Raw genomic sequence first — 54,482 nt, forward strand, 5'->3', positions numbered from 1 at the left:
AACCAACGGCGACACGCCTGCTCGCTGGCGCTCGCCGGGCGGCTCAACCAACGGCGGCACGCCTGCTCGCTGGCGCTCGCCGGGCGGCTCAACCAGCTCAACCAGCTCAACCAGCGGCATCACACCCCAATCGTCAGGGCAGCGGTGTAGCCCTCCGAGGCGGACCCGGACATCGACGCGAGCTGATGGATGCCCCCGTCGTTTCCGAACTCGCTGTCTGTCGCGAGGGTCAGCCGTGCGAGGTTGCCGACGCTCTGCCCGTAGCCGCCCGTCGCGTAGACGGCATCACTGGCCTCCTGCGTCAGGGCGAGCTGCGAGGTCTTCACAATGGGCCCAGCGGAGATGGCATTGGGGACGTCCGAGTAGACCTCGAAGTGCACGTGCGGCCACCGTCCGGGATAGCAGCCGGGATAGATGGAGGTGAAAGTGACGGTGCCGGTGTCGTCGGTCGCCTGAACGCCGCGCAGGTAGTTCACGTCTTCGAGACCGGCGGAGTAGAGCGAGTAGCCGCCGACCCGGTCGCAGTGCCACACATAGACCGCCGCGCCTACCAGGGCGCGCCCGGTGGACGCGTCACGCACGGTGAGCCGGATGGTGAGCGGAACTCCCTCGGCGGCAACGGTGGTGGAGCCGAAGCTTGACCGGATGTCGCTGCGGACGATGCCCGAGTCGTCTAGCACGTTCACCCCGTTCGACCCGTCGCCCGGGAAGGGCCCTTCGGTCTCATCCGGCACTTCGGTGATCGGGCTCGGCGTCGTGGCGGGGCCGGTGGTGGTGGTGGGCGACGCCGGTACACGAGGGTTCGGATGTCGTAGACGAGCCCGCGGTGATCCTCCTCGAGCTCTTGCCGTCCTCGTCAACCCACTTCGCATCGTTCGAGTTCTCGGTCATCCTCGTCTCCCTGGCTATGCGGTGGGGGCCTCGGTGCCGGTCATGATGCCCAGCCGGTCGCCGCTGATCGTGATTGCATCGAGCGCCGTGGTGAAGTCCTCGAGCTCCTCCGCGCTGAACGCGACCTCCTCGGCGCCGATGTTCTCCAGCAGGTGCGGAAGCCGGGTGGTGCTTGGGATCGGCACGATCCAAGGGTTCTGCGCCTGGATCCAGGCCAGTGAGAGCTGGGCCGGGGTGGCACCCTTCCGCACGCCCCACTCGTTCAGCAGCTGGATCAGCGGCATGTTCGCGGTGATGTTCTCGGGCGTGTGCCGGGGCAGCATTCCGCGGAAGTCCCCTTGGGTGAACACGGTGCTGGCGTTGATCGTCCCAGTGGTGAACCCGTACGCGAGCGGCGCCCAGCAGACGAAGCCGATCCCGAGTTCCTCGCAGATCGGGAAGAACTTCTCCTCGGATTCGCGCCACATCAGCGAGTACTCGTTCTGGATGGCCGTGAGCGGCTGGGTCGCGTGGGCCCGTCGGACGGTTTCGGGGCCGGGCTCCGAAAGGCCCCAGTGGAGCACCTTGCCGTCCGCGATGAGTTCACCGACCGCACCGGCGACGTCCTCGATCGGGACAGCCGGGTCGACACGGTGCTGGTAGAGCAGGTCGATGTGGTCGGTGCGCAGGCGTGTGAGCATGCCGTCGACGGCCCTCTTGATGTGGTCGGGCTGGCTGTTGAGGCCTTCTCCCTGCGCCCCCGTCTCCGGGTCGATGTTCCAGCCGAACTTCGTGGCGATCTTGACCTCGTCGCGGATCGACTCCAACGCCTCGCCGACGATGCGCTCCGACTCGAACGGCCCGTAGGCCTCGGCCGTGTCGAAGAGGGTGACGCCCTGGGCCGCGGCGCTGCGGATCAGGCGGACCATGTCGTCGCGGCTGGACACCGGGCCGTACAGGGTGCCTGTCATCGTCTGGCAGCCCAACCCGATGCCGGAGACCTCCAACGAGCCGAGGGTGCGACTGCCGGTCAGGGTGATCGCGTCGTTGACCCAGGAGTCGGACGAGGTGCCGGGCGCGGCGCCGCCGCCGTCGCTTGGCGTGGACGAGGCCGTGGGATCCGCCGCGGGGCTGCAGCCGGTGGCCGCGAGGACGGGAACGGCGGCGACTCCGGCGCTGGTGAACAGGAATCGGCGGCGGCTCGACCCCCCAGTTGCCGGGGTCCCGGCCGTTTCGTTGGTGGTGGCTGTTCGACGGTCCATCTTGACTCCTCTGGTTCGTCCACGTTGTGGCAGCTTCTGTTTCAGGAAACCAGGGACCCCGCCGACGAAGAAGGAACTGGCAGTAGGTGTCTGCCCTGCGACCAGGCAGGTCACGCGGTGTCAGCTCGCATCGAGTTGCCGCTCCCAGAAGCGCACCGCGTCGTCGACCCAGCCCTCTGCGACGGTGCCCGTCCCAAGTCCGAAGCCGTGGCCGATCCCGTCGAAGATGTGGAACTCGGTAGGCACCCCGGCCTGATCGAGGCGGTCGATCCGCTGCCGCATGACGGTGGGGCTCGCGATGCCGTCGTCCGAGCCCACGACCGCGAAGGTCGGCGGCTCATCCTCGGCGTAGTCGGAGTGGCCGGTGTAGGCCATGACGACCGTGCCCGGTCGCGGGCGCTCCGCGGCCCCGAAGGCGGCGGTCCCGTAGCTGCCGAGGTTGGCGGCCATTCGCGCCCCAGCGCTGCTGCCCCACAGGGAATACCCGATCGTGTCGACGTCGAGCGCGGCCTGGTTGTCGAAGACGAAGTCGATCGCGTGCGCGAGGTCCTCGGTGGCGGGCCTACCGCCGTCGCCGACGCGGTAGTTGAGCACGAAGGCGTTGTAGCCGTGTTCGTTGATCTTCTGGGCGTACGGGAAACCCTCGTGGACCGAGCCGACGTAGGAGAAACCGCCACCTGGGGAGACGATCGCCAACGGCGCCGCTGCCTCGCCCCGGAAGAAGAACAGGCCGACGTCCGCCTTCGCGGGATCGGCTGCCACGTCGGCGGCGTCGTAGATCGGATGGAACGTGACCCGACCAGCCAGGACGCCGTCCTGCAGCCGGGTGAGCGTCCGGGCCACCTCGGCCGGGTCGATGTTGCTGTGGCAGGGCAGGAGTCGACCGGTGTCCGCGACGGTCATATCCCCGGTGATCCGCTGCCGGCTCGGGAAGAGCAGCCCACCGAACCCGTCGAACTCGTCGGCGTCCATGATGGCGCTGAGGGGTGTCGTCTCGGATATCTCGACGGTTCGGACACGCGACGCCGCGGGGCTGCCCGTCCTCGGGGGCGTCGGCGCGGCGGTTCCGGCGGGGGACGCGGCGGTGTCGCCCGGGGCAAAGGCATCGGGGGATTCGGTCGAGCCTTGGCAGGCGGTCAGCGTCACGGTGAGGGCGGCTGAGACGATCAATGCCGCCAGGGTCGGGAACTTGAACATGTCGGGCCGTCTTTCCGGGAGTTTGGCAACTCGGCGCGGAACCAAGTCATGGTCGGGTGTTCTTCAGCCCAGCACTCTTGGCCCGCCTTTGGAAGGAACCCGCGATGGGTGTACTGGCAGTTCCTTCCGCCGGTTCTCCGGGTGTAGTGTTCGACCCGGTGATGGACCCCGCCGGGGCCGGTTGATCCGGCCCGAACCGCCTCTTTGGCTGATGGCTCCTGTCCACCGGATTCCGGGGGCGGTCGAGCGTGCCCGGCACACGAAAGGCGAGAACATGGCGTTGCAGTTCGGCTCATTGCAAGCACCGGAAGCCCCGGTTTCGTGAGCGCCGCCAGACCGGTTCCGCAGCCGGACCCGTCACGGCTGACCCCGTTCGCCGGTCACGCGGTGGTGGTCGGGGTGGAGCCGGGCCAACCGGATCTGGTCGCCGTCACCGCGGCGGAGCTGGCGGCGGGGCTCGGTGCGAAGGTCTATTTTGCCTACGCCGACCCGGGTCGGCTGCCTGAGCGGGAGCTGCCTGACGGCAGGGTGGAGCATGTCGACCTCAACCCGGACCTGTTCGACGACGACACCTGGCGGGCACGTGAGGCCTCGCTCGTTGCGGCGATCGAGGCAGCACTGGTCGGACGCGAGGTGGCGTGGGAGTTTCGCTACCTCGCCGGGCGGGCCGACCGGGCGTTGACCCACCTGGCCCGCGCCGTCGACGCGGCAGTGATCGTGGTCGGTGCGGGGCGGCGTGGCGGTGGGGTCAGGCTGCAGCAGTTGCTGCAGTGGCCGGTCGGGGTTCATCTCGCCAACCATCAGCACCGGCCGGTGCTTGTGGTTCCGCTGTCCGTGGTCGACTGGAAGACCTCTCTGGGATGAGTGAGGCCACGACCCGTGCCAGGCGACCCGCGTATCTCCGGCCCGCCCTGATCGGGCTGGTCATGCTCGGCGGGACGGTCGGCACGACGCTGCGGGCGGGCGTCGCGCAGGCGTTCCCGACGGCGTCGGGGGGCTGGCCGTGGGCCACGTTCGGCGTCAACATCCTCGGCGCGTTCCTGTTGGGGGCGCTGTCGGAGGGGCTGGCCGCGCTGGCGCCGCAGGATCCCCGACGGCGGGCGCTGCAGCTGGCACTCGGCACCGGGCTGCTCGGCGGGTTCACGACGTACAGCTCGTTCGCCGTCGAGACCTTGACGCTCATCACCCACGGCTCTGCCTACCTGGCGCTGGGATACGCGGCGCTCAGTGTCGCGACGGGGTTCGGTGCGGCCTTCGTCGGCATGTCGCTGGGGCGCCGCTTGGCATTACGTTGGCGGGGGGAGTCGAGGTGATCACCGTCTGGTTGGCTCTGGCCGGCGGGCTGGGCGCTGGGGCCCGGTTCGTGGTCGACGGTGCCCTGAGCGCCCGCAACCGGTGGAGCATTCCCCTGGCCACGCTGGCCATCAACGTGGTCGGTTCCTTCCTCCTCGGCCTGGTGACGGCGTGGGTCGCCGACGGCGCCCCACTGTCGGTGCGCCTGGTCGCCGGCGTCGGATTCCTGGGCGGGTTCACCACGTTCAGCACCGCCAGCGTCGAGCTGGTGCGCCTGGCCCGGGCGCAGCGACCGCTGGCAGCGGTGGGGCTGGCGGTTGCGATGCTGGTATTGGCGGTGCTGGCCGCCTTCCTGGGGGTCGCGCTCGGCTGAGGTCGCGCATTCTGCGTCTGGGAGTGTCCGATCTGTGCCGGCGGCGCCTCGTCCAGGGGTTCCTGTGCACAGATCTCTCCATGTTTGGAGGCGACCCTATATAGCGGCTGCCTCCACGTATACAGAGATTTGTGCACGCGGGCGCCTGGTTCGGGCCGGCTCACCGCCTGGAGTTCGGATCGGTGGAGACCGGCTGCCCGGCGACGGTGTGCTCAGCGCCGGGGGCCGTGGCGCTGGCGGCGAGGCTGCCGAGCAACCGGAGGCGTTCCTCCGTCGGGCTGCCCGGGTCGGCGGTGTAGCCGAACATGAACCACTCAGGGTCGGCGGGCAGGTCCATCGCCTCGTAGCTGAGTTCGAGGTCGCCGACGTCGGGGTGGTGGATGCGCTTGATTCCGGTGCGGTGGTGTCTGACGTTGTGGGCGGCCCAGCGGAGCTGGAACCCTTCGCTGCGGGTGATGAGCTCCCCGATCAGGTCGGTGAGTTGTCTGTCTCGCGGGTTCTGCCCGGCGTAGGTGCGCAGCGTCGCGACGATGTCGTCGGCGCCCTGGTCCCAGTCGGGGAAGAAGTTGCGGGCGGCCGGGCTCAGGAACATGAAGCGCGCCGTGTTGCCGCGACCGTCAGCGTCCGCCAGTAGGGGCGCATACAGGGCAAGGCCCAGCTGGTTGGCGGTGATGATGTTCATGCGTCGGTCGCGGATCCACACCGGTGCGCCGGTCACCGCATCGATGAACCGCTGGAGGCCGGGTCGCACCGCCTGGGGCCGACCGGGCTTGCGGCGTCGAGCCGGGGTCGGGTCTGTCGTTCGAGCCAGGTCGTGCAGGTGGTCGGTCTCGGCATCGTCGAGGCGCAGGGCTTTGGCCACCGACTCCAGGATCTGTGGGGAGACGCCGCTCAGGTCGCCGCGTTCCATCCTCGCGTAATAGTCGAGGCTGACGTCGGCGAGGATGGCCACCTCCTCGCGGCGGAGCCCGGGCACCCGGCGTCGGCCACCGCCGATGATGCCGACCTGCTGTGGGGTCAGCCTGTCGCGGCGGCTGCGGAGGAAGTCGCTGACCTCGTCTCTTTGCTCCATGTGGCCAACGTTAGGACGGTCGGCTCGCGCGTGGGGTATACCGCCAGTACACGGATAGCACGTCCCTTCCCGGCGACGGCCGCTCGGGTTGAACTTGTCGGGTGAGCATCTCCCCATCCATTTCCGCACCACCGGTCAGACGCGAGGCGCGCCCCGGCGTGATCCTCGCGATCGTGCTTGTCAGCTACTTCATGATCGTCCTCGACAACTCAATCATCTTTACAGGATTACCTCAGATCCAGGCCGGGCTGGGGCTGAGCCCTGGCGGGCTGGCGTGGGCGCAAAACGCCTACACCCTCGTCTTCGGAGGCCTGCTCCTGTTGGGCGCCCGGATGGGCGACCTGCTCGGCCGACGTCGGGTCTTCATCGTCGGATTGGCCGTCTTCGGGCTGGCCTCGCTGCTGGTCGGCACCGCCCAGAGCGGGGCCTGGATCATCGCCGCCCGCGCCCTCCAAGGCGTCGGGGCCGCGGTCGTCGCGCCCACCTCACTCGCCTTGCTCACGGCCGCCTTTCCCCCCGGCCCGGAGCGCACCCGGGCCACTGCCGCCTACGGGACCACCGCGGGCCTCGGCTCCAGTCTCGGCCTGGTGGTCGGAGGGGCACTGGCCTCGGCCGTCTCCTGGCGGGCCGGGTTCTTCATCAACGTGCCCATCGCAGTCGCCATGATGATCCTGGCCGCGAAATGGCTGCCGGATTCCGCCGTCGTCCGGGGCCGCTTCGACCTCACCGGCGCGATCGCCTCGACCCTCGGCATGGGGGCGTTCGTTTTCGGGATCATCAACGCCGGTGAGGGCGGCTGGACCGATCTTCTGACGGTGGCGCCGATAGTCGCCGGGCTGGTCCTCCTCGGCGGCTTCGTCGTCAACGAGTGGCGCGCCGGGCAGCCGATCATGCCCCTGCGCCTGTTCGCCAGCGCCCAGCGCTCCGGAGCCGCGGTCGTCCGGCTGCTGTTCGCCGGGACCATGATCGGGTTCTACTTCTTCACCACTCAGCTGTTCCAGGGGGTCTACGGGTGGACGCCTTGGCAGGCCGGGCTCGGTTTCCTGCCCATGACGGTCATGCAGTTCACCTCGTCGCTGTTCGTCTCCCGCCTCACCCGACGGTTCGGTGGGGCGCGGCTGCTGACAGTCGGCCTCGTCCTGGTCGCGGCTGGCATGGCGTGGATGACGCAGCTCACCGGGGACACCCCGTTCCTGACGGGGGCGGTCGGTCCGTTGATTCTGCTCGGCTTGGGGCAGGGCATCACCTTCGGGCCGCTCACCTCTGCCGGGGTCGCCGGTGCCCGGCCTGAGGATGCTGGTGCGGCCTCGGGGATGGTCAACACGGCCCACCAGGTCGGCTCGACCCTCGGTGTGGCGGTCCTGACGGCCGCGGCGGCGGGCGCCGCCACGCTCGAGGCCCGCGTCGTCGACGCCTACCTCGGCGGCACCCTGATGCTCGTGGCGGCCGTCGTCGTCTCCGTGGTATTCATCATCCCAGCGGAGCGTGCGAGGGGTGGGTCTGGACGATGGCTCCGATGGCGATGAGGGCCACAGCGGCTGGTTGAGGCGAGGTTGACGCGCGACGCGGAGGTCGAACGGGCGCATCAGCGAGGAGCGGCTGCACATCGCCTGTGACCCGCATGACGTGGTCGGCCGCGGGACGGCGGTGGTGAATATGCATCGGGGGGCTCTGGAGCCGCTGGCCAATGTTCGTCCCGGTGGCAGCGTCAACCAGATGATCGACTTGGGGGCATGCGGTCACCGTGAGCCGCGCAACGATAGGGTCTTTGTGCATGACTTCAGAGTTGATGGACGGACAGTTTCAGGTGCTCGCGGGGCCGGGCGACCACGGATTCACCTGCCACCGGATTCCGGCGCTGACTCTTGCCAACAATGGCGACCTGCTGGCGGCCTGGGATGGCCGACCGGGGTGTTGTGACGATTCGCCCAACCCGAACTCGATCATCCAGCGCCGCTCCACGGACGGGGGTCGGACGTGGGGGCCGGTCACCACCGTCGCGGCGGGGCACGTCGGGCCGGTGGGGGAGAAGTTCGGCTACTCGGATCCGTCGTATGTGACAGACCGGGTCACGGGGGTCATCAACGTGTTCTTCGTGAAATCGTTCGATGTGTCCTTCTGGGATTCGCGTCCCGGCGTCGACCCGTCCACGAGGGACGTCCTGCACGCGGCAGTTACCCGATCCGACGACGACGGGCACACCTGGACCGAGCCGCAGGTGATCACCGCGGCCATCACTGCACGGCCGGAGCTCTACCGGGCCCGGTTCGCCGCCTCGGGGGAAGGCATCCAGCTGCGCTACGGGGCGTATGCGGGTCGCCTGATCCAGCAGTACACCTTCGCACGCGTGTCGGGGGAGTTCGAGGCCGTGTCGGTGTTCTCCGACGATCACGGGGCTTCCTGGCAGGCCGGCTCCCCGGTCGGGGTGCGGATGGACGAGAACAAGGTGGTGGAACTTTCCGACGGGCGGGTCATGGTCAACTCGCGGGCATCGGATGAGACCCGTTGCCGGAAGGTGACGGTCTCCGACGACGGTGGTCGCACCTACGGTGAGGTGGTCGATGACACGGCCCTGGTCGACCCGCGCAACAACGCCTCGATCATCCGGGCGTTCCCCGACGCGCCCCAGGGCAGCGCCGAGGCCCGGATGCTGCTGTTCTCCAACGCGGCCAGCGCCACCGACCGCGTCAACGGCACCATCAGCGTCTCCTTCGACGACGGCCGTACCTGGCCGACGTCGAAGGTCGTCGTGCCTGGCAGCTTCTCCTATTCGACGTTGACGGCGCTGGCCGAGCCTGGCCGTTACGGGCTGCTCTATGAGGGTGCCGACACGCACATCTGTTTCATGACCGTCTCGCTGGGCTGGCTCGGCGTTCAGCCCTGAACGGGCATGCCTGAGCCCGGCCGACCGAACCACGCCTCCGACACCCGGCTCACCGTCGTGGCAAGCGTCGTTCGCCCAACGCTCGTGATCACCAGCCCGTAGATCATCCGCACGCCGGTCAACACGTCCGCGCCCTGCAGATCGGGGCGGACCTCGCCGTCGGCGACGGCGGCCTCGATGTGCGGTGCGAAAGCTTTGACGAGGCGCTCGTTGCCGCCGAAGTCGGGCAGTTCCCGGCGGGCCTCCACCGCCATCTCGACGAAGGCGGCCGAATCCGCCACCACCCCCACCAGCACCTTCCAGAGTGCCCAGAACGAGCCGGGGCCGACGTCGGCGCCTGCCTCCTCAAGCCGGACGAAGTTCTCCTCGAAGACCGCGAGCGCGAGGTCCAGGCGCTTGGGGAAGTGTCGGTAGAGGACGCCCTGGCCAACTCCGGCGCGTTGCGCGATGGCCTGGAGTGGCACGCTGTAGCCGCGTTCGGCGAACAGTTCCTTCGCCGCGGCGAGGAGCGCCTCCCGGTTTACGGCGGCGGCTGCGGGCCCCCTGTTGATCCTGCGGTGTTGAGCGGGCATGCTTGACAGCATAGAACCGGACACTGGTGTCCGGTCGTCGAGGAGGAATCGTGGCTGAGATGTTTGACCAGACGTTCGATGTCGTCGTTGTCGGATCGGGTGGGGCCGCGATGGCCACCGCCTTGGGCGCCGTCGATGAGCACCTTGATGTTGTGATGCTGGAGAGCACGGACAAGTGGGGTGGCAGCACCGCCATGTCCGGTGGCGGCTTGTGGCTGCCGAACAACCCGTTGATGCGGCGCGAGCGGGTGGCCGACTCGCGCGAGGCGGCGCTTGCCTACATGGAGGCGTCCATCGGAGACGTCGGACGGTCGACGTCTCGGGCGCGCAAGGAGGCGTTCGTCGACTCGGTGGAGGACTTCGTCACCACCGCGGAGCGCTACGGCGTGGAGTTCGTCCGGGCGGGCGAGTATCCCGACTACTACCCGGAACTGCCCGGCGGGCGGATCGGCCGCGCAGTGGAGGTCAAGCCGCTGGACTCGAAGAAGTTGGGGGAGTGGTACAAGACGCTGCGTCTCACCGCGCCGCTGCCGATCAAGACCGACGACGTGTGGCTGATCCAGCGGGCGTGGTCGACCTGGAGCGGTTTCAAGCGGGGCGCGGGTGTCGTGTTCCGGATGCTCGGGTTCGTCGGCACGGGGCGGCGCGGCGTCGGGATCGGTGCCGCGCTGGCCACGGCGATGTTCGTCGGCGCGGTCCAGGAGGGCGGCGCCAAGCTGTGGCTGAACTCACCGGCCGAGGAGCTGATCCTCGACGGCGACCGGGTCGTCGGTGTGCGGGTCACCCGCGACGGCCTCGTCCAGAACATCGGGGCCCGACGAGGCGTGATGCTCGCCGGTGGCGGCTTCGACCGCAACACCGAACTGCGTCAGCGCTACCACGGGATCGACGGCGCCACCTCGGGCAACCCAGGCAACGTCGGCGGCGCGATCTCGCTCGGGCAGCGGGCAGGGGCGGCATTGGAACTGATGGACGACGCCTGGTGGGGAGCCTCGGTGATCGGCGCCGACGGCGCGGACCCGGCATTCCTGGTCGGTGAGCGTTCGCTGCCCTACTCGATCATCGTCGATGCCTTGGGCGACCGGTTCGCCAACGAGGCCGAGTCGTACGTCGACCTCGGGCACCACATGCTGGAGCACGACCCCGACGGCGTCTACTGGCTGATCGGCGAGGCCCGCCACGCCCATCGGTACCTGCGCACCTATGCGCTGGACCCGCGCAACAACAAGGCGCTCGCGGACGAGGGGTCGATGGCGAAGGCGGCCACGCTGGAGGCTTTGGCGCGCAAGATCGGGATGGATCCTGCCAGGCTGCAGGACACCGTCGAGCGGTTCAATGGGTTCGCCAGGGCCGGGGTCGATGACGACTTCGGGCGTGGGAAGTCGGCCTATGACCGCTACTACGGCGACCCGTCGGTGGTGCCGAACCCGAACCTCGGCCCGCTGGAGAAGGGCCCGTTCAACGCGTACCGGATCGTGATCGGGGACCTCGGGACGAAGGGCGGGGTCCTGACCGATGAGCATGCCCGGGCCCTGCGCGAGGACGGTTCGGTCATCGAGGGGTTGTATGCGGCTGGCAACAACTCGGCCTCGGTGATGGGGCGCACGTATCCGGGCCCAGGCTCGACGATCGGGCCAGCGGCGGTGTTCGGGCTCAGGGGCGCGCGCCACATGGGAGGGCTGTCGGCCGAGCCCGTCGGTGCGGGCGCGGCCAGCGTCAGCGCCTGAGGGGCGATCGCGGCTCCGGCGTGCACAGATCTCTCGATTTGCCCGGATGAGGCCGGTTTGAGGGGCCGCCTCGACGTATGCAGAGATTTGTGCACGCCACCCCCGCGGGTCGAGTGCTTCGTGCGTCTCGCGGCTCTCGGCGTTCGGGCTCTACGCGGGTTCAACGACCAGGCGCAGCCGGTTGCCGGTGGCGCGCGCGATCCGGTTGAGCGTGGCCACGGTGGGCGTCTTACCTCCACGCTCCAAGTCGCTGATGAAGGGCTGCCGGGCACCCATTCGACGCGCCAGTTCGGCCTGGCTGATCCCGGCCTCGGTGCGCATCTTGTAGACCAGCTCGGCCAGCGCGATCTGGGTATCGGCGTCCGCGTCGGCGTCCGCGTACTCCTGGCGCTGCGCGTCGGTGTAGGAGGCGCTGACCTCGGCGCGGAGGTCGTCGAGGTCGACGTATCCGGTCGGGATGGTGGTGGTGCTCATGACTCGATCTCCTTCTCGTAGTCGGCCTTCGCCTGCCTGGCTCGGGTCACTTCCTGTCGCTCGTTGTTCTTGGTCTTGCGGAAGGTCGTCAGCGTGATGATCCTCTGCTGCGGCTGGAACGTGTAGGTGATCCGCTGGGCGATGGTGGCCTGCTGGATCGAGAACCGCAGCTCGAACAGGCCATCGCCCAGGGACTTGCTGTGCGGCATCCGCAGCTGGTTGCCCAAAGCCCGGAGCATGTCGAGCATCTTGTCGACCAGCCGACGATCCGCCGGCTTCAATCCTCGATACCAGTCCGCGACCTCGGGCGAGACGATGACGGTCCAGGCATCTCCCACGACCTATCCTCCACGACCCGAACTATACACAAGCGTAGATATTCACACAAGTATATATGGGACGTGGTGAGCGGACGAGAAGCTGCTGGCCTGGTCGGCGCTGTACTCGATCGCTCCGACCCATGTGCCTGTGATCCACGAGCAGGCGCCCCAGCTCGGCCGCGTGCTCGACCTCGGTCGATGGGTCCGGACGTGGCTTCGCCGGACGGTGAGGGCACCGTCCGGCGAAGTGGCGTGGGGGTCAGTCTTCGGTGTCGTCGGTCTCGCGTTCGACGACCAGGGTGACCTTTGAGACGACGGCGGCGATGGCTCCGATGGCGATGAGGGCCGGCGCCATCGCGGCGGTCAGGACGGTGATGACAACACCGGCCTGCAGCGGGATTTCAATGAGGGTGGTGCCGTCGTCGCGGTTGAGGATGATGCGGCGCACGTTGCCTTCGTGAATGAGTTCACGGACCTTGGACAACAGGTTCTCCCCGTCGACTTCGTAGCGTTCGGTGGTGGTGTGCTTCTCGGTCATTTCTGGAACTTCCTATTCGTGTGATGTTGGTGGCGATTTGCCTTTGTCTGCGACTTGCTGACGGTGTCAATTCTTCTCCGGGTTTGGGGTTGGGCCATCGCCTGTCGGGTCCGTTTGCGGATACCGCGGACGTGGTACGAGCGAGCTGTTCCACTACGTCGTCCGCGGTGGTGGAAATGGTGCCCCGAGGTGATGTGCTGACTGGGAGAAGCGGGAAGGATTGTGGCATCGGGTTGGTGATCCGCACCGGCCGATCAGAGTGAACAGGAAATGCAGAAATGAACGAATACGCTGACGATTTCAATGCCACGGGTACGCGCCGGATCCTGGCTGCGGCCTTCCCTACTCCAGACGGTGGTGCTCGGGCTGCGGTCGGGCTGGTCGGCGCTCTCCCGGGTCGTGTTGGCAATACGGCGGTTCTTCACGTCGAGCCCAATGGCGACCCGAAGTTCGTCGAGACCAAGGATTGGGGCGGTGGCCGTGGAGCGCTGGTGGGTGGGCTGGTCGGGATCATCGGTGGCCCGTTGGGGATGCTCGCGGGCAGCGGGATCGGGGCCGTAGCCGCGAAGTTGCACGACAACGGCTTCCGGGATGCCCAGTTGCGCAGGCTGGCTGGTTCGTTGGAGCCGAACGGTTCGGCGGTCGTGCTGGAACTCGACGGCGGCGTCGTGGGTGAGGCGCAGGGGATCGTCGAGTCTCTTGGTGCCTGGAGGGTTGTGGTGGAGCCGGCGGGCGGGGACGTTTCGGACCTGTTCCGGGAGCTTCGGGTCTACGAGTCTGAGGCTGAGTCGGTGAGGTCGTAGCCGCCGACGGCAAAGGTAAGGAGCCGAAATGCCGCCTCAATTGACCTGCCGCCGCCCCGTCGAGGGGTCGGAATGGAAGACTGGCCGGGTGACCTCAGCCGAGCGTGCCATACGACGGGTTGGGCGGCGGCTTCCTGCCCTGACACCGTCGCGGGACCACCTGCTGGAATGGACGGTCGTCGCGGTGATCGCGGTGGCCTCGATCACCGGCATCGTGACTCAGATCGTTGCGGAAACGCCACTGCTGGGCTGGGTCCCCCTGGCGGTGACGCTCGGCGGGTTCACGCTCAGCTCCTGGATGCGGTGGCCAGGGATCGTGCTGGCCGCGTGTGGGCCGCTCGTTGGCGGTGTGCTTGGGCCTGAACCGGTGCTCGTGTGGACCCTGACGGTGTTCGCCGCGTTCCTGTGGTGTCTGCGTGGGGCGTCGGGTTTGGTGGTCGCCCCGTTGGTCGGGGTGGCGAACTATCTGGCGTTCCTGATCGATGGGCAGCAAGACTGGACCGATCAGTTGGCGCTGATCGCCCTGTCTGTCACCGTCGCCGCGGCCGCGGCCGGAAGCGCCATCGCTGCCCGGCGCCAGTTTCTCGCCGAGGCCCGGCAGCGCCTCGTCGAGGCGAGGTTGACGCGCGACGCGGAGATCGAACGCCGCATCAGCGAGGAGCGGCTGCGTATCGCCCGCGACCTGCACGACATGGTCGGCCACGAGACGGCGGTGGTGAACATGCACCTGGGCGCGGCGGAGGTCCACCTGCCAGAGGGGGCCGACCGGTCCCGCGCCGATCTGGAGGCAGCGCGTCGCGGTGTCCAGGCGGTGATCCGTGAGACGCACCAGATCCTCGACATCCTGCGGCTGACCCCCGGCGATGACGCGACGGCCCCGAACGCGGACTTCGACCACCTGGCCGGGCTCATCGGCTCGTATCGGGAGCTCGGGGTGGGCGTCGATGCGCACCTGGATCCGGCTCCGGTCGGGCTGGCGCCCGAGGTGAGTGCCGCGACCTACCGGGTGGTACAGGAGGGCCTCACCAACGCGCAGAAGCATGGGACCGGGCCGGTCAGCATCACCGTCCGAGGGAGCGAAGACGAGATTCGGATCACCGTGTCGAACTCGGTGCGGGCACTCCGTGAGCCGAGCGAGGGTGGCTATGGTCTGATTGGGATGCGCGAACGCGTGGCTTCCGTCGGCGGCACGTTGGAGGTCGGCCTGGTCGGGCGCATGTTCACAGTGCGGGCGACAATGAGAACGAACGGACGAAGAACATGACGATCAAGGTTGCGATAGTCGACGACCAGGACATGATCCGGGTTGGGTTGCGCACGATCCTGGAGGCCCAACCCGGGTTGGAGGTGGTCGCCGAGGCCGGGGACGGGTTGTCTGCCGTCAGGCTGATCGACACTGGCGAGATCGATGTGATCTTGATGGACATCCGGATGCCGGGCATCGACGGCGTCGAGGCGATCCGTCGGATCCGCGCGGCTCATGGCTCGGAGGCTCCCAGGATCATCATCCTGACGACGTTCGACCAGGACGAGTACGTGCTGTCCGGGCTGCGGGCCGGCGCCAACGGGTTCCTGAGCAAGGGTGTGTCCCCAACGGATCTCGCCGACGCGATCCGTGACGTCGTCGCCGGGGGAGGGGCTTTGTCGGCGGCGGCCACTGCGACCCTGATCGGGAGCTTCACCGATCAACTGATCGTTCCCACCGACCCGAAGATGGTGGATCTCTTCGGGCAGCTCACTGCCCGGGAACGCGAGATCGTCGAGGCCATCGTCGCCGGTGGTGGGTACAACGAGATCGCCAAGGAGTTGTTCCTTTCGCCGCACACCGTCAAGACCCACGCGAACCGGGCGATGACCAAGGTCGGGGCCCATGATCGGGCACAGTTGGTGAGCTACGCCTACCGGGCCGGTTTCGGCACGCGGTAGTTGACGAGGTTGTGTACCCACGGTTGACAGCTTCGACGGCCTGGAAGACCTCGACCAGCTCCTCTATCAGGGACCGGTCCGGGCTGCGGATACGGCTCAGCGAATCGCCTCCCGCCTGAGCACGCCGCACATAGTCGAGACATGGATCTCCGCGTCCCACGAAAGCAATCACGCCCGCATTGGTCAGCCGACCTCCTGGGGACACCACATTGAGCCACCTCAACAAGCCACGGTCGGTATCTGCAGCCAACTCCGCCGAATGCTCCTCCTTGAGGTCCACATACTGCCTCTCCACAGCGTGATCGGTGGACCTTCCGTCGGACAGAGCCGCAAGGTGTCCTGCACTTCAGTTTGGATCGGATCGGCGCCGAAAAGTATGGGCATTACCTCCACCTCTCCGCGATCATAATCTCCGATGTCTCAAACTTATTTTCAGATGGGACCGCGTTCACGTCCTCATAGGAATAGGAGTCCGAGTCCGCCTTGAGGACGCTCAGTTGGTGGCACAGGGGTGAGGGTTGCACCAGCGAACACCTACGCCCCAGCTGGCCACGCCCCCGTTCGGGCCGGACATGGCCGCCAGGCGGCCGCCCACAGATCCGTGCCTTCGGCAGGCAACTGAAGAAGCGAAAAGGAAGCGAGCGGCCTCTGTGTCAGAACCTGATCGCCGCCGTGAGGAACGAGCCCCACCGGCCAGGCAAGAGCCCATCCCCGACGGGGACCTTGCCTGCCCGCCAGGGCATCAGCCGATCTACGTGCTCATGGTCGTGACATCACGGATCTGCCGTCGCGTTGGCCTGCGATGTGTCTGATTCGCACCGTGCTAATTAACTGATTCAGATCGGGCTTCTTGTATGGTTCGCGCATGGAGTATGCGCGCCGGATTCTGGATGACGAGTTGGATGAGCTGTTCGGGCAGGTTCCGGCCATCGCGATCGACGGACCCAAGGGGGTGGGGAAGACCACGACCGCTGAGCAGCGGGTCGCCGCAGTGGTGCGGTTGGACTCGAAGGCTATTCGTGAGTCGATCGCCGCCGAGCCGGAGCAGGTGTTGGCGCGTGGGCGCTCGCTGCTGATTGACGAGTGGCAGAAGGTTCCCGAGGTGTGGGACGTCGTGCGCCGTGCGGTGGATGCTGATCCTACGGGCGGGCAGTTCCTGCTGGTCGGCAGCGCCTCCCCGGCGTCGGGGGCAACGGCGCATTCTGGGGCTGGTCGGATCGGTCGGTTGCGGATGCGTCCGATGACCTTGTCCGAGCGTGGAGTGATGCAGCCCACGGTCAGCTTGCGGGGGCTGCTGGGTGGAGGTCGCGGGCCGCTGGCCGGGTCGTGCCCGCTGACTTTGAGCGACTACGTGGAGGAGATCGTCGCGTCGGGTTTCCCGGCGATGCGGCCACTGGTGGGGCGGTCGCGGCGGTTCCAGCTCGACTCCTACCTTCGGAATGCGGTTGATCGTGACGTTCCGGAACAGGGGCTGGCGGTGCGGAAGCCTGAGGCGATGTTGGCGTGGCTGCGTGCCTACGCTGCGGCGACGGCGACCACTGCCAGCTATGCGCAGATCCTGGATGCCGCCACACCGGGGCAGGGCGACAAGCCGGCCCGCTCCACGTCGATCGCCTACCGTGACGTGTTGTCCAGTTTGTGGCTGCTGGACCCGGTGCCGGCGTGGGCGCCGACCGGGAGTCTGTTGACCCGGCTGGGGCAGACGCCCAAGCATCATCTGGCAGATCCGGCGCTTGCCGCGCGGCTCCTCGGCCTCAGCCGTGATGCCCTGCTCGATGGCGTTGGCACGTCGGTGGGTCCACAAGCGGGCAGCGTTCTGGGTCACCTGTTCGAGTCGTTGGTGACCTTGTGTGTCCGGGTCCCGGCGCAGGCGGCGGAAGCCACCGTGGGTCACTTGCGTACCCGCAACGGTGACCACGAAGTCGATCTGGTCGTCGTCCGCGACGATGGCCGGGCCCTCGCGGTCGAGACCAAACTGGCCAACACCGTCACCGACCAGGACACCAAGCACCTCCACTGGCTGGCCGACCGCATGGGCGACAAACTGTTAGACGCAGTCGTGATCAACACCGGGCCAAACGCCTACCGGCGTCCCGACGGCATCGCTGTGGTCCCCCTTGGACTCCTCGCACCGTGACTGCGTATTGCGCCGAGTGAGAGCCGGTGTTCCGTTGACGGGTGAGCTTGACCCGTACTGTAAGCCCCCGGAACCTCTCGCGCAGCAAGCCGTGATGGCCCAAAACGTCGCCCCTCTTCGCCTCATCCACCAGCACGCCCAAGTCAGCGTCATCCAAGGCAAGGACGAAACCGCGATCATCTTTGGCCGCATCACGGCAAGACGCCAGCACCTTCTGCTTGTCTTCCATCGCCTGATAGATCAACAGGCCGACCTTGCCCCGCGACGGCGAGAATCGCCCGGTGATCTGGTCATACTCCGGGTTCGCCAAGGGACGCTCGTAGTTCTTCGCCTCGACAACGACATTTGCGGCTGCGTAGTTGCGTGCGAGCCACAGGAAGAATCCATCCTTTGCCACGTTGGTGTACGAGATATCGATCCTCTTTCGTCCATCGTGGATCTTCTCTTGTGGGAGCGGAGCGACCAGCGCCGGATAAAGCGTGGCGTTCAGGAGAGCCTCAATCGCGGCGGGCGAATCGAGGGAGGTCATCTTCGAGCTGGGGCCGGACCAGTTGCGCTATTGGAGCGACGTGACCCGGGCCTGGGTGCAGGACGCCACCGTCGTCGACGTGTTCGTCGGTCGAGACTCGGCCTGCCTCCTGACTGCGAGCGTGGAGATCACCGGCTGAGCGGAGGCGACCCGGGTCGAGCCCGTCGGCTCGTCACGTCCCGATGTCGATCACCGACCGCAGCACGTCGTCTCGACGCAGCGACTGCTGTACTGCATCGGCAGTACGCCCATCGCGTTCTGCGTGGCAGGACGCCTGTCGGTAGGGCCATGGGGAATGGGCGCGGCTGTCGGGATCGACACAGATTCGACCGGCGTCCGTCTGGGTGGTTTGGATCTCGAGCGCACTCGAGCCATACTGGTACAAGATGCAGTACCAGTGAAGGAGGGTTCTCATGGCCGTTACCGCGAGCGAAGCGCGCAAGAACCTGTTCCCGCTCATCCAGCAGGTGAACGAGGATCGCGCCCCTGTGGAGATCACGTCCCGCAACGGCGATGCCGTCCTGATGTCGCTCGCTGATTACGAGGCGCTGGAGGAGACCGCGCACCTGCTGCGAGTGCCGGCGAATGCGAAGCACCTCCTCGAGAGCCTGCAGCAGGCCCGTGTTGGTCAGCGTGACGAGCACGATCTCGTGCGATGAGGCTGGTGTTCACCCCCCACGGCTGGTCCGATTACACGCATTGGCAGAGCGCTGACCGCGCCACTTTGATGCGGATCAACCGCCTGATCGACGATGCCCTGCGCGACCCTGCCGCCGGAATCGGAAAGCCCGAACCGCTGCGACACATGCTGGCGGGTGCGTGGTCCCGACGGATCACGGAGGAACACCGACTGGTCTACCTGGTCGACGGCGACGACCTGATCATCCTGCAGGCACGCTTCCACTACAGCTGACCCGCCAATCTGCCGCGTGGAGGATCAGATCCTGCTTCTTGTACATGCGCCCTCGTCGGAGACGTGTCACCGGTCGGCTGCCCTGCACCATCGCGCCCTGGTCAGAGGTGGAGGTGCAGTCGGAGGGCATCGTCGACCTGGATCATCAGGTGGGTGGGAAGGCGGCCGATGACGGGACCCAAGCGCTCCACTGCGACCGAGCGAACTTGCTCGGCTTGGGCTCTGGAGTCGACATGGATGCCTGTCTCGGCAGCGGGGAGTAGGACCTGGAAGGGAAAGACCCGCGTGATGTTGCTGGTGACAGGTACCACTGTGACGACGCCACGCCCCAGCCTGGCGGCCGTGGCATTGGCGTTGTCGTTGCTCACGATGACGGCCGGCCGCCGCTTGTCGGCTTCAGCCCCGCGGACCGGTTCCAGGTCGACCAGGCGGATCTCACCGCGGAGCATCGGCCATCCCGTCAACTGTGGCTGATTCCCAGGCGTCGGCGTCACCCGAGTCCTCCCACTCTTGCCACGCTGCCTCATAGGCGAGTTGGAGTTCCTGGTCGCCGAGTAGCCTGATCGCCTGTTGGATCGCGGCGGAACGGGACTTCAGGCCGGCGGCGTGGGCGTACTTGTCCAGGGCCGCGACCTCCTTCTCGGAGAGGCTGATGCTCAGCTTGACCTGACCCATATGACCAGCGTACTACCGCCGATGCTACCTCGGTAGCATCGGTCTGGACGCTGATCGGCTCGCATCGCGCCCTTATCGGGTGTGGCCGCTGCCGATGGGGTGAGACGGCGAAGTGCCTGATCGGGTGCGCCTCAGGTCAGTGGATCAGGACGACTTTGGTGACGACGATGCTGAGTCCCAGCCGTGCCAGGGCGATCCCGGCCAGCATCGTGCTGCGGGTTGCCGGTTCGTCTCTGAGCCTGGCGACCACGACGCCGATCAGTGCGATGCGGGCCACGATGAGGAGCTCGGCCAGGGTGGTGGTGAGCAACTGCGGCACCCCGAAGATCACCGTCAGTAGCAGCAGGGCGCTTGGGAGGAGGCCAGCGGTGAGGATGGGTGTGGAATCGCGGGTGTTGCGCTTGAGGCTGGCTTTTGACCAGGTGGTGGTGATGACCCCGGCGAAGATGTGGACGAGGAAGGTCGACACGGCGGTGGCAAGCACCGTCACCACGCTTTGACCGGTGATCGTGCTGAGGGAGACCTGGACCAGCGCCGCCAGGACCAGGACGTTGCCATAGACGAAGGCGGTGGTGCGGTGGGTGATGTCTTCGGCGGGCAGGGGCTTGTCGCGAGGAACCATGCGGTGGCGGAACCAGCGGCGGAGCGAGGGTGCCGACGCCACGGAATCGGGTCCCGCGGCGCGGCTGTCCGGGTTGCTCATGCGGCCAGGGCCGGGGCCAATGGGCGTGTCTTCGGTTCCTGGGTGTTGGTTGGCCGGCGTAGGGCGGAGAGGACCGAGGGGCTCGTGCTGACGACGCCGCCGTCGCACAGGATGTCGGTTCCGGTCAGGTATCCCGCTTCGGGGCCGGCGCAGAACGCGATCAGGGCCGCCAGCTCTTCGGGGCGACCGAACCGGGCGATCGGGGCATCGCTGAGGTATGAACTGGTGGATTCGGCCTCGGCGGCACCCATGGGGGTGTCGACGTAGCCGGGCGATACCGACAAGACGCGCAGTCCGAGCTTTCCGAAGCGCGCGGCGTTGGTGCGGGCGAGCCAGATGACGTAGTCCTTTGAGATCGCGTAGGCCAGGCCGGCGCGGTGGGAGGGGGACAGGAGGGCCAGGAGCCTGGTGACCCGGTTGATGAACTCGTCTGGTGCGGTGGTCGCTAGGGGGTAGAGGCGCCGCGGCAGCACCATTGACGGGACCAGGTGGGCCGCCACCGATGACACGTCGATGAGGCAGCCGCCGGGTTGCAGCACGGGGGCGAACGCCTGGTGTACGTGGGCGGTGCCGAGCGCGTTGACGCGGAGCAGTTCCTCGGCATCTCCCATGTGGGGTGACATTCCTGCGGCGTGGACGACGGTGGTCACCGGTCCCAGCTCGGCCGCGATGCGTGCCAACCCGTCGACGGACCTGGCATCGGCGACGTCGCACATGAGGATCAGCACATCGAGGCCCTCAGCTCTCAGCTCTGCGGCGGTGTCGCTCAGCTTGCTCTGCGTCCGGCCCGCCAGGATGATGCGATGCTCGGCCATGGCCCGAGCGGTGGCCTTGCCGATCCCGCTGCCTCCGCCGGTGATGACGCACACCGGGCGCAGGGCGGGGTTCGTCGGATTGAGGGGTCGCTGGTTCGGGTTCATCGGTTCTCCTGGGGTTTCGTGGTTGCCTGGGGGTGTCGGTGTCACGCGGCGACGGCGGTGGACGGGGTCGTGGCGGCCACGGTGTCGAGGCGTCCTTCGTGCCTGAGCCATTCGATGGTGTCGGTAATGGATTCGGCGAACGGACGGGTGTTGAAGCCGAGTTCGGTCCTCGCCTTGGACGAGTCGAAGTCGTTGTTGCGGGTGAGGTTGTAGATCGCGAAGCTCGTCAGCTTGGCGGGTTTGTTGGTGAGGCTCCGGGTGAGGTCGCTGACCCGGCCGAGGACGGTTCCGGCCCAGGCGGGCAGGATGGTCTTGACCTCTTTGGTGCCGGTTGCCTCGCTGAGCAGGTGGAACATTTCGCGCATGGTCACGCACTCGTTGCCGAGGATGTAGCCCTCGCCTTTGCGGCCGTGCTCGCAGGCGGCGACGATGGCGTCGGCCAGATCGCGGGCGTCGACGGCGTTGAAGCTGCCGGCGACTCCCATCGGCATGTTCCCGGCGCAGTAGTCGAGGATGAAGCTGGCGACCGGGCCGTAGGCGTAGTCGTCGGGGCCGCAGATGCCGGTCGGGTAGACCAGGGTCGCGTCGAGGCCATCCTCGCGGACGGCGTCGAGCACGAGTTGGGCGGCCATCGCCTTGGACTGGCCGTAGTACCCGACGACCTGTTCGGGATCGAAGTGGTCGATTTCGGTGATCGGGGTGCCCTTCGGCTGGTCCGGGATCGCACCGGTGGAGCCGACGTAGACGAGTTTCCGGACCTGGTTGGCCAGGCAGGTGTGATGATGTTGCGAGTACCGGTGACGTTGACGTCGTGGACCAACTGGCTGTATCCGCTGTTGACGGTGACGACGGCGGCGCAGTGGATCACGACGAGGTCGTCGGTGCCGGTGTCGGCGAAGAAGCGCTCGAGGCTGGCCGGGTTGGTGACGTCGCCTTCGTAGAGGGCGACAGCGGCGGGGACTCGGCTCGCGGCCGGGTCGCCAGCGAGGACCAGCCCGCGGACCCGGCGCCCCTCGGAGAGGAGCTTCGCGGCCACGGAGCTGCCGAGATTGCCCGCGACGCCGGTGACGAGGTAGCAGGTGTTGTTGCGGTCTTGGGTGTTCATTTGGGTGCCTTTCGTGGCAGTGGGTGAAGTCGTCTTCAGTGCTTTAATCCTCATCGCTGACGAGGCATCCGCCATCCGCTGCGCGCGGTGATCCCTGCTACCGCATCCGCGGTACAGCGTGTTGCTGGAACCCCGCGGACAGCTACCGCAAGCTGTGAACCGCAGCCACCCGCAGAGGCACCTTCGCCGGTGGACAAGAGCGCCATTCGGGCGACGGACTTCGTCCTCGTCGGTCGACGCAGTACTCCGGCGTGCACAGATCTCTCGATTTGCCCGGATGAGGCCGGTTTGAGGGGCCGCCTCGACGTATGCAGAGATTGGTGCACGCCACCCCGGAGGCGCGCCCCGCTGTTACTGTCGAATGGACTTCAAGTAGACCGTCACGCTCGCTGAGGAGTGCAACATGGCTGGCGCCGCTGCCCCCAATCTGGCCGATCTTCCGTTCCTGGACCCCGCACTCCCCGTTGCGGAACGCGTCGCCGATCTCGTCTCCCGGATGAGCGTGGAGGAAAAGGTCGGCCAGATGCTTCAGCTCGACGCCCGCCAGGACATCGAGGATCAGGTGCTGCGGGTCCGCGCGGGCTCCCTGCTGCATGCGTCGTCGGAGCGCCTCGAGCTGGCCCATCGCCTCGTCGAGCAGACCCGGTTGAAGATCCCCCTCCTGATCGGCGACGACTGCATCCACGGGCACTCCTTCTGGGAGGGGGCCACCATCTATCCGACGCAGCTCGCGATGGCCGCCTCCTGGGACCCCGATCTCCTTGAACGGGTGGCGCGGGCGACCGCCGTGGAGGTGGCGGCGACCGGCATCCACTGGACGTTCTCTCCGGTGTTGTGCATCGCGCGCGACCTGCGCTGGGGACGGGTGGGCGAGACCTTCGGCGAAGATCCGTTCCTCATCGGCGAGTTGGCCTCGGCGATGGTGCGCGGCTACCAGGGGGCGGGGTTCACCGACCCCACCGCGATCCTCGCCACGGCCAAACACTTCGTCGGCTACTCCGAGACCCAGGGCGGCCGCGACGCCAGCGAATCCGACATCTCGCGACGCAAGCTCCGGTCGTGGTTCCTGCCACCCTTCGAGAGGGTGGCCCGTGAGGGCTGCGGCACCTTCATGCTCGGCTACCAGTCGATGGACGGCGTCCCGATCACCGTCAACGAGTGGGTCCTCAGCGACGTGCTCCGGGGCGAGTGGGGCTACCCGGGCATCCTGGTCACCGACTGGGACAATGTCGGGCGCATGGTGTGGGAGCAGAAGGTCCAGCCCGACTACGCCCACGCCTCGGCGGCGGCCGTCCTGGCGGGCAACGACCTCATCATGAACACGCCCGGCTTCTTCGAGGGCGCCCAGGAGGCCATCGCGTCTGGCCTGCTCGCCGAATCCGACCTCGACCAGGCCGTCAGCCGGATCCTGACGCTGAAGTTCGAGCTCGGCCTGTTCGAGAACCCCCGTCGACCTGACCGGGAACGCATCGCTGCCGTCATCGGCTCGAAGGAGCATGCGCAGCTGAACCTCGAGGCCGCCAGGCGCTCGCTGGTGCTGCTGCGAAACGACGGCGTCCTTCCGCTCGACCCGGCAGGGGCACCGCGTCGGATCGCCGTGGTCGGCCCGCTGGCTGACGACGCCCAGTGGCAGCTCGGCGACTGGGCGGGAGGCTCGGGGCAGGCCGACTGGATCGACTCCCAGCCGCGCGACATGATCACCACCGTCGTCGACGGCCTGCGCGCCGAGGTGCCAGCGGGCTGGTCGGTCACCTTCGCCCGCGGCGCAGAGATCGCCCAGTTCACCCCCCACCCCGACGGACCGACCTTCCCCGACGGCCAGCCGCGGATGCCGATGGTGACGGCGATCCCGCCGGACGAGGCGGCCATCGCCGAGGCTGTGGCGCAGGCGGAGACGGCCGACCTGGTGGTCGCGGTCGTGGGTGACTGCGTCGCCTTGACCGGGGAGGCGCGTTCGACCGCGACGCTCGAACTCGTCGGTGGCCAGGTCGCCTTGCTGGACGCGGTCGCCGCGACAGGCAAGCCGCTGGTCGTGGTCTTGATGGCATCCAAGCCCCACGTGCTGCCGCCCTCCGCGCTGGAGGCCGCCGCACTGCTCTGGGTGGGCAACCCCGGCATGGAGGGCGGAAAGGCCATCGCCGAGGTGCTGCTCGGGCTCACCGAACCGACGGGGCGGTTGCCGATCTCGTTCGCCAGGCACGCGGGCCAACTGCCGACGTACTACAACCAGATCCGTGGGCAACACGGCGACCGCTACGCCGACCTCACGCAGGAGCCGACGTTCGCATTCGGCGACGGCCTGTCGTACACGAGCGTCGAGTACGCCGACCTGACGCTGCAACGCGACCGTCTGGAGGCGTCCGGGACCTTGGTGGCCGACGTCACGGTGCGCAACACCGGCGACCGGCCGACCCGTGAGACGGTTCAGGCGTATGTGTCCGACCTGGTGACGTCGGCCAGTTGGGCGGCTGTGGAGCTGAAGGCTTACCGTCAGGTCGACCTCGCACCCGGGGCGACCGAGGTCGTCCGGATCGAGATCCCCGTCGCCTCCCTTACGATCGTCGACGCGCGGGGTGAGCGGGTCGTCGAGCCGGGTGAGTTCGAGTTGCGCGTCGGGCCATCGTCGAGGCGCGAGACGCAGTTGACGGAGGTCTTCACGGTCGTCGCGCCGGCCTGAGGAGGCGTGCCCGGGCATCCGGGGCGGGGCTCGGCGCCATCTGACGCGAGTGTCGAGTTCTCAGCAGACGGGGGCTCTCGGCAGGTGCGTGTGGGTTTGCGCGGGATCCTGGGATGCGTCGTCGGGTCGTCGCGGCTTTGGGTTGGGTGGAGGTTTGAGCAGGATTTGCAAGTCAATCGTCGTCGGGGTGCGTTGTCTGCTGACGATGCCGTCGGGCTCGGAATGAGTGTCGAATCCTGCTCAAACCCGCAGCCAGCCACAGCACCGACGGCGGAGCATTTTGCGTCCTTAACTTCGCGATGTTGGTTCACTGATGAACCAACATCGCGAAGTTAGCGAGGGGACCGATCCGAGTGGAGCGCCCCATCCACCGTCAACCGTAGAATGGCGGCCTAGGAAGGAGGACGCCGTGACCCAGCAGACCACACCTCCCCTTGATCGGAAGCGGTGGTGGCCGACCGCGAGCGAGATCGCCGACGATGTCCGCACCAACCTCGCAGCCGGGGACGAGGACCACGCCCTGCGCATGCTGATCGACGGCGTCAACTACCTCCCCGACGCCCACGCCGCAGGTCGCCTGGGCGAGGCCCTCGTCGAGCCTGAGAGCATCGGCGACTCTCGCTGGGACGCCCTCCTGGCCGGGGCCATCCGGTACCGCCTCCACCAGAGCGGCCTGCCCGCCCCCCGGTGGACGCGCAAAGAGCCCCTGGACACCTTCTGGTGGCCCGCAGCGACCTGGGCCTCACAGGCGTACAACGACATGGCGCATACGCCCGCCGAACTGCTGCGCCTCGGTATCTTCCTCGACGACAGGGCGTTTACATCAGCATGAGCGACGGCGGGCGGGACCTTTCCCGCGAACAACTCATCGATCTCCTCACAGAAGTCGGGCAGCTTCTGCTCGACCAGGATACGGAGGCGGCAATCTACGTGGTCGGTGGGGCGGCAATGGCGATTTCGTACCAGTCGCGTCGCGTCACCCGCGACGTCGATGCGACGCTCCGGGCGGGCGGCGAAGCGTTCTGGACGGCGGTGGACACGGTTGCCTCTCGGCACGGCCTCGGCCCGGACTGGATCAACAACCACGCGACCCCCTTTATGACCAACGAGCCCGACTGCGACGCCGCCGAACTCACGCTTCCAGGCCTGAGGATCGTGGTCGCCTCCGCGGAGCATCTGATCGCGATGAAGCTGCGCGCCATGCGACCCAGAGACATCTCTGATCTGGAGCTACTCTTCCGGCAAGCAGGAATCACCAGCCCTCAGCAGGCGGCGGACATCCACAATCGGTTGTTCGATGATTCCTACATCGGCTACTTCGATCCCGATGAAGCCCTGTATGCGGCAACGACCGTCTTCCAGAAGGCCGCAGCAGAGGGTCGACCTATCGGACCGGGCACCTAAGCATCGCTGAGGACGAAGCGGCGCGGGTTCTCCACCACGCGTCCGCCCCGAATGCCCGGGAAGTGAGCGGGGATGATGAGGTCTCCGGTGACGGCGGCCTCATCGGCGATCGCGTTCCTGACGGCGGTCGTGGCCGCGATGCGGGAGGCCGGGATCAAGCGCGTGATCTGGGTCTCAGCCAACGGCATCTACGGCGAGATTCCGGGCGCATACGGCTTGTGGAACGAGATGATGCTCGGCAGCACCCTGGACGCGTACGCGGCGGCACCGAAGTCGGCCACTGGCCTTACGGAAGGTCCGCCAAGTGGCCCTGGGCCTCGGCCAGGGGGCGTTGGAGGAGGCGGACCTCGCGGTCGTCGATACCGAGGGAACGTGCATGGGCACTCCAGGTGGAGGCGGCGCCGAGGACATCGGCGAGGATGCTGCGCCACTCTGGGTCCGGGATGCCGAACTCGCGGGCGAGCTCAACTAGGGCTTGCGGTTCGGCAGCGGGGCGGTCTTCGCCGTCGATGGTGGTGGCCCGCCGCGCCCCGCCAACGGGGTTGGGCGTGATGTCGAAGGCGGGGGAGAGGTGCCAGCCGGATCTGCTCCACAGCACGCCGTGGTTCTTTAGGTGGTCGTCGGTGTTGCGCATCGCGATGCTGAACGCGACGCGACGCCACAGCTCACGCAGGGTGGCCGCCAGGTCTTGGACGTCGAGGTCGGCCAGCGCCTCGGCGATGTCGAGGTAGTCGCCGGAGGCAGCGTCCAGGGCATCTGTGATGGCGAACGCTGAAAGGTAGGGGATTCGGCCCGAGACGCTCCTGTCGAACCGGTCAACCAGCAGCGCATGGGAGCTCCCGACAGAAGCCAGCCGATTGGCCGGGACCGTGATGCCCGCCGCCGTAGCGAGGTCGAGGCACAGCTTCTCCCAGGCGACGACATCGATGCCGTCCGCGCGATCTCGCGTGGAGGGGAACTTGGCGATCATGAGGCGGTCCCCGTCCCTGACCGATGCCTTCGGGCGAACGCCGCCCAGGCTGGCAGTACCGGCGTCGACCAGAACACGGACGGCTGCCAGGTCGTCGGCGTCCTCCTCGACGGCGTTGGCCGCCTCTGCCAACTCTTCGAGGGTGACCAGGTTCGGGATCTCATGGCTGGTGGCGAGGAAGGGCCCGGAGGGGGCGCCCCGCAGCCGCAGGGCGCCGATGCGGGTCAGGTCGTCGACCGCCAGCAGCTGTTCGGCCCCTGACGGCGCGTGCCCGCGATGGGCGCGCAGGATCAGTCGCCGGCCCCAGCCGTCGGGGCCTGCGTCGGCGAGTCCGCGCGGAACATGCGCGCCGACCTGGCTGGCGGCGTCGAGTGGCGTGTTGGGGTCGAGTGCCGGGACGCCGGGTGACCCGAGGTAGGTGCGGTCGTAGGTGAACTCGGAACGGACCGTTCGGCCGCGACGGTCGTGAATCTCGACCGTGCCCATCGAGTGTGGTTCGCCTTCGAGGTCGATGTGGACCTCGATGTGGTCGACCGTCATCGCCGCACCCGCTGGGGGAGGATCCGGTCGGCGCTGGCGCGGCCGAGGTCGGACTCGTACGGGTCCACGGCGTGGAGCATCTTGGTGTTCTGGCCGAGAACGCGGAGGACGGCGAGGACCGAACCGAGCCTTACCCCGGGGTCGCCGTGCTCGATCTTTCTCAGTGTCGGGCGGGACACGCCTGCGCGCTCGGAGACCTGGGCTGCGGTGTAGCCCAGGAGCTTGCGCCAGGTGACGATGTGGCGCGCCAGTTCCGCGGCGTCGCGTTCGGTCTTGCCCGCCCCGATCATGACTCCTCCTAGTGGCATGGATCGTTGCCACTATATCAATTAGAAACGCTGTTTCTTTCCAGTATGGCTCACATCGGGACGGCTCGAGGTGTGTCAAGGTCCATGGGCTATTGAGCAGGATCTACTGCTCGTTGGCCAGATGCTGGCATCGTCAGCAGACAACGCCGAGGTCGCTTCAATGAGTTGCAAATCCTGCTCAAATCTCTGCCCAACTGACGGGGTTCCGACGGCCTCATGGGGAGCAGCGACTCCTCCGCAACGACCATCGCCGTCAGGTGGACCCTGTGCGCGGTCTTCTGGCCATCCAGGCTCTGATGGCTTTGTGCCCACGGGGCACCGGCGAGCCATTCAGTCGCGGTAGCTTGGGTGCATGGCCGATATTCAAGCAGCCCGCGCACCCTCCGGCGATCATCTCCGGCTCGTCTGGCCCCAGTGGCAGGGCGGGGGAACTGGCAGCGTCGAGGCATTCGTTCCCGAGTTCCCGCTGCCGGTCGCCCGCCGTGGTTACGCCGTCGGCACGGCCGTCCTCGAGGCCATTCTGCCCCGCCACGACGGCCCGACGGCGCACGTGCCGGTGACGATGAGCGACGACGGCCTCGAGGAGCGCGACGGCGTGGAGGCCAAGTCGATCGTCGCCACCCAGCTGGCCAGGGCGTTGGAGATCGTCAAGGTCCACGACCCGGCCCGGATCACGACGCTCGGGGGCGAGTGCTCCGTCAGCGTGGCGGCGTTTACGCATCTGGCCGAACGTTACGGAGACGACTTGGCGGTCGTCTGGATCGACTCGCACCCCGATGTCGGCACCCCAGAAAGCGAGTACCCGGGGTATCACGCGATGGCGGTGGCCACCATCACCGGGCACGGCGACAGGGATATTCAGGCGCTGCTGCCGGCCACGGTCGCTCCCGAACGGGTGGCGCTGGTGGGCCTGCATTCCTGGACCGACGACGACTTCCCGAACGTGGCGAAATGGGGGATCACGACCTTCGGCCCGGATGAGCTACGCGAGTCGTCCGGGGCGCTCCTCGACTGGATCGCCTCCACCGGTTGCTCAAGGGTGGCCGTCCATTTCGACGTGGACACCGTCGACAGCTTGGAGGTCGTGCTCGGCCTCGGGCCGGAGCCGGACGGCTTGACCACTGGCCAGGTGCGCCGGATCGTGGCCGACATCGCTGATGTGGCCGACGTCGTGGCGTTGACGGTGGCCGAGTTCCTGCCGAGGCAGGTCATGAAGTTGCAGGCTCTGCTGAGCGGGTTCCCGCTGTTGGATGAGGGGTGACCCGGAAGATCGGCTGAGTCGGTCCGCAGTTGGTTGAGCCGCCCGGCGAGCTCTGCGAGCAGGCGTGTCGAAACCCTCCTTGCGCACGGTGCAGGGTGTTGGCCACTGGTTCTTGTTGGTTGGGTCTGTGCGCACGTCTCGATGGTTTCGTCACGGGCCGTTCGTTCCTCACGGCCCGGCTCAACCGTCGCTCGGTCAGGCCGGGCCCTCCGGCGACCTTCTCTCAGACGACGCTGCTACCTTGAACCGAGAGATATGGCAGGCGCCTCGGCGCGGGAGAGGGTCACATGGCACCGACGACCAGGGAAGCTCAGCGGGCGGAGCTCCACAAGACGATCTGGCGCATCGCCAACGACCTGCGTGGCAGCGTCGACGGCTGGGATTTCAAGAGCTACGTGCTCGGCATGCTGTTCTACCGGTTCATCTCCGAGAACCTCACCAACTACCTCAACGCCGGCGAGGCCGCCGCCAACAACACCGGCTTCGACTACGCCTCACTATCCGACCAGCAGGCAGAGTTCGCCCGCGAAGTGACGGTGGAGGAGAAGGGTTTCTTCATCCGCCCGTCCGAGCTGTTCAGCAACGTCCGGGCCCAGGCCGCAGGCGACGAGAACCTGAACGAGACGCTGGAGAGCGTCTTCCGCAACATTGAGGGATCGGCAGTCGGCACCGAGAGCGAGGACGACCTCAAGGGCCTGTTCGACGACCTCGACGTCAACAGCTCCAAGCTCGGCCAGAGCGTGGCCAAGCGCAATGAGAAGCTCGTCAAGCTGCTCGACGCCATCGGCGACCTGCCGCTGGGCAACCTGGAGCACAACGCCATCGACCTGTTCGGCGACGCCTACGAGTACCTCATGCAGATGTACGCCTCTCAGGCGGGCAAGTCCGGCGGCGAGTATTACACGCCGCAGGAGGTCTCCGAGGTGCTGGCCCGCATCGCCGTCGTCGGGAAGACGCGCGTCAACAAGGTCTACGACCCGGCCGCCGGCTCCGGTTCGCTGCTGTTGAAGTTCGCGAAGGTGCTCGGCCCCGGCAACGTGGGCGGGTTCTTCGGCCAGGAGATCAACCTGACCACCTACAACCTTGCTCGCATCAACATGTTCCTGCACGACATCAACTTCGAGCATTTCGACATCGCCCACGGCGACACCCTGCTCGAGCCCGCGCACCGCGACGAGGAACCGTTCCAGGCGATCGTGTCGAACCCGCCCTTCCCCCGAAAGTTGGCGTGTTGGCCGCTAGGGTGTGGCTGTGACGTCGACGCCAGCCCCGGTGATGTGGAGGCTTGGACGCTCGCTGCCTGACGGCGACGGCGCGTCTCCCGTCGGCGGAGCGGTGGTGCCACAGTCGTTGGCTCAGCGGGAGCGGTCGCTCGGTCTGCTGCCGGGTCATCCGTTCCTGTTGCGTCCGGACGGGGTGGCTGATGCGGACGTGTTGGCCTTCTTCGCGTCGTCGAGTTTCAAGTTGTTGAGCGAGCAGACGCGCGTCTCGTACGCCAAGGATTTGCGCTTGTTCCTGAGCTTCTTGGAGTCCCAGTCGAAGTCGTGGCGGGATAGCACGCCTGCAGACCTGTTGGATTATGAGCACTGGCGCCGGCGTGACCCGGCCAACCCGCACCGGGTCTCTGGGGCGAAGTTCAGCCGCGAGCTGGCGGCGTGCAAGAAGTTCTTCGACTGGCAACGCCAGCGCGGGGCGATGGCCGCGAACCCTTCCGTCGGGCGGGCGACCCCGTGGCAGGACACCGGTGGCCACTCGCTCCGGGCCAAGGATGCCCGTTCGACCAGGGTGAAGTGGTTGACCCCGCGGGCGTTCCAGCAGTGGCGCGATGTCGGGTTGGGCGGGCGCCTGGTGGATGACTCGAGGGAAGCCTCCTGGCGGGGCCGGAACGACGGCCGCAACCTGGCGTTCGCGGACCTGTTGTGGACGAGCGGCCTACGGTTGCGTGAGGCAGGAACCCTGTTGGTGTCCGAGCTCCCCGAAACGGACACGAACGCCCGCTACCTGCGCGCCAGGGTCGGCGAAGCCGTCGCGAAGGGACGGGGCCGGGACTTCTGGATGGCTGCTGATGCCCGCCGCGAGTTGGACGGTTACGTCGCTTCCACGAGGGCGACGGCGGTCTCCCGAGCCCGCCGCGAAGGAAGGTACGCGGAGCTGCCGGGGAAGCTCGTCGTCGTGGGCCGGGACCGTGATCGCCTGCAGGTACGCGGTAGCGCGGCGGATGATCCGGTCACGACGGTCATGGTGGGTCAGCTCGACGCCCGCGACCGCGCCCGCCTGTTCCTCGAGGGACCGGACGGGCTGGAACCGGCGATGCTGTTCCTCGGCGAGTCGGGTCTACCGATGCATTACGAGTCCTGGGAGGCGGTCTTCGCCGGCGCGAGCCGCCGGTGCGCGCGGCTGGGGGTGCCGGTCGCGTGCTACCCGCACATGCTGCGTCACTCGTTCGCGCTCCGGATGCTGGTCACCCTGCTGCACGCCTTCGACCGAAGGATGGGGCTGACCCCGGACGAGCGGCGCGACTACCGCCTGTTGTTCGGTGACCCGTGGACGCTGGTGCAAACTCTGCTGGGCCATACCAATCCGCAGACCACCCGTGACATCTACCTCGAACCGGTCAGCGGTCTCCAGGTCGACCTGTTCCTCAACGGTGACCAGGCCGGAGCCAGCGATGATGCCTTCGCCGACTTCGTCCAGCGCCATCTCGCCGACACCGGACTGGTCAACCTGGGACGTGAGTCCTGATGGCCCGCGCTGCGATGCCGGCGGCGGGGTACCGCCGCCCGGATCGTGTCGACCCCTCCGGTCTGAGGGTGTCGGTCATCGGCACCGACGGCACCGAACTCGGACCGTTCGACTTCGCCGCGGCACCAGCCCATGGCCAGGTCCGGACCGAACTCATCGCTGCCTTCGTCGCGGCGACCGGCCCTGATGGCCGGTGGCGTTCGGCCTCGTCGATGGGCCAAGCCCACAGCACGACGCTGACGTTCTTGCGAAGCCTCGACCGGCTCGGCATCGACATCACCAGCATGGCCCAGTTCGGCCCCGAAGCGTGGTGGACGTGGCGGGCCGACCGGGAGTCGTCCAACCGGTGGCCCGGTCAGATCAACATCATGCGGGTCCTGCTCAAGGGCGTCCCCGAGGTAGGCCCGCTGACCCGCCGGGCGTTGGCCCAACGGACCCACAAGCCCCGCTCACGCATGTACGGGTCCTACTCGGTGGCCGAGTTCGAGGCGATCCGTCGCCGCGCGGCTGAACTCGTGCGAATCGCCGAAGCCCGGATCTCCGCCAATGTGGCCGCGTTGCAGGAACACCGCCGCGGACAGGGCGGCCCGGAGCCGACCGTCCGGATCGGCGACCGAGCGTTGACACGCGGCGCCCTGCTCGAGCAGCTGCAAACGGAGGGACGACTGACGTTCGGCAGTGATGCCCGCACTGTCACCCGGGACGTGGCGGCGCTGTTGGGAACCGGTGACCTGCACCCCACCTATGCCCTGTACCCGACCCGCCCCGAACTGCTCTCGGTCATGGTGCTGCTCGTCTGTGACCGCGGCTACAACCTGTCGACCCTGCAGTCGCTGGAAGTCCCCGACCGGGCCTCCCCGGCCGGCGTCGACGCCGACGACGCCCCGGTATTCGTCGCGCACCTGGACAAGCCCCGGCGGGGACACCGCCGCTACTTCACCAACTCGTTCGCCGGCGCTCACGCTCACACCCTGCAGCGGGCACTCACCCTCACCGAACCCGCCCGGGCCTGCTTGGCAGGGCTAGGCCACCCGACCTCGCGGCTGCTGATCGCCGGCACCTCCCACGGCGCCACCGACCACCCCACCCGCATCTTCGTCACCGACGGGTACACCCGGGGCGGTTCGGTGCGCCGCTGGGAACAGGTCGCCGCCCTGACCACCGACCAGGGTGAGGTCCTGCGGCTCCACTTCAACCGGCTGCGGCTCTCCGAACAGGTCATCAACCGCAAATCCAGCCAGAACACCGACACCGTCAGCGAGGACGTGTACCGACGCCCCGACGCGCTCACCGCCCACCTGCTCCAGGACGTCATCCTCGACGGCCAGGCCGACGCCGTCGCCCACGCCGAACAGACACTACGGATGCGCTACACCAGTCATCTCCCCGACCTGCAGTTGCCTCCCTCGACCGCGCAAGAGGTCGCGGACGGGATCCTCGACACCGCGGTCGGGGCCTGCCTCGACTTCACCCACAGTCCCTTCACCGCCGACGGGCACGCCTGCACCGCCTCCTTCCTGCTGTGCCTGGCCTGCCCCAACGCGGTCGCCACCCCAGCACACCTTCCCCGCCTGCTGCTCCTGGCCGACGCGTTGGACAACCTGGCCTCGGTCAACCCGGTGCGCTTCGACCGGCTGTACCGCGAGCACCGTCAGCGACTGGAGCACCTACTCACCACGCGCGCCACCGAACCGGACCGCGCCTCCGCCCGCCGGGCCACCACCGACACCGACCGCACCACCATCGAGCGACTGCTGCGACGGGACCTCGACGCATGAGTGCCCTCACCTCCCCAGCCTGGCGCGACCACCCGACGATCACCGCCGGCGAACCACTCCTGCCACCCCCAGGCACGCTGGTAGTGCCCGGCGGGGCACGCTTCGAAGACGACACGTGGGACCTGTCCCCGTTGTGCCCCCGACCGACCACTCGCTGGATCGTGCTGCACTTCACCCATGTCCCGGCCGTGCTGCGCCCCGACATCAAACACTTCTTCCACCTGTTGCTGACCATCGATACCCCGCTGGAGCAACTCGACCGGCCTGCCAGCGCCCGCAAGCGGCTCTCGCCGTCCACGCTGACGACCCTGTTCCAGGACCTCAGACCGTTCCTCAGTTGGCTCGAGGCGCGCGGCACCCGCGCCCTTGACGAGGTGACCGAGCAGGACCTGTACGAGTACGCGGAGCAGGTCGCGTCCGCCCCGGTCGGGCAGAACCCCAAGAGCCGGCGCTTGTTCGCCCTGTCCCGGCTCTGGCTGATGGCTCCCTACCTGCGCCGTTCCGGCCGGCTCCGGCAACCCTTCTGGGAACGCGAAGGCATCGAGCAGATCGTCGGCAAGAGCGAATGGACCGCCGAAAACAAGTCGGTACCCATCCACCCCGTCACCATGTCCGCCGTGCTGGTGTGGTGCTTGCGTCTCATCGAGGATGCGCCGCACGTGGTGTCCCTGCTGCGCACCCCGAACCCTGCCGCGACCGGACCGCTTGGGGGAGCAGCGCCGATCCCGACGGGCGGGACCTGGACCGGGGAGGTCACCCCCCGCCAGGTCGACCCGCTGCGGCGCAGCCTCACCACCGCCTGCCTGATCACAATCGCCTACCTGGCCGGGATGCGCGCCGACGAGGTCCTCGGACTGCGTCGCGGTTGTTGCACCCCCACCATGGACGGCGGCCGACCCTCCGGCGCGTACGCGATTCGTGGCCGGACCTACAAGTCGGCCGTCGCCGACGGTCGCTGCATTCCCGCAGGCGTCGAGCGGGACGTTCCCTGGGCCGCGATCAAGCCGGTGGCCGACGCGATCGCCGTCATGGAAGCGCTGCACACCGAGGACCTGCTGTTCAGCGACAGCTTGTTCAAAGCGCGGCTCAAGCCCACCGTCGTTCTCGATCCGGGGGCACCGTCCTCGAGCCGCGTCCGGGAGTCCATCGCGCACCTGACCGCGTGGTGCAACCGCCGAGCGGTCGAACTCAACCGGCCCGGCGAAGCCATCCCGGCCGACCCCGACGGCAACATCAGCCTGCGCCGGTTGCGGCGCACCCTGGCCTGGTTCATCTACCGCAGGCCCCGCGGCCGGGTCGCCCTGGGTGTCCAATACGGGCACCTCCACGCCGCCACCACCGACGGCTACGGTGGCCGCGTCTCGGCCGGGCTACGCGACCTGTTCCCAATGGAGGAAACCTTCGCCATCAGCGACACCCTGCACCGGGCCGCCGACCACCTCCAGACTCACCCGACGGTCAGCGGGCCCGCCGCCGGCCGCTACCGCGCCGCAGTCACCGAGTACCAGCACCGCTACCAAGGCCTGTCCTTGACCCCCAAGCAGACGGCCGCTCTCCTGGCCAACCCCGACCTGCGCGTCCACGACGCCGCCGGGCAAACCCTCGCCTGCTGCTTCGACGCCCGAAAAGCCCTGTGCCGCAAAGCAACCAGCCCCACCACCGCCTCGACAACCCCGGACCTGACCGCCTGCGAAGACCGTTGCGCCAACATCGCCCGCACCGACCGGCACATCGCCGCCGTCCAGGCCGACCTCGCGGCCTTGCAGGCCGAACTCGCCGCGCCCTTGACACCCGCCCCACTGCGGCATCGCATCGAACTGCAGATCTCCCGCCGCGAAGCGATCATCCAAGCCCACCACGACACCCCGGCAGGACCACCGTGACCGAACACGAGTCCGAGCGCCAAGCGATCCGCGATGCGATGGCGCGTCTCCTCGACGGCCAACCCATCCGCTCCGACGGCAAGCTCACCATCAAGTCCCTCGCGGAGGAGGCCGGCCTCAAGCGATGGCTCCTGACCCACCGCCACCAAGACCTCCAAGACGAGTTCCGGGCCCGGGTCACCCGACAGGGCAGCGACCCAGAACCGGTCCGGCTACTCAAGACGCAAGTCCAGGACCTGCTGAAAGAGAACCAGCGTCTCCGCACCGAGCTACGCCAAGCCAAGGCCACCACCGCCATGCTCGAGCGGCTCGTCGCCGTCGAAGCCCTCGAAGCGCGCACCCCACCCCGGCCAGGGGCCCCACCCGGGCCGCCCACGTTGCGTCCCGTCACCTAACCAGCCCAACGCGCGCCAGCCGCCGACGACCCGCGCCGTCCACCAAGAACCAAGGAGAACCAGCAGTGCCCAACATCTTCGACAACATCACCGACGACACCCGGCTCGGGCTGGCCCTGGTCGACTCCCTGAAGGACTTCGACACCGTCGATGTGGCCACCGGCTACTTCGACCTGCGCGGCTGGTCCACCTTCGCCGACATCGTCGACACCAAACCGACCCCCGCGCCAGGAGCCCGCGCCACCGCCCGGATCCTTGTCGGGATGATCGCCCCGGCCGAGCCGGAGCAACTGCTCAACTCGCTGCAGGATCAGGTGCAGCCGCCCGCCTACGGCTCCGACATCCACGACCGTGAAAAGGCCCTCGCTCGCCGCGACCGCCTCGTCAAGCACCTCCGCACCCAACTGATGCGTGGCCTCGCCACCGCCAGCGGGCAGAAGACCCTGCAAACCCTCAAACGCCAACTCCACGACGGTCTGGTCGACATGAAGGTCTTCACCGAAAAGCCGCTGCACGGCAAGACCTACATCTTCCACGCCCCCGACAAGAAGCACGGCTCCTGCTGGGCGTACGTCGGCTCCTCCAACCTGACCGGCGCCGGACTCCACCGCAACCTCGAACTCAACATCGACGTGCAGGACTCCGACGCCACCACCAAGCTCGCGACCTGGTTCGACGAGCGCTGGAACGACCCGTTCTCCCTGACCATCACCGAAGAGATCATCGAACTCATCGCCGACTCGTGGGCCGGCGACCAACAGCCCACCCCGTTCGAGGTGTACCTCAAGGTCTGCCACTCCCTGGCCCAGGACGCCCGTGACGGGATGGGCTACGTCCTGCCCACCTCGATGAGCACCCTGCTCCTCGACTACCAGGAAAGCGCCGTCCGGACCCTGTCCCGACGCATCGTGCGCCGCGGCGGGACCATGCTCGGCGACGTCGTCGGCCTGGGCAAGACCCTCACCGCCGTCGCCACCGCCCTGATGCTCCAAGCCGCCGAGGACTACTCCACCCTCGTGCTGTGCCCCAAGAACCTGGAACCCATGTGGACCGAACACCTCGAGGCCTACGACATCAACGGCCGGGTCGTGCCCTACTCCATGGTCGACAAGGTCCTCCCCGAACTCAAACGGTTCAACCTGGTCATCTGCGACGAGTCACACAACCTGCGCAACAACGGCACCATCGCCTACGAGGCGATCCACCGCTACATCCGCGCCAACGGCTCCAAGGTGCTGCTGCTGACGGCCACCCCGTACAACCTTGCGTTCACCGACGTCGCCAACCAGATCGGCCTCTACATCGACGAGGACGACGACCTGGGCCTCGTCCCCACCGAAGCCCTCCGCGCCGACCCCAACCTTGCCAGCAAGGTCGACGGGAAGATCAACACACTGACCGCGTTCCGCCGCTCCGAAGAACCCGAGGACTGGAAGCGGCTCATGAGCGACCACCTCGTACGCCGCACCCGCTCCTTCATCAAACGGACCGCCCGGAAGGAACTCGTCACCAACCCCGACGGCACCCAGTCCGAACTGGAGTACCTGCAGTTCGCCAACGGCGAGAAATTCCACTTCCCCACCCGCATTGCGACCCCGCTGAGTCACGCGTTCACCAGCGACGACCCCGCGGCCCTCATGGAGGACAACGCCACCCTCGACGCCATCCGTGACCTGATCCTGCCCCGCTACCGGCTCGCCGACTACGACAACCCCCGCGCCCCCCACACCCCCACCGACACCAAGAACCTCGACGACATCCGCTCCGGCCGCGGCAACGTCAGCGGCTTCGTCCGGATCAGCCTCTTCAAACGGCTCTCATCCTCGGGACACTCCTTCATCCTGTCCCTGCAACGCCAGCGGGCCCGCAACGAGCTGTTCCTCCACGCCATCGACAACAAGCTCCCCATCCCGCTCGGCTCCTTCACCGACAAGCAGATCGCCGTCACCGACGACGACATCGAAGGCGACGGCGACCTGCACGGCAGCATCGCGACCCGCTACACCACCTTGATGAAGTCCCTGCCCGCGAAAACCAAATGGGTCAACTCGACCGTGTTCAAGACCACCCTGCGTAAGGACCTCGCCAAGGACAACGACACCATCACCGGGCTGCTCGACCGGTTCGGGAACTGGGACCCCACCAGGGACTCCAAGATGAACGCGCTCGTCGACCTGCTCACCACCCAACACGCCGGCGAAAAGGTGCTCGTGTTCACCGAGTACAGCGACACCGCCGAATACATCGCCGACGCCCTCACCAGTGCCGGTATCGACCACGTCGGGCTCGCCACCGGCGACACCGACAACCCCGCCAGCATCGCGCGCCGGTTCTCTCCGCACTCCAACAAGCTGCCCGGACAGGTCGAAGTCGACCCCGCCGCTATCGAGGACCCCATCGACGTCCTGATCGCCACCGACGTTCTCTCTGAAGGGCAGAACCTGCAAGACGCCCACATCGTCGTGAACTACGATCTGCCCTGGGCCATCATCCGGATCATCCAGCGCGCCGGCCGCGTCGACCGGATCGGCCAGAAGTCCAAGACCGTGAACCTGTACCTGGTCACCCACGAGAAGATCGAGCAACAGATCCGGCTGCGGCAACGCATCAAAGACCGGCTCGGGGCCGCTGCGGAAGCCTTCGGCTCCGACGAGAAGTTCTTCGGTGGCGAGCGGGAAATCAAGATCCTCGACGACTTCTACAAGGGCCGCGTCACCGACGACGACAGCGACGACGAAGCCGAGGCAGACTCCGTCAGCGAAGCTTGGCTGGTCTGGTCCAAGGCCCTGGAGCAACACCCCAAGATCACGACCAAGGTGCTTGGCATGCAGGACATGATCCACTCCACCCGAGCCCAGCACTTCCACGAAAACCAGGGCAGCGTCACCTGCTACGTCGCCACCACCTCCGGTGTCGACGCCTTCGCCACCTCGACCAACACCGAACAGCGCATCCTGACCCCCCTGGAAGCGCTCCGCATCTTCCGGGCCGAACCCGACACCCCCACCGCCCCCCTGCGTGCGGACCACTTCGAACGCGAAAAGGCCCTCGTCCAGGGCCCCCTCAAGACTGAAACGGTCGCCGCCGGCAACCTCAAAGGCATCCGTAAATGGGCCTGGGGCCGTCTCGGGGGCACCCTGTTCGGTGGAAAGGCTGCCGAGGCACTCGATGCCCTGCACGAGCGGCCGCTGACCGAGCACGCCACCATGCGATTGACCCAAGCACGGCGGAACAAGTACAGCCTCGACGACCTCGTTGACCTGATCAACCAACTCCACGACGAAGACCGTCTCGTCATCGGGGGGGCCGACACCGACACCATCAAGATCGTCTGCTCACTAGGAGTCCAGGACGCATGACCAGCACACTCATCGAACAAGCCGAGCGGCGCGACTACCAGAAGCTCTTCCTGCTGGACTTGAACTGGTCCCGGCCCGACCACCCTCCGGTGACTTATGAACACGAAGGCCGGCCGGTCACCGCGACCAACGTCTCGTCCTACAAGGGGCTGCGCGTGTGGGTCGTCAACGAGAAGCCCGACTCCAAGCTCGAAGCCGCACTCGACCAACAACTCGCCAAGACCAGCACCGATCGCATCGTCATCTTCCACGACGACAGCGAGCAGGTGTGGCGATGGCCCGTCCGTCGCGCCGTCGGGAACACCACGACCACCCGGTTGAGCCGGCACAAGCATCGCAACGGCGACCCCGACCCCCGGTTCGCCGCCAAGCTCGACGTCATCCGGCTCCCGTTCGATGTTCGCCTTGACAGCAACGAAGTCCTGTCCAGGGTGCGGCAAGCCTTTGACGTCGAGGCCCAGAATGAAACCAAGTACGCGTCCAAGCTCATGGCCCGCCTGTACGCCGCCATGGAAAAGGCCTACCCCGCCACCAAGAACCCGAAGGTACGCGACCACGAGATCTCGGTGACCCTGGCCCGGATCCTGTTCCTCATGTTCGGCGACGACACCGACATGTGGCCCGAAGGCCTGTTCCAGAACTTCATCCTCTACCACACCGCTGCCGACGGCTCCGACATCGGCGCCAAGCTCACCGAACTGTTCGCCTACCTCGACACCCCACCCAAGGAACGCGGCAACATCAGCCCGGAACTCAACGGCTTCCGGTACGTCAACGGCGGCATCTTCAACGAACGACTCACCCTGCCCACCATGAACGCCGAGTTCCGCGCCGCAGTCCTCGACGCCTGCGACCGCGACTGGAAGACCATCAGCCCCGCCATCTTCGGCTCCATGTTCCAATCAGTCCGCGACGCCCAAACCCGCCGCGAACTCGGGGAGCACTACACCTCCGAGGAGAACATCCTCAAGACCCTCAACCCGCTCTTCCTCGACGAACTACGGGCCGAGTTCGACCACATCAAGACCCTCGGTAAGTACGAAGCCGACCGCCTCCGCAAGCTCCGCGACAAGCTCGGCCGGATCCGCTTCATGGACCCCGCCTGCGGCTGCGGCAACTTCATCATCGTCGCCTACCGCGAACTCCGCGACCTCGAGTTGGCGATCATGGAACGCCTCCAAGAGATCACCGGCGACCCCGCCATGCTCCTGGCCAACTACGGACTCAAAGTCACCCTCGACCACTTCTACGGCATCGAAATCGACGAATGGCCTGCCCGCATCGCCGAAACCGCCATGTTCCTCATCGACCGGCAATGCGACCTCAAACTCACCGAACGACTCGGATGGGCACCCGACCGGCTCCCCATCCACGAGCAGGCCACCATCATGAGCAACGTCAGCGCATTGAAGCTCGACTGGGCCCAGGTCTGCCCACCCACCGAAGACACGATCGTCGCAGGAAACCCTCCGTTCCTCGGGCACGCGACCCGCTCGGACGCCCAAGCCGAGGAACTGCGTGACGCGTGGGGCAAGGACGACATCAGCCGACTCGACTACGTCACCGGCTGGCACGCCAAGTCGTTGCACTACTTCCAGAACACCGCAGGCAAATTCGCGTTCGTCACCACCAACTCCATCACCCAAGGCGACCCCGTCCCCCACCTCTTCGCCCCCATCTTCGACGCAGGCTGGCGCATCAAGTTCGCCCACCGCACCTTCCCCTGGACCTCCGAAGCCGCCGGCAAGGCTGCCGTGCACTGCGTCATCGTCGGGTTCGCCAAGACCCTCGACGGTGCCAAGCCCCGTCTCTTCGACCACCCCGCCACCGGGCAGCAGGGTGCGGAACGCCAGGTCGCCACCATCAACGCCTACCTCGTCGACGGTCCCAATGTGTTCGTCACCAAGCGGCCCCAGCCACTGGTCCCCGGCCTGCCCGAGGCCACCTTCGGCAATATGCCCCGTGACGACGGTAACCTCATCGTCCTGCCCGCCCACTACGACGAGGTGTTCCACGACCCGATCGCCCGGCGCTACCTACGGCCGTTCCTCGGCGCCGAGGAAGTCCTCCACGGCAAGCAACGCTGGTGCCTCTGGCTCACCGCCCTCGACCCGGCTGACCTGCACCGCAGCGCCATCCTTCGCGAGCGGGTGGATGCTGTCCGCCGATTCCGACTCAAGAGCACCGCCGCGAGCACGCGACAGATGGCCCAAACCCCCCACCTCTTCGGACAACGGCCCGCCCTCCACACCGAGCCCTACCTGGTCATCCCGAGGGTCTCCAGCGAACTGCGGGACTACTACCCCGTCAGAAGGGTCACCCCAGACGTCATCGCCAGTGACGCCACCTTCACGGCCAACGACTCGACCGGGCTGCTGTTCGCAGTCATCTCCTCGGCCATGTTCATGGCCTGGCAGGCCACGGTCGGTGGTCGTCTGGAGTCTCGCCTGCGCTTCTCGAACACCATCGTCTGGAACAACCTGCCCCTGCCCGACCTTGACGACGACGCCCGCCAGAACATCATCGCGGCAGGCCGCTCGGTCGAAGAAGCACGCGACCGCCATCCCCAGCGGACCCTCGCCGACCTCTACCGCCCCGAAGCGATGCCCGCCGACCTGAAAGACGCCCACCGCATCCTCGACGCAGCAGTCGACAAGGCGTTCGGCGCCCGAGGCACAACACCAACCCTGGACGAGCGACAGCGGGTCTTGTTCCAACGCTACGAACACCTCACAGGTCCGCTCACCACCACCGGCACCGCCTCTCAACGGAGGCGCTCATGAGCTTCGACCTCAGCGCCCTCTCCAAGCAGGCATACGGCTCCTGGGCCACAGGCTCCTGCACCATCACCCAACTCCGGGACGCTGCCCGACACCTCGGCTGGACAGAGGTACCGATGCGCTCCGATGAACCAGCCCTCACTGCCCTACGCCCCCAGACGCAGGCCCAGGCCCACCCACGCTCCTTGAGCGCCACCTACGGACTCGGACCCCAGCCGCTCCACACCGACGGTGCCCACCTGCCCGAACCTCCGGACTGGATCGTCCTCGTCGCCGCAGCGCCCAACACCACCCCGACCACACTCCGCGCCGTGCCGCACGCCGATTCGGCCGTGCCGTGGCACGCCATGCTGAGCGGCATCTTCCTGGTGCGATCCGGAACACAACCCTTCCTGGCCCATGCGGCGACGGGCAGCCGGATCCGCTACGACCCCGGGTGCATGACCCCCTGCGACCAGCGCGCGCGCATCGCCGCCCAGTTCCTCGCAGACAGGACGAACACACACGAGCACGGCTGGACCCAACCCAACCAGATGCTGCTCATCGACAACCGGCAGGCCCTCCACGCCCGCCACGAGGTCTCCGAAACGGACGCCACGACCCGAGTCCTGCACCGGCTCGCATTCATCCGGAAGGCGCAATGACCAAGCCCTGGGATCACAACGCACTCCTTCTGAAGGCACGGCTGTTTCTCAACCACGCCATGGACCAAGACGAACCACGAACATTTGATGAACGAGCGCTGTGGGCCTCCCTCGCGCTTGAACTCCTCGCGAAGGCCGCACTGGCTAGGGTTTCCCCGGTCCTGATCGCCGTTCCCAGCGAAGACGGCAACAGCCTTCTCGTGGCCAGCGGACTGATCGAAGGCGACGTGCGCTTCACATCTGTCCCCGCCAAGACCTTGTTCGCTCGATGCGCGAAGGCGTTCAGGCCGTTCAGCGACAAGGAAGCGGGTGCCATCTCCGGCGCGCGTAACGACTACCTCCACGGTGCATCGCCCACCTTCACATCGATCCCCGAGGAAGCGTGGTGGCCAAGTTACTGGGCGCAGATGCACATCCTGGCGAACGCCTGCGATCTCGTGCTCGATGACCTCGTCGGTACGGACCGAGTCGGCGCCGTTGAGAAGCACTTAGCGCGCAACGCACGGAACATCGAGCAACGCTGCGAGATGCTTCTCGGGCGAGCTCGCCAGCGTCTCGCACTCTTCGAGGCTGGACAGGTCCGCGCCTCCGACGCAGCCGAATGGGCCCGCTACAGGGTAGGCGACCACTCGGCTCGATTGCAGTACTCCTCGACCGAAGCGTGCCCTGCATGCGGAGCGCTGGGTCATCTTGAGGGAGACAACATTGAGGAGGCGACGCATCACACCGATCAATTGTCCGAAGACGACTACGAATCGTGGATGGAACTAAAGGTCAGCTCGGAGCACTTCAGCTGCGACCGATGTCGACTGATTCTTGACTCTTACGAACTCATCGCGGAGGCCGAGCTGCCAGAATCCTTCGCTGTCAGAACAGAAGTAGGAGACTACTGGGAGCCCGAGTACGGCAATGACTGACCGCTCGGGGTCCTTGGTCGCCGGCGGAACTTGGACCCCATGCGACCAATCACCGCCTCGTCGGCGCCGTCCTCGCCGACAACACCCAACTACCTGCCCCTCGCGGCCGGCTACGAGATCCGGTTGGTGCGACGAAACGGGCCGACCAGCACCTTGGCCTGATGACTTCCTCGGGCCCCAACCGCGGGGCAGGCCGGGGGAGCTTGGCGGCGGCTGAGGCCTGAGAGCGCAGGATTGCAACAGGCATGAGCCTTCTGGGGAACCACCGTACTCCATCAAGTGGGAGGGCGACGCGAACCCGCTGCTCATCAACGACGACCGCTACGCTCCCGCAGGGGTGCTCGCGCCGAAGTCGAAGGCCGACCTCGCCTTCACGATGCACATCCTCAGCTCCCTGGCCGTCGACGGCACCGCCGCGATCGTCGAGTTCCCCGGCGTCCTCTACCGCGGGGGAGCCGAACGCAAGATCCGCAAGTACCTGATCGACAACAACTACATCGACACCGTCATCCAGCTTCCGCCCGACCTGTTCTTCGGCACCACCATCGCCACCTGCATTATCGTGTTGAAGAAGTCGAAGCACGACAACTCGGTGCTGTTCATCGACGCCTCGGGCCAGTTCAAGCGCCTCGGGAACAAGAACAAGCTGCAACCGGCGAATCAGGACGCCATCCTCGACGCCTTCACCGCCCGCGTCGACGTGGCCCACGAGGCCGCGCTGGTGCCCAACGAGACCATCGCCGAGAACGACTACAACATCGCGGTGTCGAGCTACGTCGAGCAGGCAGATACCCGCGAGGAGGTCGACATCGTGGCGTTGAACGCGGAGATCGCCCGGATCGTCGCGCGCCAGCAGGAGTTGCGCCTCTCCATCGACGCCATCGTCGCGGACCTGGAAGGCGACGCCGCGTCGCTGGGTTAGGGAACCAACTGATCAATCACGTCCCCGTTGCGGCGCCCCGGATCGGGGGATCTGTCACCCACGTCTGGATAAGGACATCCAGCGCCCGAAACCGGATGGGGAGGGCGATCTCATCACGCTCATAACGTCCTCGCCGAGAACGGCCTCGGGCAGCGTTTCCTCAGCCGTCGAGCGACCGACGTGCGTCAGGAAGGCTGAGGTACAGGTGCAGCGGGTCGGTCGGTGAGGGCAGGAATCCCAGCTTCGAGTAGAAGTCCGCGGCTTCATCGTGCAGCGCGTGGACCAGCATGAGGCGCACTCCGATGCGATCCGCGGCAGCGAGCGTGGACAAGATGGCGTCGCGCACCAGAAGCCGACCGAGGCCGGCGCCTTGGGCTGTGCGGTCGACGGCCAGGCGCCCGAGAAGCACCGCGGGTACCGGGTTTGGAGCATTGCGCCTCGCGCGTCCCGATAGCTGCGAGTGTTCGATTGCGATCGCGGACAGGGTGTAATAGCCGGCGATCTTGCCCGTCTCGTTCTCGATGCAGACGTAGGCTCTGGCGAAACCCGAGACGTGGTTCGCGAGCGCACGCTCCGTCAGGTAGCGGTCGAGGGTGGCTTCGCCGGAATGAAAACCGGCCGTGTTGTCTGCCTTCTCGATTGGACGCGGACGCAGGAACGTCACGGTGCCCGCAGTTCGTCGTCCCAGGGTGAAGTCTCGTTCAGGAGCCGGGTGAGCTCGGCGATCCGCTGCGCCGGGCGGTCCAGGATCTCGGTGAACTGGGCCCAGGCCTCGTCGTCAAGGCGAAAGACGCGACGGTCGGCGAGGGTGTCTTCGGCCCGGGCCACGGCGGCCGAGGTGACGAAGTCTGTAAGTGACTGGCCAGCCGCGGTGGCAGCGTCACGGATCAGGGCGTCCTGATGGGCGGTGACACGCACGGCGATGCGGGCCCTCTTGTGCCGGGCCTCCTGGGTGCTGGACATGGATGAAAGTGTACGCCGAATGGGCAAACAAGTGTCGGTCGGGTGGCTGTCGGGAGCCGCTGCTACGGTGAGGCCAGGGTTTGGCGAAGGGAACCAGGGTGACGGGGTGCTGGCGTGGTGAGGAGACAAGGCGACGGCCAGGTCCGACTCTGAGTGGGCCGACGGGCGGCTACCGGTCCCGATGGGGGCTTGAGGCATGAGCCGGGTTGAGGCGTTGTTGGCCGAGCTGGCACCGGGCGGTGTCGAGTTCAAGATGCTGGGGGAGGTGGGTGAGTTCATCCGAGGTAGCGGCCTCCAGAAGTCCGAACTCACTGACTCTGGCATCCCCGCAATCCACTACGGCCAGATCCACACTACTTATGGCACTTGGACCGAGCATACGAAGTCGTTTACCGCCCCAGATCGTGCCGCAAGGCTGAGGCGCGCCAAGACCGGTGATCTACTCATCGCCACCACCAGCGAGGACGATGCTGCGGTAGCCAAGGCGACGGCTTGGCTCGGCAGTGGCGAAGTGGCCGTCAGTGGAGACGCATACATCTATCGTCACACGCTCGACCCGAAGTACATGGCCTACTTCTTCCAATCGCAACACTTTCAAGATCAGAAGACCAGATACATCACAGGAACAAAGGTTCGTCGTGTGTCGGGAGTCTCCCTCGCGAAGGTCCGAATCCCGGTTCCGCCGCTTGAGGTGCAGCGGGAGATCGTGGGAATATTGGACCGGTTCACCCGGCTGGAAGCGGAGCTGGAAGCGGAGCTGGAAGCGGAGCTGGAAGCACGACGACGCCAGTATTCATACTTACGTGAGGAACTGTTCGCGAACCTCGCTGACGGCCATGTTCCTCGTGTCGCTTTCGGTGACTTCGCTGAGATATTCAGGGGAAAGCGGTTTACGAAGGCCGATTACGTCGAGACCGGTGGAGTCCCCGCCCTCCACTATGGCCAGATCTACACCGACTTCGGCACAGTGGCACGGCAAGCCCTCTCCTGGGTTCGGCCAGAGATGGCCTCGAGGCTCAGGTATGCGCGGCCGGGTGATGTCGTGCTGACAGACGTCGGCGAGACAGTCGAGGATGTCGGTAAGGCAGTTGCCTGGATGGGGTCCGACGCGGTTGCGATCCATGATCACTGCTACGTCGTTCGTGCGGACGTGGACCCGGTCTACTTGGCTTACTACATGCAGACTGGCGCGTTCGTGGCGGCTAAGAGCAAGCACATCGCACGAACCAAAGTTAAGACCCTTCTGCCTGAAGGGCTGCGGCGGATCGAGGTGCCGCTCCCCTCCAGGGAGGAGCAGGAGAGGATCGCCTCGATCCTCGACAAGTTCGATGCCCTCGTCAACGACCTCTCCGTCGGGCTTCCCGCCGAGCTGGCCGCCCGCCGCAAGCAGTACGAGTACTACCGCGACCGGCTCCTCACCTTCGAGGAGGCCGTGTGATCCCGCAGTTCTACACCTCCCGCCCCGAGTGGCCTGAGCGCATCGAGGCGCTCGTCGAGCAGGTGGGGCGCGTCGGGGCCTTCGAGGAGCGCTCGGGGCAGGCGTTGGAACTGCGACGCGCGAACCGGGTCGGTTCGGTCCATTCGTCCACCGCCATCGAAGGAAACCGGCTCAGCCTGGCGCAGGTCGAGGCCGTGGCCGACGGGTTGCCCGTCCGCGCCGCACCCCGCGAGGTGCTGGAGGTGGAAAACGCACTGGCCGCCTACGAGGCGCTGGCGGATCTTGACCCGTGGAATGTTGCCGACCTGCTCCGGGCCCACCGCCTCTTAACCGTGGGGCTTCAGCCGGAGGCGGGCGAGTTCCGCACCGTCGAGGTCGAGATCGTCAACGCCGAAGGCGGCGTCATCCACACCGGGTCGCGCGCCGAGAAGGTGCCGAGGCTCATGGCAGAGTTGCTCGAATGGGGTGGGTCCAGCGGGGACCATCCGGTCGTCGTGTCTAGCGCCGTCCACTTCCTCATCGAACACATCCACCCGTTCCGAGACGGCAACGGCCGGGTCGGGAGGCTCTGGCAGACGCTGATCCTCAGCCATTGGCGGCCGTTGTTCGCCTGGATGCCGACCGAGACGCTGATCCGGCGCAACCAGGCCGCGTACTATCTGGCCCTGCAAGCGTCCAGGGAGCCGGAGATCGACGCGGCCCATTTCATCGATTTCATGCTCCGAGTGATCGCCGAGTCGCTGGCCGAGTATGAGGCTCAGCTGCGGGCCCCGATCGCCGGGGAGCCAGCATGACGAACACCGCGCCGCGCTACGAGCCGATCGCCGTCAGCGACGAGAGCACCGTCGTCGCAGAGTACGTGCCAGAGCCGGGCGCCGCCGTCGAATATCAGTCGGAGGCGCAGCTGGAGGCCGAACTGCTGCGGCTGTTGGAGGCGCAGGCCTACGAGTACCTGCCGATCACCTCGGAGGCCGACCTCGTGGCGAACCTGCGCGCGCAGTTGGAGGCGCTCAACGCCGTCGAGTTCTCGGATGCCGAATGGCAACGGTTCTTCGAGCAGCGGATCGCCGGGCGAAACGACGGAATCGTCGAGAAGACCGTCCGCATCCAGGAAGACCACATCCAACTGCTCAAACGCGACGACGGCACCACGCGCAATATCCGGCTGCTCGACAAGACCTCCATCCACAACAACCGGCTCCAGGTGATCAACCAATACGAGGTGCCTGGGGCGGGCCCGGCCGTCGACGCTGCCTCGAATGGGGCGGGCCGTGCGACCTTCGCGAACCGCTACGACGTGACGGTGCTCGTCAACGGCCTGCCGATGGTCCACATCGAACTCAAGCGCCGAGGCGTCGACATCCGCGAGGCGTTCAACCAGATCGACCGGTATCAGCGCGACAGCTTCTGGGCCGGGTCGGGGCTGTTCGAGTACGTCCAGCTGTTCGTCATCTCCAACGGCACGCTGACGAAGTACTACTCCAACACCACCCGCCGCCAGCACCTCAAGGAGGGGCAGAAGCCGGGGCGGGCGCGCCGGACGTCGAACAGTTTCGAGTTCACGTCGTGGTGGGCCGATGCCAGGAACCGGCCCATCCAGGAGCTGTCGGCGTTCGCGGCCACGTTCTTCGCGCGGCACACGCTGCTCAGCATCCTCACGCGCTACTGCGTGCTGACCGACGACCGGCTGCTGCTGGTGATGCGGCCCTACCAGATCGTCGCGGCCGAGCAGATCCTGCGACGCATCGACATCGCCACCAACTACAAGCGGCTCGGCACCGTCGCGGCCGGCGGATACGTGTGGCACACCACCGGCTCGGGCAAGACACTCACGTCGTTCAAGGCCGCGCAGCTGGCCTGCCGGCTGCCGGGCATCAGCCGGGTGCTGTTCGTCGTCGACCGCAAGGATCTCGACTACCAGACGATGCGCGAATACGACCGCTTCCAGAAGGGTGCGGCCAACTCGAACACGTCGACGGCGGTGCTGAAACGCCAACTCGAAGACCCGGGCGCGCGGATCATCATCACCACCATCCAGAAGTTGTCGTCGTTCGTGAAGGCCAACAAGGCCCACCCCGTCTACGACGAGCACGTGGTGATCGTGTTCGACGAATGCCATCGATCGCAGTTCGGCGACATGCACACCGATATCACAAGGGCGTTTCGGCGCTACCACCTGTTCGGGTTCACCGGCACCCCGATCTTCGCGGCAAACAGCGGCAGTGGAGGCAACCCGCAGCTCAAGACGACGGGCAGGCGTTCGGTGACCGGCTGCACACCTACACCATCGTCGATGCCATCACGGATAAGAACGTGCTGCCGTTCCGCATCGACTACGTCAACACAGTGCAGGTGGGGGCGGTCACCGACAAGCAGGTCTCCGCGATCGCGACCGAGGCGGCGCTGCTCGACCCGCGTCGGATCCGCGACATCGTCGGCTACACGCTGGAACACTTCGACCAGAAGACCAGGCGAAGCTCCGCCTATGAGCATTCGGTGGTCACCAATGTGGCCGAGTCGACCAGGGCCTACCGGCAGGCGGAGGCGGTCCGGCAGCGTCGGCGGGTGCGGGGGTTCAACGCGATCTTCGCCACCGCGTCGATCGATGCGGCCAAGCGCTACTACACGGCATTCCAGTTGCAGCAGGAGGACCTGCCGCCGGATCGTCGGCTGAAGGTCGCGCTGATCTACTCGTACGGCGCCAACGAGGCCAGCGACGACGGCATCCTCGACGACGAGGCGTTCGACACTGACGCGCTCGGCGCCGACTCGCGCCAGTTCCTGGAAGACGCGATTCAGGATTACAACGACCTGTTCGCCACCAGCTACGACACGTCCGCCGACAAGTTCCAGAACTACTACAAGGACCTGTCGCAGCGGTTGAAGAACCGGGAGGTCGACCTCGTCATCGTCGTCAACATGTTCTTGACCGGTTTCGACGCGACGACGCTGAACACGCTGTTCGTGGACAAGAACCTGAAGGCGCACGGCTTGATCCAGGCGTATTCGCGCACCAACCGCATCCTCAACTCCGTCAAGACCTACGGCAACATCGTCGCGTTCCGGAACCTGGAGGACGAGACGAATGCGGCGCTCGAACTGTTCGGCAACCGGGACGCGCGCGGCGTCGTCCTGCTGAAACCGTATGCGGAGTATTACGGGCAGTACGCGGCCAAGGTCGAGGAGCTGCTGAGCGGGTTTCCGCTCGGGTCGCCGATCGTGGGGGAGGCGGCACAGAAGGAGTTCATCGCCCTGTTCGGGCAGATCCTGCGGCTGGAGAACATCCTCGCGTCCTTCGACGACTTCCGTGGCGCCGAGCTGCTCACCGCGCGTCAGGGGCAGGATTACCGTAGTCGCTACCTGGACCTGCACGCCGAGTTCCGCAGGGGCTCGGAGGCGGAGAAGGAGTCGATCAACGACGACGTCGTGTTCGAGATCGAGCTGATCAAGCAGGTCGAGATCAACGTCGACTACATCCTGCTGCTCGTGGAAAGGTACCGCGACAAGCACGGCGATGGTGAGGACAAGGAGATCAAGGCGGAGATCTCCCGGGCGGTCGACGCCAGCCCGACGCTGCGCAACAAGCGCGACCTGATCGAGGCGTTCGTCGACGCGGTGTCGTTGGACGGCGCGGTCGACGACCAGTGGCAGGGTTTCGTGGCGGCGCGGCGGGAGGCCGAGTTGGGGGAGATCATCGCCGAGGAGGGGCTGCGTGAGGCCGCTACGCACGAGTTCGTTGAGGCAGCGTTCAGGGATGGGGCGCTGCGCACGTCGGGGACGGCGATCACGAAGGTGTTGCCGCCGGTGTCGCGGTTCGCGGCCAAGGGCGGTCATGGGGAGAGGAAGCAGAGGGTGATCGAGAAGCTGGGGGCGTTCTTCGAGCGCTTCCTGGGATTGACGATGGGAGAAGAGCGATGACTGCGGAGCCAACGGCGGGCGGTATCCCGCCTTGGGAGGGTTTCATGATCCACACCCTCCGTGCCTTGGCCGACGGGAACGTGCGTTCGAGGCGCGAGCTGTTCCCTCTCGCTGCGCGTCTGGCGGACCTGACCGTGGCCCAGCAGGCGGAGGTGCTCTCGTCGGGGCAGGTGGTTTACGAGAACCGCGTCGGTTGGGCGTTGTCGTTCCTGGCCAACGTCGGCGCCATGGAGCGCCCATCGCGTGGGCACTACCAGATCACCGACGCGGGGCGGGGTCTGCTCCAGCGGTTCCCGCAGGGGTTCCGCGAGCGCGACGTCAATGAGTTGGCGGACGACCCCGAATCGCCGATCCGGCCGTACGTGGCCAGCGCGCCGCGTCCCACGAAGCAGGGGTCAGCTGTCGCCGATCCCGCCGCGGCACAGGCAGCCACGATGACGCCGACGGAGCAGGTCCAAGACGGGATCGGCCGGATCCACGCAGATGTGGCGGGGGCGCTGCTCAGCCGCCTGCAGAGCAGGGAGCCGGCGTTCTTCGAGCGGGCGGTGGTCGAGCTGTTGCTGGCGATGGGCTATGGCGGGGTCGGCGGTTCAGGTGCGGTCACCCAGATGAGCAACGACGGAGGGATCGACGGCGTCATTGACCAGGACGTGCTCGGCCTCAGCCGGGTCTACCTGCAGGCGAAGCGGTACGCGGACGGTTCGTCGGTCGGACGCCCGGAGGTGCAGGGCTTCGTCGGGGCCGTCCACGGGAAGGCGGACGGTGGGGTGTTCATCACGACGAGCCACTTCTCCAAGGCGGCACGGGAGTTCGCTGAGATTACGCCGATGCGGATCATCTTGATCGACGGGCAGCGGCTGACTGACTTGATGATCCGGTACGGGGTGGGCGTGCAGGTGAGACAGACATTCGTTGAGGTGGAGATCGACGAGGATTTCTTCGCCTGAGGGCTGAGCGGGAACTGGCGCGGCATCTCGTCGCGGTTGAGGGGGCCCACGGGAGCCGGGTTGGCTGCCCAGCGTGGCCGTGCTTGGCACTCGGGACGCCCGCTTGGTGGAAGATGGTGCCGTGGCGGAAGTGATGCGGCGATCTGATCTGGTGGTGGCGTTGGCCACGGTGACGATCAGTGCGCTGAGTGGGCCTTTGGGGCCGATGGGTGTGGCTGTCGCGAGGGAGTTGGTCAAGGCCTCCAATTCGGTGTGGGACCGTACCTCCCCGGAACGGCAGCTGCGGAATACCGTGCAGGCCAGCATTGAAGCTTGGGCCAAAGGCGAGAAGGTTCCTGCCGATATCGTTGACCGGGGGCTGGGATGGGCGGTTGAGTACGTGCAGGCCGCTGGCGGCCAGTATGGCTTGATCGCTGAGGCCGATTTTGATCCTTCTCGGGCTGCGGCGTCGGTCTTGGATCATGTCAAGGGGACGGACAGGTACTGGGGAACCGAGTTGGAGTACGCGGTCGCTGAGCGGGCTGTGGGTGCCACGTACCAGGCGTTGTGTGCGCGGCTGAAGACCGAGGGCGGCCTGGTCCTGGCGGCGGTGCAGGCGTCACGGAATGCGGTCTTGGCCAGCGTCGCCCAGCTGCATGACGGGCTGTTGGGGGTGGCTGACCGGAGTGATTTGTGCCGGTATCTGCGGGCCAAGATCGTGGACTGGGACTACTCGCCATGGACTCTGAGGAGTCCGGCACTGTTGGAGCGCGATCTGCAGCTCGACACCCGCGATGGTCAGCCCGAGCGGGTAGCTGCGGCGGAGGCGCTGGCTGGACGCGGGCTGTTGGTGGTGTTGGGTGGGCCCGGTTCGGGCAAGACGTGGCTCGGGCAGCGGTATGCGCGTGAAGCGGCCCAGGCCGCATTGGCTGAGCTTGAGGATCCGCGGGTTGATCCTGCGTTGGTCGAGATCCCACTTTTGACGAGTTGGGCTGGCTGGGCTTTGCAGCCGAGTGGTGGGGTCGATGGCCTGGTTTCTGCGGCGCTGCCGGCAACAAGTGAAGAGCGCATCAGGCGGTTCGTGCTGCGGCCAGGGGCCCGCGTGTTGGCAGTTGCCGATTCCCTGGACGAGGCGGGCGTGGGCGAGAACAGGGCCAGGACGTTGCTTCGTTCATTGCCCGGGCCTGTCGGTTGGAGGGTGGTGGTGACGTCGCGGCCCGAGGCGTGGCACACCACTGCTCCAGGTTTGAGACCCAATGAGGGGGTCCGCATCGGCACCCTGGTCGATCTGAGCTACCCCGAAGACGTGGACGGCTACATCCGTCAGTGGTTCACCGGCGAGCCGGTCGACGCCGAGCGGTTGATCAAGCAGATCGCGAACAGACCCGAGCTGAGGTCCACAGCCACGGTGCCGTTGCTGCTCACCTTCTACTGCATGCTCACCGAGCAGGACCCCGGCCAGGATCTGCCCTGGACACGCCGCGGGCTGTACCGTGCCATTATCGACCGGCTCCTCACCGGGGGCTGGTCCGTCGATGAGCCGGAACGGGACCTGGAAGAGTGCCGGACAATTCTGCAGGACTGGGCATGGGGCGCCGTCGCCGAGGCTGTTACCGCTGTGGGGCTGGGTGCCTGGCCCAACACGATTACTACAGAGAAGACCCGAAGCAACCTCGAGCGGGGTCTTGATCATGTCGCTCCGAAACAGCAGCATTCCACGATGTACGACCGCACTCATGTTCAGCGCCGGTTCGTTCACCGTGCCCTGGTGGAGCATTCGGTCGCCGAGAAGATCGCGACCTTTCCGGCTGCGAAAGCTGCCGAGGCTCTCCTGCCCCATGTGTGGTTCGATCCTGACTGGGCAGCCACCGTACCCATGGCCATCGCGGCACATCCTGAACGTGACACGGTCGTTAAGCTGCTATGGGCTCATCACTCGACGACGCTCACGCCAGCTCAGGAGGCCGTGAACACTCGGCTGGAAGATGTTCTGTTGGAAGCTGCCACGCAGACCCTCCCAGAAGACTGGGGTGAGGCAGGGCGCAGTCTGATCCATGACCTCCGAGCAGTTGCGATAGTGCGCGATCCCCAGATCGTTGTCCGATCCGCACGCTGGACCTCTTCCAACCCTCAAGCAATCCACGCGATCCTGGATGCGCTTCCTGGCGCGAACTGGCGCGTGGTCGGTGGCTTGGTAGGTGTGTTGCCAGCCTTGGAGCCTACTGAGGTGGAGCGGGTTGTGGCTCGGGATGCGATTCTGGCTGCGGTTCCAGGCGCGGACCCGTTCGCGGTCGGCGGCGTGGTGGGTATGTTGCCAGCCTTGGTGGTTACTGAGGTGGAGCGGGCTGTGGCTCGGGATGCGAT

51 protein-coding genes, 2 pseudogenes and 1 riboswitch are annotated in these 54,482 nt (G+C 66.8%); of the genes and pseudogenes, 34 read left to right on the plus strand and 19 right to left on the minus strand.

The window, feature by feature from the left end; genetic code table 11:
• Positions 1 to 119: 119 nt before the first annotated feature.
• From BUC15_RS07850 to BUC15_RS07860, 3 genes are all read right to left on the minus strand, one after another.
• Entirely contained in the window at positions 120 to 734 is a 615-nt protein-coding gene (locus tag BUC15_RS07850; protein WP_217652165.1) for a dioxygenase family protein, read from the minus strand.
• A gap of 171 nt (positions 735 to 905) precedes the next feature.
• A complete protein-coding gene (locus tag BUC15_RS07855) occupies positions 906 to 2,132 on the minus strand; it encodes an aldo/keto reductase (RefSeq protein WP_084189444.1) in 1,227 nt (408 codons plus the stop codon).
• 120 nt (positions 2,133 to 2,252) lie between these two features.
• Positions 2,253 to 3,329 (minus strand): alpha/beta hydrolase, encoded by a 1,077-nt coding sequence (locus BUC15_RS07860; protein WP_217652166.1) that lies wholly within the window; start codon positions 3,327 to 3,329, stop codon positions 2,253 to 2,255.
• A 148-nt stretch (positions 3,330 to 3,477) separates the two neighbouring features.
• A riboswitch (Fluoride riboswitch) is annotated at positions 3,478 to 3,557 on the plus strand.
• A 93-nt stretch (positions 3,558 to 3,650) separates the two neighbouring features.
• Between BUC15_RS07860 and BUC15_RS07865 the strand changes: the two genes are divergently transcribed.
• Genes BUC15_RS07865 through BUC15_RS07875 form a run of 3 tightly spaced genes read left to right on the plus strand, consistent with a single transcriptional unit; the run spans position 3,651 to position 4,995 of the window.
• Positions 3,651 to 4,193: a universal stress protein gene (locus BUC15_RS07865; RefSeq protein WP_073186971.1), complete on the plus strand. Its 543-nt coding sequence runs from the start codon at positions 3,651 to 3,653 to the stop codon at positions 4,191 to 4,193.
• Positions 4,190 to 4,642, plus strand: coding sequence for a fluoride efflux transporter FluC (locus BUC15_RS07870; RefSeq protein WP_073186972.1), 453 nt, complete (start codon positions 4,190 to 4,192; stop codon positions 4,640 to 4,642). Before BUC15_RS07865 ends, BUC15_RS07870 begins: the two co-directional genes overlap by 4 nt.
• Positions 4,639 to 4,995, plus strand: coding sequence for a fluoride efflux transporter FluC (locus BUC15_RS07875; RefSeq protein ID WP_073186973.1), 357 nt, complete (start codon positions 4,639 to 4,641; stop codon positions 4,993 to 4,995). The genes BUC15_RS07870 and BUC15_RS07875 overlap by 4 nt, the downstream gene beginning before the upstream one ends.
• A 160-nt stretch (positions 4,996 to 5,155) precedes the next feature.
• Here BUC15_RS07875 and BUC15_RS07880 read toward each other — a convergent pair whose 3' ends face one another.
• On the minus strand, positions 5,156 to 6,067 hold the full coding sequence (locus tag BUC15_RS07880) for a helix-turn-helix transcriptional regulator (protein ID WP_073186974.1): 912 nt from the start codon (positions 6,065 to 6,067) through the stop codon (positions 5,156 to 5,158).
• Between the two features lie 101 nt (positions 6,068 to 6,168).
• Between BUC15_RS07880 and BUC15_RS07885 the strand changes: the two genes are divergently transcribed.
• Together BUC15_RS07885 and BUC15_RS07890 are read left to right on the plus strand one after the other, a co-directional pair.
• Positions 6,169 to 7,593 (plus strand): MFS transporter, encoded by a 1,425-nt coding sequence (locus BUC15_RS07885; protein ID WP_217652167.1) that lies wholly within the window; start codon positions 6,169 to 6,171, stop codon positions 7,591 to 7,593.
• Between the two features lie 248 nt (positions 7,594 to 7,841).
• The gene (locus BUC15_RS07890; RefSeq protein WP_073186975.1) at positions 7,842 to 8,951 is read left to right on the plus strand and encodes a sialidase family protein; all 1,110 of its coding nucleotides are present in this window, start codon (positions 7,842 to 7,844) and stop codon (positions 8,949 to 8,951) included.
• On the opposite strand, the gene BUC15_RS07895 is transcribed toward BUC15_RS07890, so the two are convergent.
• Positions 8,942 to 9,523 (minus strand): TetR/AcrR family transcriptional regulator, encoded by a 582-nt coding sequence (locus tag BUC15_RS07895; protein ID WP_084189451.1) that lies wholly within the window; start codon positions 9,521 to 9,523, stop codon positions 8,942 to 8,944. The two genes, BUC15_RS07890 and BUC15_RS07895, sit on opposite strands and share 10 nt — an antisense overlap.
• 59 nt (positions 9,524 to 9,582) lie before the next feature.
• On the opposite strand from BUC15_RS07895, the gene BUC15_RS07900 reads away from it, so the two are divergent.
• On the plus strand, positions 9,583 to 11,250 hold the full coding sequence (locus BUC15_RS07900; RefSeq protein ID WP_073187011.1) for an FAD-binding protein: 1,668 nt from the start codon (positions 9,583 to 9,585) through the stop codon (positions 11,248 to 11,250).
• 150 nt (positions 11,251 to 11,400) lie between these two features.
• Here the strand turns inward: BUC15_RS07900 and BUC15_RS07905 are convergent, their stop codons facing one another.
• From BUC15_RS07905 to BUC15_RS07915, 3 genes are all read right to left on the minus strand, one after another.
• Positions 11,401 to 11,724 carry a helix-turn-helix domain-containing protein gene (locus BUC15_RS07905; protein ID WP_073186977.1) on the minus strand — a complete coding sequence of 108 codons (324 nt, stop codon included), beginning with the start codon at positions 11,722 to 11,724 and terminating at the stop codon, positions 11,401 to 11,403.
• On the minus strand, positions 11,721 to 12,062 hold the full coding sequence (locus BUC15_RS07910; protein ID WP_073186978.1) for a type II toxin-antitoxin system RelE/ParE family toxin: 342 nt from the start codon (positions 12,060 to 12,062) through the stop codon (positions 11,721 to 11,723). The genes BUC15_RS07905 and BUC15_RS07910 overlap by 4 nt, the downstream gene beginning before the upstream one ends.
• A 241-nt stretch (positions 12,063 to 12,303) precedes the next feature.
• Positions 12,304 to 12,582, minus strand: a complete 279-nt coding sequence (locus tag BUC15_RS07915) for a DUF4342 domain-containing protein (RefSeq protein WP_073186979.1) — start codon at positions 12,580 to 12,582, stop codon at positions 12,304 to 12,306.
• Positions 12,583 to 12,860: 278 nt separating this feature from the next.
• On the opposite strand from BUC15_RS07915, the gene BUC15_RS07920 reads away from it, so the two are divergent.
• The 4 genes from BUC15_RS07920 (at position 12,861) to BUC15_RS07935 (ending at position 17,448) form a co-directional block, all read left to right on the plus strand.
• Entirely contained in the window at positions 12,861 to 13,385 is a 525-nt protein-coding gene (locus tag BUC15_RS07920; protein WP_073186980.1) for a DUF1269 domain-containing protein, read from the plus strand.
• A gap of 88 nt (positions 13,386 to 13,473) precedes the next feature.
• Positions 13,474 to 14,649 carry a sensor histidine kinase gene (locus BUC15_RS07925; RefSeq protein ID WP_073186981.1) on the plus strand — a complete coding sequence of 392 codons (1,176 nt, stop codon included), beginning with the start codon at positions 13,474 to 13,476 and terminating at the stop codon, positions 14,647 to 14,649.
• Positions 14,646 to 15,311, plus strand: coding sequence for a response regulator transcription factor (locus tag BUC15_RS07930; protein ID WP_073186982.1), 666 nt, complete (start codon positions 14,646 to 14,648; stop codon positions 15,309 to 15,311). Before BUC15_RS07925 ends, BUC15_RS07930 begins: the two co-directional genes overlap by 4 nt.
• A gap of 865 nt (positions 15,312 to 16,176) precedes the next feature.
• Positions 16,177 to 17,448 (plus strand): ATP-binding protein, encoded by a 1,272-nt coding sequence (locus BUC15_RS07935; RefSeq protein WP_073186983.1) that lies wholly within the window; start codon positions 16,177 to 16,179, stop codon positions 17,446 to 17,448.
• Here the strand turns inward: BUC15_RS07935 and BUC15_RS19885 are convergent.
• Together BUC15_RS19885 and BUC15_RS07945 are read right to left on the minus strand one after the other, a co-directional pair.
• Positions 17,375 to 17,977 (minus strand): hypothetical protein, encoded by a 603-nt coding sequence (locus tag BUC15_RS19885; RefSeq protein WP_175558274.1) that lies wholly within the window; start codon positions 17,975 to 17,977, stop codon positions 17,375 to 17,377. The genes BUC15_RS07935 and BUC15_RS19885 overlap by 74 nt on opposite strands.
• A gap of 172 nt (positions 17,978 to 18,149) precedes the next feature.
• Positions 18,150 to 18,392, minus strand: a complete 243-nt coding sequence (locus tag BUC15_RS07945; protein WP_073186985.1) for a hypothetical protein — start codon at positions 18,390 to 18,392, stop codon at positions 18,150 to 18,152.
• On the opposite strand from BUC15_RS07945, the gene BUC15_RS07950 reads away from it, so the two are divergent.
• Together BUC15_RS07950 and BUC15_RS07955 are read left to right on the plus strand one after the other, a co-directional pair.
• Positions 18,391 to 18,636, plus strand: a complete 246-nt coding sequence (locus BUC15_RS07950) for a type II toxin-antitoxin system Phd/YefM family antitoxin (RefSeq protein ID WP_073186986.1) — start codon at positions 18,391 to 18,393, stop codon at positions 18,634 to 18,636. The genes BUC15_RS07945 and BUC15_RS07950 overlap by 2 nt on opposite strands.
• The gene (locus BUC15_RS07955; protein ID WP_073186987.1) at positions 18,633 to 18,890 is read left to right on the plus strand and encodes a Txe/YoeB family addiction module toxin; all 258 of its coding nucleotides are present in this window, start codon (positions 18,633 to 18,635) and stop codon (positions 18,888 to 18,890) included. Before BUC15_RS07950 ends, BUC15_RS07955 begins: the two co-directional genes overlap by 4 nt.
• 101 nt (positions 18,891 to 18,991) lie before the next feature.
• Here the strand turns inward: BUC15_RS07955 and BUC15_RS07960 are convergent, their stop codons facing one another.
• The 5 genes and pseudogenes from BUC15_RS07960 to BUC15_RS07980 all read right to left on the minus strand — a co-directional run bounded on the left by BUC15_RS07960 (position 18,992) and on the right by BUC15_RS07980 (position 22,368).
• Positions 18,992 to 19,339, minus strand: coding sequence for a type II toxin-antitoxin system PemK/MazF family toxin (locus tag BUC15_RS07960; RefSeq protein ID WP_073186988.1), 348 nt, complete (start codon positions 19,337 to 19,339; stop codon positions 18,992 to 18,994).
• Entirely contained in the window at positions 19,326 to 19,565 is a 240-nt protein-coding gene (locus BUC15_RS07965) for a ribbon-helix-helix domain-containing protein (RefSeq protein ID WP_073186989.1), read from the minus strand. The genes BUC15_RS07960 and BUC15_RS07965 overlap by 14 nt, the downstream gene beginning before the upstream one ends.
• 136 nt (positions 19,566 to 19,701) lie before the next feature.
• Positions 19,702 to 20,268 carry a hypothetical protein gene (locus BUC15_RS07970; RefSeq protein ID WP_073186990.1) on the minus strand — a complete coding sequence of 189 codons (567 nt, stop codon included), beginning with the start codon at positions 20,266 to 20,268 and terminating at the stop codon, positions 19,702 to 19,704.
• Positions 20,265 to 21,188: an SDR family NAD(P)-dependent oxidoreductase gene (locus BUC15_RS07975; RefSeq protein ID WP_073186991.1), complete on the minus strand. Its 924-nt coding sequence runs from the start codon at positions 21,186 to 21,188 to the stop codon at positions 20,265 to 20,267. Before BUC15_RS07975 ends, BUC15_RS07970 begins: the two co-directional genes overlap by 4 nt.
• A 41-nt stretch (positions 21,189 to 21,229) precedes the next feature.
• A pseudogene (locus BUC15_RS07980) lies at positions 21,230 to 22,368 on the minus strand (NAD-dependent epimerase/dehydratase family protein).
• Between the two features lie 328 nt (positions 22,369 to 22,696).
• Between BUC15_RS07980 and BUC15_RS07985 the strand changes: the two are divergent.
• The 4 genes and pseudogenes from BUC15_RS07985 to BUC15_RS20745 form a co-directional block, all read left to right on the plus strand.
• Positions 22,697 to 24,970: an exo-beta-d-1,3/1,6-glucosidase gene (locus BUC15_RS07985; protein ID WP_073186992.1), complete on the plus strand. Its 2,274-nt coding sequence runs from the start codon at positions 22,697 to 22,699 to the stop codon at positions 24,968 to 24,970.
• Positions 24,971 to 25,379: 409 nt separating this feature from the next.
• Positions 25,380 to 25,802, plus strand: coding sequence for a hypothetical protein (locus BUC15_RS07990; protein WP_073186993.1), 423 nt, complete (start codon positions 25,380 to 25,382; stop codon positions 25,800 to 25,802).
• Positions 25,799 to 26,374, plus strand: coding sequence for a DUF6036 family nucleotidyltransferase (locus BUC15_RS07995; RefSeq protein WP_073186994.1), 576 nt, complete (start codon positions 25,799 to 25,801; stop codon positions 26,372 to 26,374). The genes BUC15_RS07990 and BUC15_RS07995 overlap by 4 nt, the downstream gene beginning before the upstream one ends.
• A gap of 162 nt (positions 26,375 to 26,536) precedes the next feature.
• A pseudogene (locus tag BUC15_RS20745) lies at positions 26,537 to 26,581 on the plus strand (hypothetical protein); the annotation flags it as partial.
• 79 nt (positions 26,582 to 26,660) lie between these two features.
• Here the strand turns inward: BUC15_RS20745 and BUC15_RS08010 are convergent.
• Both BUC15_RS08010 and BUC15_RS08015 read right to left on the minus strand, forming a co-directional pair.
• Entirely contained in the window at positions 26,661 to 27,884 is a 1,224-nt protein-coding gene (locus BUC15_RS08010) for a type II toxin-antitoxin system HipA family toxin (RefSeq protein WP_073186996.1), read from the minus strand.
• On the minus strand, positions 27,881 to 28,192 hold the full coding sequence (locus tag BUC15_RS08015) for a helix-turn-helix domain-containing protein (RefSeq protein WP_245787922.1): 312 nt from the start codon (positions 28,190 to 28,192) through the stop codon (positions 27,881 to 27,883). The genes BUC15_RS08010 and BUC15_RS08015 overlap by 4 nt, the downstream gene beginning before the upstream one ends.
• 352 nt (positions 28,193 to 28,544) lie before the next feature.
• On the opposite strand from BUC15_RS08015, the gene BUC15_RS08020 reads away from it, so the two are divergent.
• The 12 genes from BUC15_RS08020 to BUC15_RS08070 all read left to right on the plus strand — a co-directional run bounded on the left by BUC15_RS08020 (position 28,545) and on the right by BUC15_RS08070 (position 44,873).
• Positions 28,545 to 29,453 carry an arginase family protein gene (locus BUC15_RS08020; RefSeq protein ID WP_073186998.1) on the plus strand — a complete coding sequence of 303 codons (909 nt, stop codon included), beginning with the start codon at positions 28,545 to 28,547 and terminating at the stop codon, positions 29,451 to 29,453.
• Between the two features lie 287 nt (positions 29,454 to 29,740).
• Positions 29,741 to 30,757, plus strand: coding sequence for a type I restriction-modification system subunit M (locus BUC15_RS08025; protein WP_217652171.1), 1,017 nt, complete (start codon positions 29,741 to 29,743; stop codon positions 30,755 to 30,757).
• Complete coding sequence (locus tag BUC15_RS08030; RefSeq protein WP_217652172.1) at positions 30,705 to 32,195, plus strand: tyrosine-type recombinase/integrase; 1,491 nt, start codon at positions 30,705 to 30,707, stop codon at positions 32,193 to 32,195. The genes BUC15_RS08025 and BUC15_RS08030 overlap by 53 nt, the downstream gene beginning before the upstream one ends.
• Positions 32,195 to 33,973: a hypothetical protein gene (locus tag BUC15_RS08035; RefSeq protein ID WP_073186999.1), complete on the plus strand. Its 1,779-nt coding sequence runs from the start codon at positions 32,195 to 32,197 to the stop codon at positions 33,971 to 33,973. Before BUC15_RS08030 ends, BUC15_RS08035 begins: the two co-directional genes overlap by 1 nt.
• Positions 33,970 to 35,856: a site-specific integrase gene (locus BUC15_RS08040; protein WP_217652173.1), complete on the plus strand. Its 1,887-nt coding sequence runs from the start codon at positions 33,970 to 33,972 to the stop codon at positions 35,854 to 35,856. Before BUC15_RS08035 ends, BUC15_RS08040 begins: the two co-directional genes overlap by 4 nt.
• Positions 35,853 to 36,251: a hypothetical protein gene (locus BUC15_RS08045; RefSeq protein ID WP_073187000.1), complete on the plus strand. Its 399-nt coding sequence runs from the start codon at positions 35,853 to 35,855 to the stop codon at positions 36,249 to 36,251. Before BUC15_RS08040 ends, BUC15_RS08045 begins: the two co-directional genes overlap by 4 nt.
• Before the next feature lie 65 nt (positions 36,252 to 36,316).
• Positions 36,317 to 39,610 carry a helicase-related protein gene (locus BUC15_RS08050; RefSeq protein WP_073187001.1) on the plus strand — a complete coding sequence of 1,098 codons (3,294 nt, stop codon included), beginning with the start codon at positions 36,317 to 36,319 and terminating at the stop codon, positions 39,608 to 39,610.
• A complete protein-coding gene (locus BUC15_RS20750) occupies positions 39,607 to 42,393 on the plus strand; it encodes a class I SAM-dependent DNA methyltransferase (RefSeq protein WP_073187002.1) in 2,787 nt (928 codons plus the stop codon). The genes BUC15_RS08050 and BUC15_RS20750 overlap by 4 nt, the downstream gene beginning before the upstream one ends.
• Positions 42,390 to 43,034 carry a Fe(II)-2OG oxygenase family protein gene (locus BUC15_RS08060; RefSeq protein ID WP_073187003.1) on the plus strand — a complete coding sequence of 215 codons (645 nt, stop codon included), beginning with the start codon at positions 42,390 to 42,392 and terminating at the stop codon, positions 43,032 to 43,034. Before BUC15_RS20750 ends, BUC15_RS08060 begins: the two co-directional genes overlap by 4 nt.
• Positions 43,031 to 43,951, plus strand: a complete 921-nt coding sequence (locus tag BUC15_RS08065) for a hypothetical protein (protein ID WP_073187004.1) — start codon at positions 43,031 to 43,033, stop codon at positions 43,949 to 43,951. Before BUC15_RS08060 ends, BUC15_RS08065 begins: the two co-directional genes overlap by 4 nt.
• Positions 43,952 to 43,990: 39 nt before the next feature.
• Positions 43,991 to 44,113, plus strand: coding sequence for a hypothetical protein (locus tag BUC15_RS20980; protein WP_281249262.1), 123 nt, complete (start codon positions 43,991 to 43,993; stop codon positions 44,111 to 44,113).
• A gap of 58 nt (positions 44,114 to 44,171) precedes the next feature.
• The gene (locus tag BUC15_RS08070) at positions 44,172 to 44,873 is read left to right on the plus strand and encodes a type I restriction-modification system subunit M (RefSeq protein WP_281249263.1); all 702 of its coding nucleotides are present in this window, start codon (positions 44,172 to 44,174) and stop codon (positions 44,871 to 44,873) included.
• 160 nt (positions 44,874 to 45,033) lie between these two features.
• Here the strand turns inward: BUC15_RS08070 and BUC15_RS08075 are convergent, their stop codons facing one another.
• Together BUC15_RS08075 and BUC15_RS08080 are read right to left on the minus strand one after the other, a co-directional pair.
• Positions 45,034 to 45,537, minus strand: coding sequence for a GNAT family N-acetyltransferase (locus tag BUC15_RS08075; RefSeq protein WP_073187005.1), 504 nt, complete (start codon positions 45,535 to 45,537; stop codon positions 45,034 to 45,036).
• Positions 45,534 to 45,836 carry a type II toxin-antitoxin system TacA family antitoxin gene (locus tag BUC15_RS08080; RefSeq protein ID WP_073187006.1) on the minus strand — a complete coding sequence of 101 codons (303 nt, stop codon included), beginning with the start codon at positions 45,834 to 45,836 and terminating at the stop codon, positions 45,534 to 45,536. Before BUC15_RS08080 ends, BUC15_RS08075 begins: the two co-directional genes overlap by 4 nt.
• A gap of 196 nt (positions 45,837 to 46,032) precedes the next feature.
• On the opposite strand from BUC15_RS08080, the gene BUC15_RS08085 reads away from it, so the two are divergent.
• The 6 genes from BUC15_RS08085 to BUC15_RS08105 form a co-directional block, all read left to right on the plus strand.
• Positions 46,033 to 47,274, plus strand: coding sequence for a restriction endonuclease subunit S (locus BUC15_RS08085; protein WP_084189448.1), 1,242 nt, complete (start codon positions 46,033 to 46,035; stop codon positions 47,272 to 47,274).
• Positions 47,271 to 48,068 carry a Fic family protein gene (locus BUC15_RS08090; RefSeq protein WP_084189449.1) on the plus strand — a complete coding sequence of 266 codons (798 nt, stop codon included), beginning with the start codon at positions 47,271 to 47,273 and terminating at the stop codon, positions 48,066 to 48,068. Before BUC15_RS08085 ends, BUC15_RS08090 begins: the two co-directional genes overlap by 4 nt.
• The gene (locus BUC15_RS20755) at positions 48,065 to 49,948 is read left to right on the plus strand and encodes an HsdR family type I site-specific deoxyribonuclease (protein WP_245787923.1); all 1,884 of its coding nucleotides are present in this window, start codon (positions 48,065 to 48,067) and stop codon (positions 49,946 to 49,948) included. The genes BUC15_RS08090 and BUC15_RS20755 overlap by 4 nt, the downstream gene beginning before the upstream one ends.
• Positions 49,840 to 51,192 (plus strand): type I restriction endonuclease subunit R, EcoR124 family, encoded by a 1,353-nt coding sequence (locus BUC15_RS20760; protein WP_245787924.1) that lies wholly within the window; start codon positions 49,840 to 49,842, stop codon positions 51,190 to 51,192. Before BUC15_RS20755 ends, BUC15_RS20760 begins: the two co-directional genes overlap by 109 nt.
• Positions 51,189 to 52,139 (plus strand): restriction endonuclease, encoded by a 951-nt coding sequence (locus BUC15_RS08100; RefSeq protein WP_073187007.1) that lies wholly within the window; start codon positions 51,189 to 51,191, stop codon positions 52,137 to 52,139. Before BUC15_RS20760 ends, BUC15_RS08100 begins: the two co-directional genes overlap by 4 nt.
• Positions 52,140 to 52,272: 133 nt before the next feature.
• A partial coding sequence (locus tag BUC15_RS08105; protein WP_217652174.1) for an NACHT domain-containing protein occupies positions 52,273 to 54,482 on the plus strand: 2,210 nt, incomplete at its 3' end.

It is taken from the genome of Tessaracoccus bendigoensis DSM 12906 (genome assembly GCF_900141915.1).
Lineage (GTDB): Bacteria > Actinomycetota > Actinomycetes > Propionibacteriales > Propionibacteriaceae > Arachnia > Arachnia bendigoensis.

Bases quoted from the DNA above. Each gene is read 5' to 3' on its own strand.
- BUC15_RS07855 (WP_084189444.1), bottom strand. From the start codon at position 2,132: ATGGACCGTCGAACAGCCACCACCAACGAAACGGCCGGGACCCCGGCA.
- BUC15_RS07860 (WP_217652166.1), bottom strand. From the start codon at position 3,329: ATGTTCAAGTTCCCGACCCTGGCGGCATTGATCGTCTCAGCCGCCCTC.
- BUC15_RS07870 (WP_073186972.1), top strand. From the start codon at position 4,190: ATGAGTGAGGCCACGACCCGTGCCAGGCGACCCGCGTATCTCCGGCCC.
- BUC15_RS07880 (WP_073186974.1), bottom strand. From the start codon at position 6,067: ATGGAGCAAAGAGACGAGGTCAGCGACTTCCTCCGCAGCCGCCGCGAC.
- BUC15_RS07890 (WP_073186975.1), top strand. From the start codon at position 7,842: ATGACTTCAGAGTTGATGGACGGACAGTTTCAGGTGCTCGCGGGGCCG.
- BUC15_RS07895 (WP_084189451.1), bottom strand. From the start codon at position 9,523: ATGCCCGCTCAACACCGCAGGATCAACAGGGGGCCCGCAGCCGCCGCC.
- BUC15_RS07900 (WP_073187011.1), top strand. From the start codon at position 9,583: ATGTTTGACCAGACGTTCGATGTCGTCGTTGTCGGATCGGGTGGGGCC.
- BUC15_RS07905 (WP_073186977.1), bottom strand. From the start codon at position 11,724: ATGAGCACCACCACCATCCCGACCGGATACGTCGACCTCGACGACCTC.
- BUC15_RS07915 (WP_073186979.1), bottom strand. From the start codon at position 12,582: ATGACCGAGAAGCACACCACCACCGAACGCTACGAAGTCGACGGGGAG.
- BUC15_RS07920 (WP_073186980.1), top strand. From the start codon at position 12,861: ATGAACGAATACGCTGACGATTTCAATGCCACGGGTACGCGCCGGATC.
- BUC15_RS07930 (WP_073186982.1), top strand. From the start codon at position 14,646: ATGACGATCAAGGTTGCGATAGTCGACGACCAGGACATGATCCGGGTT.
- BUC15_RS07935 (WP_073186983.1), top strand. From the start codon at position 16,177: ATGGAGTATGCGCGCCGGATTCTGGATGACGAGTTGGATGAGCTGTTC.
- BUC15_RS19885 (WP_175558274.1), bottom strand. From the start codon at position 17,977: ATGACCTCCCTCGATTCGCCCGCCGCGATTGAGGCTCTCCTGAACGCC.
- BUC15_RS07950 (WP_073186986.1), top strand. From the start codon at position 18,391: ATGGCCGTTACCGCGAGCGAAGCGCGCAAGAACCTGTTCCCGCTCATC.
- BUC15_RS07945 (WP_073186985.1), bottom strand. From the start codon at position 18,392: ATGAGAACCCTCCTTCACTGGTACTGCATCTTGTACCAGTATGGCTCG.
- BUC15_RS07955 (WP_073186987.1), top strand. From the start codon at position 18,633: ATGAGGCTGGTGTTCACCCCCCACGGCTGGTCCGATTACACGCATTGG.
- BUC15_RS07960 (WP_073186988.1), bottom strand. From the start codon at position 19,339: ATGCTCCGCGGTGAGATCCGCCTGGTCGACCTGGAACCGGTCCGCGGG.
- BUC15_RS07965 (WP_073186989.1), bottom strand. From the start codon at position 19,565: ATGGGTCAGGTCAAGCTGAGCATCAGCCTCTCCGAGAAGGAGGTCGCG.
- BUC15_RS07970 (WP_073186990.1), bottom strand. From the start codon at position 20,268: ATGAGCAACCCGGACAGCCGCGCCGCGGGACCCGATTCCGTGGCGTCG.
- BUC15_RS07975 (WP_073186991.1), bottom strand. From the start codon at position 21,188: ATGAACCCGAACCAGCGACCCCTCAATCCGACGAACCCCGCCCTGCGC.
- BUC15_RS07985 (WP_073186992.1), top strand. From the start codon at position 22,697: ATGGCTGGCGCCGCTGCCCCCAATCTGGCCGATCTTCCGTTCCTGGAC.
- BUC15_RS07995 (WP_073186994.1), top strand. From the start codon at position 25,799: ATGAGCGACGGCGGGCGGGACCTTTCCCGCGAACAACTCATCGATCTC.
- BUC15_RS08010 (WP_073186996.1), bottom strand. From the start codon at position 27,884: ATGACGGTCGACCACATCGAGGTCCACATCGACCTCGAAGGCGAACCA.
- BUC15_RS08015 (WP_245787922.1), bottom strand. From the start codon at position 28,192: ATGCCACTAGGAGGAGTCATGATCGGGGCGGGCAAGACCGAACGCGAC.
- BUC15_RS08020 (WP_073186998.1), top strand. From the start codon at position 28,545: ATGGCCGATATTCAAGCAGCCCGCGCACCCTCCGGCGATCATCTCCGG.
- BUC15_RS08025 (WP_217652171.1), top strand. From the start codon at position 29,741: ATGGCACCGACGACCAGGGAAGCTCAGCGGGCGGAGCTCCACAAGACG.
- BUC15_RS08035 (WP_073186999.1), top strand. From the start codon at position 32,195: ATGGCCCGCGCTGCGATGCCGGCGGCGGGGTACCGCCGCCCGGATCGT.
- BUC15_RS08040 (WP_217652173.1), top strand. From the start codon at position 33,970: ATGAGTGCCCTCACCTCCCCAGCCTGGCGCGACCACCCGACGATCACC.
- BUC15_RS20750 (WP_073187002.1), top strand. From the start codon at position 39,607: ATGACCAGCACACTCATCGAACAAGCCGAGCGGCGCGACTACCAGAAG.
- BUC15_RS08060 (WP_073187003.1), top strand. From the start codon at position 42,390: ATGAGCTTCGACCTCAGCGCCCTCTCCAAGCAGGCATACGGCTCCTGG.
- BUC15_RS08065 (WP_073187004.1), top strand. From the start codon at position 43,031: ATGACCAAGCCCTGGGATCACAACGCACTCCTTCTGAAGGCACGGCTG.
- BUC15_RS20980 (WP_281249262.1), top strand. From the start codon at position 43,991: ATGCGACCAATCACCGCCTCGTCGGCGCCGTCCTCGCCGACAACACCC.
- BUC15_RS08080 (WP_073187006.1), bottom strand. From the start codon at position 45,836: ATGTCCAGCACCCAGGAGGCCCGGCACAAGAGGGCCCGCATCGCCGTG.
- BUC15_RS08085 (WP_084189448.1), top strand. From the start codon at position 46,033: ATGAGCCGGGTTGAGGCGTTGTTGGCCGAGCTGGCACCGGGCGGTGTC.
- BUC15_RS20755 (WP_245787923.1), top strand. From the start codon at position 48,065: ATGACGAACACCGCGCCGCGCTACGAGCCGATCGCCGTCAGCGACGAG.
- BUC15_RS08100 (WP_073187007.1), top strand. From the start codon at position 51,189: ATGACTGCGGAGCCAACGGCGGGCGGTATCCCGCCTTGGGAGGGTTTC.